General features: G+C 74.9%; 46 protein-coding genes and 1 tRNA gene (2 of these 47 only partly in view). 31 read left to right on the top strand and 16 right to left on the bottom strand.

Annotated features, from left to right (window positions below; all coding sequences use genetic code 11):
- The 3 genes from tesB to ACGF15_RS23695 all read right to left on the bottom strand — a co-directional run.
- A protein-coding gene (gene tesB, locus ACGF15_RS23685) for an acyl-CoA thioesterase II (RefSeq protein ID WP_362607080.1) crosses the window boundary here: on the bottom strand, nucleotides 1-610 show its 5' portion. It extends 263 nt beyond the left edge of the window; only the first 610 of its 873 coding nucleotides appear in the window; the start codon lies at nucleotides 608-610; its stop codon lies off the left edge, out of view.
- 9 nt (nucleotides 611-619) lie between these two features.
- Complete coding sequence (locus tag ACGF15_RS23690; protein ID WP_256523222.1) at nucleotides 620-1777, bottom strand: acyl-CoA dehydrogenase family protein; 1158 nt, start codon at nucleotides 1775-1777, stop codon at nucleotides 620-622.
- A 156-nt stretch (nucleotides 1778-1933) separates the two neighbouring features.
- Complete coding sequence (locus ACGF15_RS23695) at nucleotides 1934-2491, bottom strand: TetR/AcrR family transcriptional regulator (protein WP_392801712.1); 558 nt, start codon at nucleotides 2489-2491, stop codon at nucleotides 1934-1936.
- Between the two features lie 144 nt (nucleotides 2492-2635).
- Between ACGF15_RS23695 and ACGF15_RS23700 the strand changes: the two genes are divergently transcribed.
- From ACGF15_RS23700 to ACGF15_RS23715, 4 genes are all read left to right on the top strand, one after another.
- Nucleotides 2636-3256, top strand: a complete 621-nt coding sequence (locus ACGF15_RS23700; protein WP_392801715.1) for a DUF2867 domain-containing protein — start codon at nucleotides 2636-2638, stop codon at nucleotides 3254-3256.
- Between the two features lie 161 nt (nucleotides 3257-3417).
- Nucleotides 3418-4677: an ATP/GTP-binding protein gene (locus tag ACGF15_RS23705; protein WP_392801718.1), complete on the top strand. Its 1260-nt coding sequence runs from the start codon at nucleotides 3418-3420 to the stop codon at nucleotides 4675-4677.
- A complete protein-coding gene (locus tag ACGF15_RS23710) occupies nucleotides 4677-5177 on the top strand; it encodes an RloB family protein (protein WP_392801721.1) in 501 nt (166 codons plus the stop codon). The genes ACGF15_RS23705 and ACGF15_RS23710 overlap by 1 nt, the downstream gene beginning before the upstream one ends.
- Nucleotides 5174-5335, top strand: a complete 162-nt coding sequence (locus ACGF15_RS23715; protein WP_345610923.1) for a hypothetical protein — start codon at nucleotides 5174-5176, stop codon at nucleotides 5333-5335. Before ACGF15_RS23710 ends, ACGF15_RS23715 begins: the two co-directional genes overlap by 4 nt.
- A 539-nt stretch (nucleotides 5336-5874) precedes the next feature.
- Here the strand turns inward: ACGF15_RS23715 and ACGF15_RS23720 are convergent.
- Both ACGF15_RS23720 and ACGF15_RS23725 read right to left on the bottom strand, forming a co-directional pair.
- Entirely contained in the window at nucleotides 5875-6366 is a 492-nt protein-coding gene (locus tag ACGF15_RS23720) for a hypothetical protein (protein ID WP_392801724.1), read from the bottom strand.
- 228 nt (nucleotides 6367-6594) lie between these two features.
- Nucleotides 6595-8013, bottom strand: coding sequence for a PucR family transcriptional regulator (locus ACGF15_RS23725; RefSeq protein ID WP_392801728.1), 1419 nt, complete (start codon nucleotides 8011-8013; stop codon nucleotides 6595-6597).
- A gap of 267 nt (nucleotides 8014-8280) precedes the next feature.
- Between ACGF15_RS23725 and speB the strand changes: the two genes are divergently transcribed.
- Together speB and ACGF15_RS23735 are read left to right on the top strand one after the other, a co-directional pair.
- On the top strand, nucleotides 8281-9252 hold the full coding sequence (gene speB / locus ACGF15_RS23730) for an agmatinase (RefSeq protein ID WP_345610912.1): 972 nt from the start codon (nucleotides 8281-8283) through the stop codon (nucleotides 9250-9252).
- Nucleotides 9249-10931 carry a thiamine pyrophosphate-binding protein gene (locus ACGF15_RS23735; RefSeq protein ID WP_392801731.1) on the top strand — a complete coding sequence of 561 codons (1683 nt, stop codon included), beginning with the start codon at nucleotides 9249-9251 and terminating at the stop codon, nucleotides 10929-10931. The genes speB and ACGF15_RS23735 overlap by 4 nt, the downstream gene beginning before the upstream one ends.
- 107 nt (nucleotides 10932-11038) lie before the next feature.
- Here ACGF15_RS23735 and ACGF15_RS23740 read toward each other — a convergent pair whose 3' ends face one another.
- Both ACGF15_RS23740 and ACGF15_RS23745 read right to left on the bottom strand, forming a co-directional pair.
- On the bottom strand, nucleotides 11039-11449 hold the full coding sequence (locus ACGF15_RS23740; protein WP_392801734.1) for a DUF4259 domain-containing protein: 411 nt from the start codon (nucleotides 11447-11449) through the stop codon (nucleotides 11039-11041).
- A gap of 206 nt (nucleotides 11450-11655) precedes the next feature.
- A complete protein-coding gene (locus ACGF15_RS23745) occupies nucleotides 11656-12090 on the bottom strand; it encodes a hypothetical protein (RefSeq protein ID WP_392801737.1) in 435 nt (144 codons plus the stop codon).
- A gap of 339 nt (nucleotides 12091-12429) precedes the next feature.
- Between ACGF15_RS23745 and ACGF15_RS23750 the strand changes: the two genes are divergently transcribed.
- The 3 genes from ACGF15_RS23750 (at nucleotide 12430) to ACGF15_RS23760 (ending at nucleotide 18470) form a co-directional block, all read left to right on the top strand.
- A complete protein-coding gene (locus tag ACGF15_RS23750) occupies nucleotides 12430-16197 on the top strand; it encodes an ABC transporter ATP-binding protein (RefSeq protein ID WP_345610900.1) in 3768 nt (1255 codons plus the stop codon).
- A 174-nt stretch (nucleotides 16198-16371) separates the two neighbouring features.
- Nucleotides 16372-16845 (top strand): hypothetical protein, encoded by a 474-nt coding sequence (locus tag ACGF15_RS23755; protein WP_392801740.1) that lies wholly within the window; start codon nucleotides 16372-16374, stop codon nucleotides 16843-16845.
- A gap of 203 nt (nucleotides 16846-17048) precedes the next feature.
- Nucleotides 17049-18470, top strand: coding sequence for a S28 family serine protease (locus tag ACGF15_RS23760; RefSeq protein ID WP_392801743.1), 1422 nt, complete (start codon nucleotides 17049-17051; stop codon nucleotides 18468-18470).
- A 104-nt stretch (nucleotides 18471-18574) separates the two neighbouring features.
- Here the strand turns inward: ACGF15_RS23760 and ACGF15_RS23765 are convergent, their stop codons facing one another.
- Entirely contained in the window at nucleotides 18575-20383 is a 1809-nt protein-coding gene (locus ACGF15_RS23765; protein WP_392801746.1) for a glycoside hydrolase family 3 N-terminal domain-containing protein, read from the bottom strand.
- A 213-nt stretch (nucleotides 20384-20596) separates the two neighbouring features.
- Entirely contained in the window at nucleotides 20597-21592 is a 996-nt protein-coding gene (locus tag ACGF15_RS23770) for a LysR family transcriptional regulator (protein ID WP_392801749.1), read from the bottom strand.
- A 220-nt stretch (nucleotides 21593-21812) separates the two neighbouring features.
- Here ACGF15_RS23770 and ACGF15_RS23775 point away from each other — a divergent pair, with 220 nt between their 5' ends.
- The gene (locus tag ACGF15_RS23775; RefSeq protein WP_345611457.1) at nucleotides 21813-22703 is read left to right on the top strand and encodes an EamA family transporter; all 891 of its coding nucleotides are present in this window, start codon (nucleotides 21813-21815) and stop codon (nucleotides 22701-22703) included.
- On the opposite strand, the gene ACGF15_RS23780 is transcribed toward ACGF15_RS23775, so the two are convergent.
- Together ACGF15_RS23780 and ACGF15_RS23785 are read right to left on the bottom strand one after the other, a co-directional pair.
- A complete protein-coding gene (locus ACGF15_RS23780) occupies nucleotides 22692-23468 on the bottom strand; it encodes a sugar phosphate isomerase/epimerase family protein (protein ID WP_345610883.1) in 777 nt (258 codons plus the stop codon). The two genes, ACGF15_RS23775 and ACGF15_RS23780, sit on opposite strands and share 12 nt — an antisense overlap.
- A 224-nt stretch (nucleotides 23469-23692) precedes the next feature.
- A complete protein-coding gene (locus ACGF15_RS23785; RefSeq protein ID WP_345610879.1) occupies nucleotides 23693-24769 on the bottom strand; it encodes a LacI family DNA-binding transcriptional regulator in 1077 nt (358 codons plus the stop codon).
- Between the two features lie 137 nt (nucleotides 24770-24906).
- Between ACGF15_RS23785 and ACGF15_RS23790 the strand changes: the two genes are divergently transcribed.
- The 6 genes from ACGF15_RS23790 to ACGF15_RS23815 all read left to right on the top strand — a co-directional run bounded on the left by ACGF15_RS23790 (nucleotide 24907) and on the right by ACGF15_RS23815 (nucleotide 33424).
- Nucleotides 24907-26058 carry a Gfo/Idh/MocA family protein gene (locus ACGF15_RS23790; RefSeq protein ID WP_392801754.1) on the top strand — a complete coding sequence of 384 codons (1152 nt, stop codon included), beginning with the start codon at nucleotides 24907-24909 and terminating at the stop codon, nucleotides 26056-26058.
- Nucleotides 26055-27209 carry a dihydrodipicolinate synthase family protein gene (locus tag ACGF15_RS23795; protein ID WP_392801757.1) on the top strand — a complete coding sequence of 385 codons (1155 nt, stop codon included), beginning with the start codon at nucleotides 26055-26057 and terminating at the stop codon, nucleotides 27207-27209. Before ACGF15_RS23790 ends, ACGF15_RS23795 begins: the two co-directional genes overlap by 4 nt.
- 32 nt (nucleotides 27210-27241) lie before the next feature.
- Entirely contained in the window at nucleotides 27242-28039 is a 798-nt protein-coding gene (locus tag ACGF15_RS23800; protein WP_392801943.1) for a sugar phosphate isomerase/epimerase family protein, read from the top strand.
- Nucleotides 28040-28194: 155 nt separating this feature from the next.
- Nucleotides 28195-29487, top strand: coding sequence for a phytase (locus ACGF15_RS23805; protein WP_392801760.1), 1293 nt, complete (start codon nucleotides 28195-28197; stop codon nucleotides 29485-29487).
- Nucleotides 29488-29555: 68 nt separating this feature from the next.
- Nucleotides 29556-31793, top strand: coding sequence for an ATP-dependent RecD-like DNA helicase (locus ACGF15_RS23810; protein ID WP_345610861.1), 2238 nt, complete (start codon nucleotides 29556-29558; stop codon nucleotides 31791-31793).
- A 341-nt stretch (nucleotides 31794-32134) separates the two neighbouring features.
- Complete coding sequence (locus tag ACGF15_RS23815; RefSeq protein WP_345610859.1) at nucleotides 32135-33424, top strand: citrate synthase; 1290 nt, start codon at nucleotides 32135-32137, stop codon at nucleotides 33422-33424.
- Nucleotides 33425-34082: 658 nt separating this feature from the next.
- Here ACGF15_RS23815 and ACGF15_RS23820 read toward each other — a convergent pair.
- From ACGF15_RS23820 to ACGF15_RS23830, 3 genes are all read right to left on the bottom strand, one after another.
- Entirely contained in the window at nucleotides 34083-34394 is a 312-nt protein-coding gene (locus ACGF15_RS23820; RefSeq protein WP_392801765.1) for a heavy-metal-associated domain-containing protein, read from the bottom strand.
- A 120-nt stretch (nucleotides 34395-34514) separates the two neighbouring features.
- Nucleotides 34515-34712 carry an AlpA family transcriptional regulator gene (locus tag ACGF15_RS23825; protein WP_256523191.1) on the bottom strand — a complete coding sequence of 66 codons (198 nt, stop codon included), beginning with the start codon at nucleotides 34710-34712 and terminating at the stop codon, nucleotides 34515-34517.
- Between the two features lie 323 nt (nucleotides 34713-35035).
- Nucleotides 35036-35947, bottom strand: a complete 912-nt coding sequence (locus ACGF15_RS23830; protein WP_362612639.1) for a sugar phosphate isomerase/epimerase — start codon at nucleotides 35945-35947, stop codon at nucleotides 35036-35038.
- Between the two features lie 124 nt (nucleotides 35948-36071).
- Between ACGF15_RS23830 and iolC the strand changes: the two genes are divergently transcribed.
- The 9 genes from iolC to ACGF15_RS23875 all read left to right on the top strand — a co-directional run bounded on the left by iolC (nucleotide 36072) and on the right by ACGF15_RS23875 (nucleotide 48100).
- Nucleotides 36072-37115, top strand: a complete 1044-nt coding sequence (iolC, locus tag ACGF15_RS23835; RefSeq protein ID WP_345610852.1) for a 5-dehydro-2-deoxygluconokinase — start codon at nucleotides 36072-36074, stop codon at nucleotides 37113-37115.
- Between the two features lie 271 nt (nucleotides 37116-37386).
- Complete coding sequence (gene iolB / locus ACGF15_RS23840) at nucleotides 37387-38214, top strand: 5-deoxy-glucuronate isomerase (protein ID WP_362612635.1); 828 nt, start codon at nucleotides 37387-37389, stop codon at nucleotides 38212-38214.
- Complete coding sequence (gene iolD, locus ACGF15_RS23845; RefSeq protein WP_392801771.1) at nucleotides 38211-40082, top strand: 3D-(3,5/4)-trihydroxycyclohexane-1,2-dione acylhydrolase (decyclizing); 1872 nt, start codon at nucleotides 38211-38213, stop codon at nucleotides 40080-40082. Before iolB ends, iolD begins: the two co-directional genes overlap by 4 nt.
- Before the next feature lie 21 nt (nucleotides 40083-40103).
- On the top strand, nucleotides 40104-41606 hold the full coding sequence (locus tag ACGF15_RS23850; RefSeq protein ID WP_345610845.1) for a CoA-acylating methylmalonate-semialdehyde dehydrogenase: 1503 nt from the start codon (nucleotides 40104-40106) through the stop codon (nucleotides 41604-41606).
- 155 nt (nucleotides 41607-41761) lie between these two features.
- Entirely contained in the window at nucleotides 41762-44488 is a 2727-nt protein-coding gene (locus tag ACGF15_RS23855) for a CocE/NonD family hydrolase (protein WP_392801774.1), read from the top strand.
- A complete protein-coding gene (locus ACGF15_RS23860) occupies nucleotides 44485-45399 on the top strand; it encodes an ABC transporter permease (RefSeq protein WP_362612625.1) in 915 nt (304 codons plus the stop codon). The genes ACGF15_RS23855 and ACGF15_RS23860 overlap by 4 nt, the downstream gene beginning before the upstream one ends.
- A 264-nt stretch (nucleotides 45400-45663) precedes the next feature.
- Complete coding sequence (locus tag ACGF15_RS23865; RefSeq protein ID WP_392801778.1) at nucleotides 45664-46137, top strand: anthrone oxygenase family protein; 474 nt, start codon at nucleotides 45664-45666, stop codon at nucleotides 46135-46137.
- A gap of 357 nt (nucleotides 46138-46494) precedes the next feature.
- A complete protein-coding gene (locus tag ACGF15_RS23870) occupies nucleotides 46495-47496 on the top strand; it encodes a PP2C family protein-serine/threonine phosphatase (RefSeq protein ID WP_345611445.1) in 1002 nt (333 codons plus the stop codon).
- A gap of 73 nt (nucleotides 47497-47569) precedes the next feature.
- Nucleotides 47570-48100 carry a MarR family winged helix-turn-helix transcriptional regulator gene (locus ACGF15_RS23875; RefSeq protein ID WP_392801781.1) on the top strand — a complete coding sequence of 177 codons (531 nt, stop codon included), beginning with the start codon at nucleotides 47570-47572 and terminating at the stop codon, nucleotides 48098-48100.
- A 387-nt stretch (nucleotides 48101-48487) separates the two neighbouring features.
- On the opposite strand, the gene ACGF15_RS23880 is transcribed toward ACGF15_RS23875, so the two are convergent.
- Entirely contained in the window at nucleotides 48488-49201 is a 714-nt protein-coding gene (locus ACGF15_RS23880; protein ID WP_345610835.1) for a DUF4142 domain-containing protein, read from the bottom strand.
- 715 nt (nucleotides 49202-49916) lie between these two features.
- Here ACGF15_RS23880 and ACGF15_RS23885 point away from each other — a divergent pair.
- A complete protein-coding gene (locus tag ACGF15_RS23885) occupies nucleotides 49917-50321 on the top strand; it encodes a hypothetical protein (RefSeq protein ID WP_392801784.1) in 405 nt (134 codons plus the stop codon).
- A gap of 149 nt (nucleotides 50322-50470) precedes the next feature.
- Here the strand turns inward: ACGF15_RS23885 and ACGF15_RS23890 are convergent.
- Nucleotides 50471-50543: transfer RNA gene (locus ACGF15_RS23890), tRNA-Arg, on the bottom strand.
- Nucleotides 50544-50859: 316 nt separating this feature from the next.
- On the opposite strand from ACGF15_RS23890, the gene ACGF15_RS23895 reads away from it, so the two are divergent.
- The 5 genes from ACGF15_RS23895 to ettA all read left to right on the top strand — a co-directional run.
- Complete coding sequence (locus tag ACGF15_RS23895; RefSeq protein WP_345611442.1) at nucleotides 50860-52479, top strand: dynamin family protein; 1620 nt, start codon at nucleotides 50860-50862, stop codon at nucleotides 52477-52479.
- Nucleotides 52480-52485: 6 nt separating this feature from the next.
- Nucleotides 52486-54408, top strand: coding sequence for a GTPase (locus ACGF15_RS23900; protein WP_345610830.1), 1923 nt, complete (start codon nucleotides 52486-52488; stop codon nucleotides 54406-54408).
- A 165-nt stretch (nucleotides 54409-54573) separates the two neighbouring features.
- Nucleotides 54574-55029, top strand: a complete 456-nt coding sequence (locus tag ACGF15_RS23905; protein ID WP_392801788.1) for a single-stranded DNA-binding protein — start codon at nucleotides 54574-54576, stop codon at nucleotides 55027-55029.
- A 344-nt stretch (nucleotides 55030-55373) separates the two neighbouring features.
- Nucleotides 55374-56723 (top strand): Cys-Gln thioester bond-forming surface protein, encoded by a 1350-nt coding sequence (locus tag ACGF15_RS23910; RefSeq protein WP_392801791.1) that lies wholly within the window; start codon nucleotides 55374-55376, stop codon nucleotides 56721-56723.
- Nucleotides 56724-56985: 262 nt separating this feature from the next.
- Nucleotides 56986-57671, top strand: the beginning of a protein-coding gene (ettA, locus tag ACGF15_RS23915) for an energy-dependent translational throttle protein EttA (protein WP_345610825.1). The gene runs 979 nt beyond the window's last position; 686 of the gene's 1665 nt are visible here — the first part of the coding sequence; its start codon is at nucleotides 56986-56988; its stop codon lies off the right edge, out of view.

A 57671-nucleotide genomic window follows, 5' to 3' on the forward strand; every position in this document is an offset into this window, starting at 1 on the left:
AGGTGGCCAGGCAGACGTGCAGCAGCGGGTCGTCCGCCAGCGTGCCGTTGGCCCGGAACCACACCTGGGAGCGCGGCTCGCGCGGGCTGCCGGCGGTGCCGTACGGCGGTTCGTCCACATACCGCAGGTCCACCGCCGCCCGGGCCTCCAGCAGCCGGTCCACCACCTTCGGGTCCACGAAGCGGTCCGCGTAGCGGGGCAGCATCTGCTCGGCGGTGGGCAGCGACTCCGGGTCCGGGGCGTGCGGCACGGCCGCCTGGTGCTCCAGCCCCTCCTCGTGCGTCTGGAAGGACGCCGAGAGGTGGAAGATCGGCTGCCCGTGCTGGACGGCCACCACCCGGCGGGTGGTGAAGGAGCGGCCGTCGCGGATCCGGTCCACGGAGTAGACGATCGGCGCGCCCGGGTCCCCCATGCGCAGGAAGTACGAGTGGAGGGAGTGGGCGGTGCGGTCGTCGGGCACGGTCCGCCCGGCGGCGACCAGGGCCTGGGCCGCCACCTGCCCGCCGAAGACCCGGGGGACGACGGCGGAGCGGGAGCGGCCGCGGAAGATGTTCTGCTCGATCCGCTCCAGGTCGAGCAGATCGAGCAGCTCGTCGAGCGCTCGGGTCACGGGTGCGACCTACAGGCCCATGTCCTTGGCGATGATCATCTTCATGACCTCGCTGGTGCCGCCGTAGATGCGGTTGACCCGGTTGTCCGCGTACAGGCGGGCGATCGGGTACTCGTTCATGAACCCGTAGCCGCCGTGCAGCTGGAGGCAGCGGTCGATGACCCGGTGCGCGACCTCGGTGCAGAACAGCTTGGCGGAGGCGGCCTCCGCGGCGGTCAGCTCGCCCGCGTCCAGGGCCTCCAGGGCGCGGTCGGCGACGGCCTCGGCCGCGTCCACCTCGGCCTGGCAGGCCGCCAGTTCGAACTTGGTGTTCTGGAAGGAGGCCACCGTCTTGCCGAAGACCGTGCGGTCCTGCACGTACTCCTTGGCGAAGCGGACGGCGGCCTTGGCCTGGGCGTAGGAGCCGAAGGCGATGCCCCACCGCTCGGAGGGCAGGTTCAGGCCGAGGTAGTGGAAGCCCTTGTTCTCCTCGCCGAGCAGGTCCTCCACGGGGACCTTGACGTCGACGAAGGCGAGTTCGGCGGTGTCGGAGGTGCGCAGGCCCAGCTTGTCCAGCTTGCGGCCGACCGAGTAGCCCTCGGCCTTGGTGTCGACGGCGAAGAGCGAGATGCCGTGGCGGCGGTCCTCGGCGGTCGGGGCGGCGGTGCGGGCGCACACGATCACGCGGTCGGCGTGGACGCCGCCGGTGATGAAGGTCTTGGCGCCGTTGAGGACGTAGTGGGTGCCGTCCTCGGAGAGCCTGGCGGTGGTCTTCATCCCCGCGAGGTCGGAGCCGGTGCCGGGCTCGGTCATCGCCAGCGCCCACATCTCCTCGCCGGAGACGAACTTCGGCAGGTAGCGCTTCTTCTGCTCCTCGGTCGCGAGCATCTTGATGTACGGCAGGGCGAGCAGCACGTGCACGCCGGAGCCGCCGAACTGGACGCCCGCGCGGGCGGTCTCCTCGTAGAGGACCGCCTCGAACTTGTGCGTCTCCAGACCGGCGCCGCCGAACTCCTCGGGCACGTTGATGCCGAAGATGCCCAGTTCGCCGAGCTTGTGGTAGAAGTCGCGCGGGGCCTGGCCCGCGGCGAACCACTCGTCGTAGACGGGGACGACCTCGGCCTCGATGAAGGCGCGGATGGTGTCCCGGAACGCCTCGTGGTCCTCGGTGAAAACGGTACGGCGCACGGTCGACGCCTCCTTCACGGTGCCGGTGCGGGATGTCCCCGACGCATGTCTAAGCGCTTGCTCAGGCTAAGTTACCGGGCGGTTGTTGAAACTGTCCAGAGTGACGCGCCGCACGCCTCGCGGCGGCGGGTCCCGGCGGCCCGGGCGCCGCCCCCGTCACCGCAGCAGCCAGCGCGCGGCCAGCTCCATGACCTCCGCCCGGCTGCGCCCGCCGTGGCCGACGTCCAGCAGGGGGGTGGCGATCCTCAGGGAGAAGGCCGTCAGGCTCCGCACCTCCACCTCGTCCTCGTCGGCGCAGATCGGCCGGTAGAGGGAGCGCAGGAACTCCATCCGCCGTTCGTCCACGCGGCGCAGCCGCCCGGCGACCGCGTCGTCCCGGCGGGCCCAGTCGCGGACCGCGAGTTCGACGTCCGGAGGGCCCGACGCCCCCCGGGCGGGCGCCGTGAGGGCGAACAGGCGCCCCAGCCGCTCCCGCGGGTCGCCCCCGGCCTCCTCCACCCGCTCGATGATCGCGTCGGTCGCCTCCCTCTCCCAGGCGTCCAGCATCTCGGCGAGGAGGGCGTCCCGGTTGCGGAAGTAGCCGTAGAAGCCGCCCTTGGTCACGCCGAGCGCCTGGGCGAGCACCTCGACGCGGACCGCCCCCGGCCCTCCCGAGGCGAGCGCCCGGAGCCCCTCCTCGACCCAGGCCTCGCGAGCCGTGCGCGGCGCCGCCATGGCCGCTCCTTCCGTGTCCGTGGTGCCGGTCCTCGCCTGCCGTCCCGGCGGGTGTGCCGCCCGGTGGCGGACTCCCGTCTATACGGTGCCGTACGGACGGTGCTAGCGTCTATGTATACGGCACCGTATAGACAGGAGTCCGTGATGAGGCTTCCCGTGTCCGCACACACCCGGACCTGGCGGATCCACGAGATCGCCCCCGACTTCCGGGTGGAGGACGTCTGGCCCCTTGCCACCCCCGGCGGCCCCGACGACCTGCGCTTCCTCGTGGAGCAGTTCGCCGCGGGCGGCTCCGGGCGCGGCGGCCGCCGCGGGCGGGGGCGGACCCTGGTGCTCCGCGCCCTGTTCGCGGTGCGCACGGGGCTCGGCCGCCTGCTGCGCTGGGACACGCCCGAGGCCGGGCTGGGGGCCCGGGTCCGCTCGCTGCGGCAGCGGCTCCCCGAGGACCTGCGCAGCGGCGAACGCGGCCCGGACATCGGCGGCGCGATCTCCTTCGACTCCCTCTACCTCACCCGCGACGAGTGGGCGGCCGAGAACGCCAACCGCACCGTCCACGCCGTGCTGCACCTCGGCTGGGTCCCGGACGGCCGCGGCGGCCACCGCGGCGAGCTGACGGTCCTGGCGAAGCCCAACGGCCCGCTCGGCCGCTGCTACATGGCCGCCATCAAGCCCTTCCGGTACGCCCTCGTCTACCCGGCCCTGCTGAGGACCGTCGAGCGCGAGTGGCGGGCGCGGGAGCAACTGCGGGGGGAGGGGCGCGGGTAGGGGTGTGCGGTTAGAAGGGCGGTCGCGGGTAGGGGGAGTGCGGTCGTGCCGCGCCGTCGGGGGCCGGGGCGACCCGGCTCGCCGCGATCCCGTGGACGGTGTTCGTCCGGGCACGCTGGTGTCACCGTGTGCCAGTACGCTGACCGCGGAGAGGGGTCGGCATGCTGCTGAGATTCCGCACGGCCAACGTGCGGTCACTGCGCGACGAGCAGGAGCTGACGTTCGTCGTGTCCGAGGACGAGCCCAGCCCCGCCGCGCGGCACGTCGAGCTGCCGGGCGGAGCCGTGGGCGTGCTCCCCCTGGTGGGCATCTTCGGCGCGAACGCCTCGGGCAAGTCGAACGTGCTCGCCGCGATGACCGACATGAGCGGCGCGGTGCAGAACTCCTACGCCCGCTGGGCCTCCTGCGACGGCACCGACCGCGCCCCCTTCGCCCTGGACGGCAAGGGCGAAGAGGAGCCGAGCTTCTACGAGGTGGACCTGGTCCTCGACGGAGTGCGCTGGACCTACGGCTTCGAACTGGGCCCGGAGCGGGTCGAGGGCGAGTGGCTGCACAGCTACCCGCGCGGCCACCGCCAGGTCTGGCTCGACCGCGACGCCTCGCGCGCCAAGGTCTACGACTGGCCCGGGGCCCGGGTGAAGGACCGCGCCGGTCTGGAGCGGCGCACCCGGCCGAACGCGCTGGTCCTCTCCACTGCCGGCACGGACAACCACCCCCAGCTCAGCCCCCTGTTCCACTGGTTCCGCCGGAACCTGTGGCTCATCGACCCCGAGGTCGAGCGCCAGGAACGCGAGACCTTCACGATGCGCCAGCTCACAGGCGCCCGCGCCCGCCGCATCAACGAACTGCTGCGGGTCGCAGACCTCGGCATCACCGGAGCGGAGACGGTCGAGGGGAGCAGAGGGGGACCGGAGGTGCGCCTCACCCACCGGGCGGCCGCGGGGGACGTCGCCCTCGACTGGCGGAACGAGTCCTACGGCACCCGATCCTGGTTCGCCCTGCTCGGCCCCCTGCTGCTGGCTCTCGACGAGGGGGCGGTCCTGCTCGTCGACGAACTCGACGCCAGTCTTCACCCGCGCTTCGCGGCCGAGGTGGTCAGGCTCTTCCACGACCCCGAGGCCAACGCCAGGGGCGCACAGCTCGTCTTCACCTCGCACGACCCGTCCGTCCTCACCACGCCGAGCGGGGGCCGTCTGCTGGAGCCCGCGCAGGTGTGGCTCACCGAGAAGGACGAGGACGGCGCGACCGAACTCTACCCGTTGACCGCCGCCTCACCGGGGGAGGGCGAAGACCTGATGAGGTCGTACCTGGCGGGGGCCTTCGGCGCCGTCCCCGCCCTGCTGGAAGGGCAGATCGCGCGGCGGCTGCTGTCGGCGAACGAGCGGGAACGCGCCCGCAGAGCGGAGCGGAGCGGCGGCTGATGGCACGCGCGAGGGGGAAGGACTCGCTGGGGCCCGCACAGAAGGGCCAGCGGCGCTACAAGGTCGTCCACGTCTTCACCGAGGGCCGGGTGACCGAGCCCCAGTACATCGACATCGTGCGCGGCAAGCCCGCCGACACCGGTGTCGAGGTCCGCATCGCGAACGCCACCGTGCCGGGATCGCAGCGCAAGCCGATCACCCTCGTCGAGGCGGCGGCTCGGCTGCTGCGCGAGGAGACGCGGGCGGCGAAGAAGGCCGGGCTGGACAAGAAGCTCTGGCCGGAGGTCTGGTGCCTCTTCGACCGGGACCAGCACCAGCAGATCCCGGACGCCTTCAAGCTGGCGAAGGAGGCAGGGGTGGAGGTCGCCTTCTCGCATCCCTGCTTCGAGCTCTGGCGACTGCTCCACCACAAGCCCGTCCACGGCAGCTTCGGAGGCGTCTGCGGGGAGGCGGTCAGACAGCTTCCCTTCAGCGGCAGCCCCGGGCAGTCAAGCACATGAGCGCGGACGAACTGCCCGAGGGCAGCTACGCCCAGGCGAAGAAGTGGGCGCAGAAGATCAACGCGCAGCATCCCGCCCAGAGGGCCAAGGACCTATGTGACCCCTACACCGATGTGTTCGAGTTCGTCGAGAAGGGCCTGAGGATCACCGGGTACTGATCCCGAAACGGCCGTTCATGTTCACGCTTGCCGAGCAGGAGTGAACGGACTCCGGCACCTGGTCATGGTCCCATCCGAGAGGCGACGTGGGTCATTCCGGGCGAGCGAGTGCCAGCCGACCGCCCCAGCGGATGCCTTTCTGGCCGCGGATACGGGCGCCTTCACGCCTCCGGGCGGCGAGCAGCGTCATCGCCCGCCGATGGCGCACCGACCTCGTACCTCCCCGGCGCACGACCTGCTGAGCGACCGCTCCGCCACCCCCGAGCAGCTCCGCTACGCCGTCGCCCGCCTCGCGGAGTCGCTGAAGGAGGTGCACCGCGTCGCACGGAGCCGGGGCGCCCGGCCGGCGGCGGGCGCGGTGCGTGCCGAACCTCCCGGGAGGGCGCATCCGGCCACTGAAACCGGCGCACCGGCGCAGTTCCGGCCCTGGGGGTGTGGATTCGGCAGGGGGAGGCGCCCGCCGGCCCTCGCCGGTACCGGCTGCGCGGCGTGCTCGCGGCCCTGCGCCCCGTCCGTCGTCCGCGCCCCCGCGCCCCGTCTCAGCCGGGCGGCACGGCGGGCAGGCCCCCGGAGGGCTGCGCGTCCCCCGCGTCGTAGGCCGCCAGGGCGGCCTGGCGCAGCGGAAACAAGGCGGCGAGGTCGTCGGTGGACGGGTGCGGCCGGGAGAGCGCCAGCGTCGCCGCGTCCTCCACCGCCCCCCAGGCGCCGCGCGCCCGCTTGTTGGCCTGGCAGCGGACGTCGCCGCGCAGGAACCCCGCGCCCGCCGCGAACCCGGCCGAGGCCAGGGCGATCAGGGCCGCCGGGACGCGGGCGTCCGCGGAGGAGAGCCCCGCGGCCCCCGCGGTTCCGGCCAGCAGTGCGGCCGGGAAGCCGAGCAGGATGTGCGCCGTGTTCCACCGTTCGGCCCGGCGGTGCGCCAGGCGCCGCTGGTGCACTGCCTCCTGCCGTAATCGCCCGATCTCCGCCCTGAGGTGGTCAAGGGCCGGTTCGGGGCCGCCCGGGGTCGTGGTGCCGCGTTGGGGAGAGGTCATGAGGCATTCCAACATGACGCGAACGCAGGGGAGTTGGCGTTCGCCGACAGGATTCCCGGTCCTCGGTGGTGGGCCGTCGGCGCAACCGCGGCGGGGGCTCCGGCTCCGGCTGCCCGCGGCGGAGCCCGCCAGGGGGCCGGAGCCGCGGTGCCACGCCCGCGCGGGCCGGGCGCGCCCGTCCGCAGCGCGCCCGGCCGTCTCACCGCTGCCGCGGCGCAGCCGCCCGCCTCACCGCTGCCGCAGCGCGAACCAGAGCTCCATGCGGACGTCCACGTCGTCCAGGTCCGCGCCCAGCAGGGAGGCGCAGCGGGCGATGCGCTGGCGGACGGTGTTGCGGTGGATGCCGAGGGCGGCCGCGGTCCGGTCCCAGCCGCCGTGCACGGACAGCCAGGTGCGCAGCGTCTCCACCAGGGCGGGGGCGTCCGCCAGCGGTGCGAGGAGCGCGCGGGCGGACTCGGGTGTGAGCGGACCCGGCTCGCGGTGCCGGACCAGCCCGCTCCGGGTCGCCGCCGCGCGGCGCAGGGCGCGGTCCGCCTGGGCGTCCGCCTCCCGGAGGGCCTCCGGTGCGGCGGGGGCGCTCGCGCCGAGCGTCCACCCCGGGCGGGCCGAGGGCTCCCGGCCGCCGGGGAGCAGGAGGCGTACGGTGCCGTCGTCCTCCAGGGACAGGAGCGTGGTGCCGAGTGCCGCGCCCAGGGCGGCCGCCGCGAAGGGCGTGGTGTCCGCGGAGCGGGCGTGCAGCACCGTCCACGGCCCGCCTCCGAGCAGCGGCGCGGCCGACTCCGGGGCGGCGCCGAGCAGGAGCCGGATCAGCGCCCCCGAACGCGCGGAGACATCGGTGTCCAGGTGCGGGGCGGTGAGCAGGGAGAGCAGGACCGCCGCGACCCCGGCGATGGTGTGGTCGCCCGCCTCCCGGGCCGGGGCGGCCACCGCGAGGACCAGGCCCCGGCCGCCGCCGAGCGGGTACGCCGCGACATGGTCGTCGCCGGCCTGGTCGGTCGCGGAGGCGGGCCCCGGGCCCGGCCCGCCGACCACCCGGGCCAGCCGGGACAGGGCGGCCGCCGCGGCCCCCGAGGGCTCGGGCCCCGCCGCGTGCACCACGGAGCCCTCCCCGTCGAGCAGCACGGCGCTGCCCCGGACGTACCGGGCCAGCCGGCGCAGCACGGCGGGTACCGGAGCGGGCCGGGCCGCCGCCGCGGCCAGACCCTGCTGGGCCCGGGCCACCCGCTGCAGCTCGTGGTGGCGGGCCTCGGCCATCAGGCGCCACACCGCCCGCGCCACCGCCGTGAACGTGGTGCGCGGGGGCACCTCCAGCAGCGGCAGGCCGCGGCGGTCGCAGGCCTCCACGAGGGCGGAGGGCACGGTGTCGTGGACCGGTGTCACCCCGAAGCCGAGCGCGGCGGCCCCCGCCTCCACGATCCGGGCCACGTAGCGGTCGGCGTCGTCGAGCAGCACCCCGGCGCTGAGCAGCAGTTCGCCGCCGAGGAGGTAGGGGAAGGGGTCGGCCATCTCCGAGGTGTGCACCATGCGGATCGCCGCGCCCTCCGAGGCGTCCGGCCCGGCCAGGCGCCGCAGGCCGAGTTCCCGGTCCGCGAGCAGCGTGGTCAGCGGGACCGGGGGAGTGGGCGGCGGCGCATCGGCCTCGGGCATGGATGTTTCCTCCATCACGGAAGCCCTGGATGGAGGAAACGTACACTTCATCAGGGCCTTCCGGCCACCTACCGTCGGTGCTCGGCGCGCGAGTGCAGCCCTGCACCCCACCGGGGCGGGACGGCGGGAGCACCGCCCCGGCCGGCCGCCGCGCAGCGCTAGAGTCAACACAGAGGCACCTCGTCGTCCACAAGCCTGCCGATCACCTGGCACAAGGATCGAAGGCGGACGGTCCGACGGGGCGCAGGAACCTAAGGAAGCCACCAGATGAGCAGCACCGAGCAGCCGCGCGGCCCGATCGACTCCTCCCGCATCCCGCGGTACGCCGGGCCCGCCACCTTCGCCCGGCTTCCCCGCCTCGACGAGGTCGGGCGCGCCGACGTCGCCGTCGTGGGCGTGCCCTTCGACTCCGGCGTCTCCTACCGCCCCGGCGCCCGCTTCGGCGGCAACGCCATCCGCGAGGCCTCCCGGCTGCTGCGCCCCTACAACCCGGCGCAGGACGCCTCCCCCTTCGCACTCGCCCAGGTCGCCGACGCGGGCGACATCGCGGCCAACCCGTTCAACATCAACGAGGCCGTCGAGACCGTCGAGGCCGCGGCGGACGACCTGCTGGCCACCGGCGCCCGGATGATGACCCTCGGCGGCGACCACACCATCGCCCTGCCGCTGCTGCGCTCCGTCGCCAGGAAGCACGGGCCCGTCGCCCTGCTCCACTTCGACGCCCACCTCGACACCTGGGACACCTACTTCGGCGCCGAGTACACCCACGGCACCCCGTTCCGCCGGGCCGTGGAGGAGGGCATCCTCGACACCTCCGCCCTCTCCCACGTCGGCACCCGCGGCCCCCTCTACGGCAAGCAGGACCTGACCGACGACGAGAAGATGGGCTTCGGCATCGTCACCTCCGCCGACGTCTACCGCCGCGGCGCCGACGAGGTCGCCGACCAGCTCCGCCAGCGCATCGGCGACCGGCCGCTGTACATCTCCATCGACATCGACTGCCTCGACCCGGCGCACGCCCCCGGCACCGGCACCCCCGAGGCCGGCGGCATGACCTCGCGCGAGCTCCTGGAGATCCTGCGCGGCCTCGCCTCCTGCAACCTGGTCTCCGCCGACGTCGTGGAGGTGGCGCCCGCCTACGACCACGCCGAGATCACCGCCGTCGCCGCCTCGCACACCGCCTACGAGCTGACCACCATCATGGCCCGCCAGATCGCCGGGGCCGGGACGGCGCGGTGACGCACGACCACGACCCGGTCCTGCGCCCCACCCCGGCGCAGACGGCGGCGGCCCTCGCGCCGCCGCCCGGCCGGATCGGCGGGGACCTCGTGGTCGAGACCCTGGCGGGGCTCGGGGCCACCACGGTCTTCGGGCTGCCCGGCCAGCACGCGCTGGGGATGTTCGACGCCCTGCGCCGCTCCTCGCTGCGCTACGTGGGCCTGCGCACGGAGAACAGCGCGGGCTTCGCCGCCGACGCCTACGGCCGGATCACCGGCGAGGCGGCCCCGCTGCTGCTCTCCACCGGACCCGGTGCCCTGATGTCGCTGGCCGCGCTGCAGGAGGCGGCGGCCGCCTCCGCGCCCGTGCTGGCCGTCGGCAGCCAGGTGCCGGTGGCCGGACTCGGCGGAGGCCGCCACGGCTATCTGCACGAACTCCGCGACCAGCAGGCGTCGTTCCGCGACATCGTCAAGTCCGTGCACACGGTGCGCACCGCCTCCCAGATCCCGTCCGCGATCGCGGCGGCCTGGCAGTCGGCCCTCAGCGCACCCCACGGACCGGTATGGGTCGAGATCCCCCAGGACGTGCTCCTCGCGGAGACGATCCTGCCTCAGGTCACCGCCCCCGACGCCACGCCCGGGCCGCTGCCCCCGCGCCCGGAGCTGACCGCCGTCGCCGCCGACCTGCTGACGCACGCACGGCGCCCCGTGATCGTCGCGGGCGGCGGGGTGGTGCGCTCCGACGCCTCCGGCAAGCTCCGCGCGCTCGCCGAGAAGCTGGACGCGCCGGTGGTGACCACCTTCGGCGGCAAGGGCGCCTTCCCCTGGGACCACCCCCTGTCGCTGCGGTCCTGGCTGGAGGACCGGCACACCACCGACTACCTGGAGTCGGCGGACGTCCTGCTCGTGGTCGGCTCCGGGCTCGGCGAACTGTCCTCGAACTACCACACCTTTGCCCCGCGGGGCCGGGTGGTGCAGATCGAGGCCGACCTCGGGAAGCTGGAGTCCAACCACCCGGGCATCGGCATCCATGCGGACGCCCGCCCGGCCCTCCAGGCGCTGCTGGAGACGGTCGGCGAACGGCGGGACCCGGCCGCCGCCGCCTCGGTGCGCGCGGTCCTCGACGCCGTGCGCGCCCGGATCGACGCGCAGGACCTCACCCTGGAGCAGCAGGTGCTCGCCGCCGTCCGTGAGGCCCTGCCCGACGACGCGCCCGGCTTCTGGGACATGACGATCCTCGCCTACTGGGCCTGGTCCGCCTTCGACGCCCGGCGGCCCAACACCATGCACTCCGCGCAGGGCGCGGGCGGTCTCGGCTACGCCTTCCCCGCCGCCCTCGGCGCGGCCGCCGCGGACCCCACCCGCCCGGTGCTCGCCGTCTCCGGGGACGGCGGGGCCATGTACGGGCTGGCGGAACTCGCCACGGCCCGCCAGTACGGCCTCCCCGTCACCTGGCTGATCGTGGACGACGGCGGCTACGGCATCCTGCGCGAGTACATGACGGACGCCTTCGGAGCGGCGACGGGCACCGAGCTGGTCCGGCCCGACTTCGTCGCCCTGGCCGAGTCCTTCGGTGTGCCCGCGGTGCGCACGAGCCCGGAGACGCTGGCCGGGGACCTGGCCGCGGCGCTCGCCGACCCCGGGCCCTCGGTGGTCGTCCTCCCGGCCGTCCTGAAGATGTTCGCCCCGACGCACCTCTGACGGGCGGCCCGGGCGCACCGCCGGGCCGAGGCGGTCCTCTGCCGCCGCCCCCGCGGGGCGGCCGTGCGCGACACCCGGACGGCGCTCCGCGGGCGTCCGCCCGCCCGTCAGCCCCCAGCCGCGACCAGCACCGCGCGGAGCCGGGCTATGCCCTCGCGCCATTCCGTCCCCTCGCCGCCCTCGTCCCACAGCGCCGCCAGCTCCGAATCCCCGCCCACCAGCCGGTCCAGGGCCCGCACGGCGAGGGGGCGCAGCTCCTGCGGGAGCGGCGGGAGCGGCTTGTCCGGCCCGTAGGCCGTGGTCACCGGCACGCCGCCCGGGCACTGCGCGGCGACGAGCGCCGCCGCGGCGACCGCCCGGGCGGCGTCGTCCCCCTCCAGGTACTCCGCGGTGTCCGCGGTGCTCCGCAGCACCTCGCGCAGCACGCCCGCGCGCTCCTCCTCGGCCGCGCCGTCCAGCCGGATCGAGAAGTCGGCCGCGGTGTCGTTGTCGAAGTGCCCGATGTCCCAGGTGCCCATGGTGATCCCCCGTCGCGTGCTGCGGTGATGACGTCCCCCAGTCTGGGGGGACCCACTGACATCGATGCTGATGCTCCCGCCGTCTCCTCTCCCCGGCGGACGCCGGGTTCCACGCGTGCGAGGGCGAGTTCGGAACACCGGAGGGCCCGGGTGGTGCGGTGCGGTCTGCGGGGAGGCCCGCGGGCCTCCCCGCAGACCGCGGGTTCTCACCGCCCCGGTGCGGTCCTTCCGTCCGTGTCGGGCGTGTGCAGCGGGGTCCGGACCGCCTCCGCAGCCGCGAGGAGTCCCGCGGCGCCGGAGAGCACGACCATCGCCACGTTCAGGACCACGTCGGGCCCGAAGTCCTGCCGCGTGATGTTCAGCAGGACCGCGGCGACGACCACGCCCTCCACCAGTGCCACGGCCCCGAGGACGGCGCGCCGCAGCCCGCCGGGCACCCGCTGTCCCAGGCCCGCCCGTCCGGTGGCCGCCAGCAGCAGGGCTCCGGAGAGCAGCAGGACAACAACCGCCACCTCGGCGAGCACGAGCCACAGCCGGCCGTCCGCCGGTGACTCCGTGTGGTCGAGCGCGGAGGTGTCCTCGAGGAGGACGGCCAGCAGGATCTCGGCCACCACCACGTAGACCACCTGCAGCAGAAGCACCCCCGCAGCGAGGGGGCGAAGGAAACATGCCGTCACTCGTTGCTTCGTACCAGGGACCCGCCCTTGATGATCCACAGCTTTCCGTCAGTCCATTCGTCCCATGCGAGCAACCGGTGAGGGTCGCGTGGTCCGGCTGATCATATGGTTCGCATGACAGGGGACTGACCGGTCAGTACACCGCGGCCTCCGGTCCTGCGACCATCGGCCGATCCGCCTCGGTCGCAGGGCCCGGATTCACGGCGGAGGGATGAAATCCGCTTCCATGGGCGTTGCAGCCTTCCGGAAGATCAGGACCGAGGAGCGGTCCCGGCGGAGCCCGGGACCGACGGGGAGGCCCACGTGGCGACGGCGTCGGAGCAGGACCAGGGGTGGGCGCGGCGGCTCGCCGGATACGCGTGGCGTTACCGGCGGAACGTGGTGCTCGCGCTGGGCTCCTCGCTCGGCGGCATGGCGGTCATGGCCCTGGTGCCGCTGATCACCAAGGTCGTCATCGACGACGTGATCGGCGAGGGCACGCGCTCGCTCGCGGTGTGGACGGGCCTGCTGGTCGCCGCCGCCCTCGTGATCTACGTCCTGACCTACGTCCGCCGCTACTACGGCGGCCGCCTCGCCCTCGACGTCCAGCACGACCTGCGCACCGAGATGTACGGGACGATCACCCGGCTCGACGGGCGGCGGCAGGACGAGCTGTCCACCGGGCAGGTCGTCGGGCGGGCCACCAGCGACCTCCAGCTGATCCAGGGCCTGCTCTTCATGCTGCCGATGACCATCGGCAACTTCCTCCTCTTCGCCATCTCGCTGGCGATCATGGCCTGGCTCTCGCTGCCGCTGACCCTGGTGGCCGTCGCCGTGGCCCCCGCGCTGTGGGCGATCGCCCGGCGCAGCCGCACCCGGCTGCACCCGGCCACCTGGTACGCCCAGAACAAGGCCGCGGCCGTCGCCGGGGTCGTCGACGGCGCGGTCAGCGGCGTCCGCGTCGTCAAGGGCTTCGGGCAGGAGGAGCAGGAGACCGGCAAGGTGCGCGAGGCGAGCCGCGAGCTGTTCGCGGGCCGCCTGCGCACCATCCGGCTGAACGCGAGGTACACCCCCGCCCTCCAGGCCGTGCCCGCCCTCGGCCAGGTCGCCATGCTCGCCCTCGGCGGCTGGCTGGCCACCCGGGGCGAGATCACGCTCGGCACCTTCGTCGCCTTCTCCACCTACCTCGCGCAGCTCGTCGGCCCGGTGCGGATGCTCGCCGTGGTGCTCACCGTCGGGCAGCAGGCGCGCGCCGGCGTCGAGCGGGTCCTGGAACTGATCGACACCGAGCCGACGATGCGCGAGGGCACCAGGGAGCTGCCGGCAGACGCCCCGGCGAGCGTCGAGTTCGACGGGGTGGGCTTCGCCTACGCCGACGGCACGCCCGTGCTCGACGGCTTCTCGCTGCGGATCGCACCCGGTGAGACCGTGGCCGTGGTCGGCGCCTCCGGGAGCGGCAAGTCGACCCTCTCGCTGCTGCTGCCCCGCTTCTACGACGTGACGCACGGCGCCGTCCTGGTGGGCGGCCACGACGTGCGCGAGCTGACCTTCGACTCCCTGCGCGCCGCGATCGGCCTGGTCCCCGAGGACAGCTTCCTCTTCTCCGACACCGTCCGCGCCAACATCGCCTACGGCCGCCCCGGCGCGAGCGACGCCGAGGTCGAGGCGGCCGCCCGCGCCGCCCAGGCCGACCGCTTCATCGCCGAGCTGCCGGAGGGCTACGACACCACGGTCGGGGAGCACGGCCTGACCCTCTCCGGCGGCCAGCGCCAGCGCGTGGCCCTGGCCCGCGCGATCCTCGCCGACCCCCGGCTGCTGCTCCTGGACGACGCCACCTCCGCGGTCGACGCCCGGGTCGAGCACGAGATCCACGAGGCGCTGCGGCAGGTCATGGCCGGACGCACCACCCTGCTGATAGCCCACCGCCGCTCCACGCTCGCCCTCGCCGACCGCATCGCCGTCCTCGACCGCGGCCGCCTGGCCGACCTCGGCACCCACGAGGAGCTGGAGCGGCGCTCACCCCTCTACCGCAGGCTGCTGACCGACCCCGACGAGCTGGGTGCCGTCTCGCCGGGCCACACACCGGCCCCCGACCGCCCGGAGCCGGAGGAGGACGTCACGGTCCGTGCCGAGCTGGAGGCCGAGTTCGACGCGGAGCGGGGCGTCACCCCGCATCTGTGGGTCCGCGAGGAGGCCCCCGCCTCCGCGGGCGGCGCCGGGTCGGAGCCCGGAGCCACCCCCGAACTCCTGGCGCAGGTGGCCGCCCTGCCCGCCGCCGAGGACACCCCGGACATCGACGAGGCACGGGCCGTGCGCCCCGAACCGGCCGAGCGCCGGGCGGGCGAGGGCGGCCGCCTGCGCGCCCTGCTCCGGGGCTTCGGCGCGCCGCTGCTGGTGAGCCTGGCCCTGGTGGCGGTCGACGCGGGCATGGGCCTGCTGCTGCCCGTGCTGATCCGGCACGGCATCGACGAGGGCGTGGAGCGGGCTGCGCTCGGGGCCGTGTGGGCGGCGGCGCTGCTGGGCCTGGTGACGGTGCTGGTGCAGTGGGCCGCCCAGATCGGCGAGACCCGGATGACCGGCCGTACCGGCGAACGGGTCCTCTACTCCCTGCGGCTGAAGATCTTCTCCCAGCTCCAGCGGCTGGGGCTGGACTACTACGAGCGCGAGCTCACCGGCCGGATCATGACCCGGATGACCACGGACGTGGACGCGCTGTCCACCTTCCTGCAGACCGGCCTGGTCACCGCCTTCGTCTCGGTGGTCACCTTCCTCGGGATCATGGTGGCCCTGCTGGTGATCGACGTGCAGCTGGCGCTGGTCGTCTTCGCGACGCTCCCGGTGCTGGTGGTCGGCACCTATGTGTTCCGCCGCCAGAGCGTGAAGGCCTACGAGCTGGCCCGCGAGCGCATCAGCGTGGTCAACGCCGACCTCCAGGAGTCCGTGTCCGGGCTGCGCATCGTGCAGGCCTTCGGCCGGGAGGCGGACGGACTGGCCCGCTTCACCTCCCGCAGCGAGCACTACCGCAGCGCCCGGGTCCGCGGGCAGTGGCTCATCTCGGTGTACTTCCCCTTCGTGCAGCTGCTGTCCTCCGTCGCCGCCGCGTCGGTGCTGATCGTCGGCGCGGGCCGGATCGAGGCGGGCACCCTGACCGCCGGCGCGCTCGTCGCCTACCTGCTGTACATCGAGCTGTTCTTCGCCCCGGTGCAGCAGCTCTCCCAGGTCTTCGACGGCTACCAGCAGGCCGCCGTGTCGCTCGGACGGGTGCAGGAACTGCTGCGCGAGCCGACCTCGACGGCCCCCGCCGACCACCCCCGCGAGGTGCGCGCCCTGCGCGGCGACATCGCCTTCGAGGGCGTGTCCTTCGCCTACGGGGCCGGGGACGGCGGGGAGCAGGCACTCTCGGGCATCGACCTGCGCATCCCGGCCGGTCAGACGGTGGCCTTCGTCGGCGAGACCGGCGCGGGCAAGTCGACGCTGGTCAAGCTGGTGGCCCGGTTCTACGACCCCACCTCGGGCCGGGTGACGGCCGACGGCGCCGACCTGCGGGACCTGGACCTCACCGCCTACCGGCACCGCCTGGGCGTCGTCCCCCAGGAGGCGTACCTGTTCGCCGGGACGGTGCGCGACGCGATCGCCTACGGCCGCCCGGGCGCGGGCGACGCCGAGGTCGAGGCGGCCGCCCGGGCGGTCGGCGCCCACGAGATGATCGCCACCCTGGACGGCGGCTACCTCCACCGGGTGTCCGAACGCGGACGCAACCTCTCCGCGGGGCAGCGCCAGCTGATCGCGCTGGCCCGGGCCGAACTGGTGGACCCGGACGTGCTGCTGCTCGACGAGGCGACGGCCGCGCTGGACCTCGCCACCGAGGCCCAGGTGAACCAGGCCACGGACCGGCTCGCCGGACGGCGCACCACACTGGTGGTCGCCCACCGGCTCACCACGGCGGCCCGCGCCGACCGCGTGGTGGTGATGGACCGCGGGCGGGTCGCCGAGGACGGCACCCACGACGAGCTGCTGGCGAGCGGGGGCCACTACGCCGCCCTCTGGCGGACCTTCGCCGGCATAGGGGAGGACGAGCCCGTCACCGTGTGACGGGCGGGCGGCGCACCCGCCCGCGGCGCCCGCGTCGGGCAACCGGCCGGCCTCCCGCTGCGTCGTATGCGGGGAGGGGGCCGTGACGGCCGGGACCGGGGCGACGACCGGGACGGGCGGGACCGCCTCCGGGCGGACCGACCGGCGGCGAGGACGGACCAGGGGGAGACGATCGTGGTGGACGGCACGGGAGACCGCGGGGCCGCCGGGGCCCCGCGCACACGGCCCCGGCGGCCCCGGCCCCTGCTGCCGGGGCGCCGGCGCCCGCGGCCCGCGAGGGTGCTGGCCCGCGGGCTGGCGGTCCTCACGGCGGCGTCCGCGGCGCTGGTGGCGGGCCCCGGGCTCCAGCAGGCGCACGCGGCCTCGCCCTGCCCGGGGAGGGTGGCCGACTCGGTCTCCTTCCCGACGGGGGAACTGCGGGTGTACCGGGGCGGCGGGAAGGTCTGCGCCGTCACCCTCGCACGCAACCCCGGCCCCCGGCGCGCCATGTCCGTGTCCCTCCAGACGCGCGGCGGGCGGGCGGTGGTCGACGCGGGCCGTTTCGGCCGACATGCGGGACCGGTCACCGTCAGCCCCCTCGGGCGCTGCGTCCGGGCCACCGGGACCGTCTCCGGAGTCACCCGCTCGACCGGCTGGATCCTGTGCTGAGCGCCCGGCCCCGCCCCTGAGGGCCGGGTACGCCTCCGCCGCGCGCCCGGGGCCCCGTGCAGCCCTCCCGGGCGGCCTCCGGCGGGCGGTCGGCGCGGCCGAGATCCGCCGCGGGGAGCGGCGCGGTCTGGTCCGGCTGCCCCGGCGCCGCTAGGTTCGCCGCGACCACATGATCCCGGCAGGGGATCCGCAGGGGAGGGCGAATGCGCAAGGCGCTCGGTTGGATGCTGTCGCTGGTGGTGCTCCTGGGCACCCTGAGCGCGGCCGGGGGCACGGCGGGGGCGGCCACCGCCGCCGACCCGGACGGCACCGACATCAGGGAACGGATCCTCGCGATCCCGGGGATGAGGCTCATCGAGGAGAAGCCCTACCCCGGCTACCGCTTCTTCGTCCTCGACTACAGGCAGCCGGTCGACCACCGGCACCCGCGGGCGGGCACCTTCGCGCAGCGCCTCACCGTGCTGCACAAGGACACCTCGCGGCCCACCGTCTTCCACACCTCCGGCTACAACGTCTCCACGGTGCCGCGGCGCAGCGAGCCGACCACCATCGTCGACGGCAACCAGGTCTCCCTGGAATACCGGTTCTTCACCCCCTCGCGCCCCCAGCCGGCCGACTGGTCCCTGCTGGACATCCGGCAGGCGGCCGCCGACCAGCACCGGGTGTTCACGGCGCTCAAGCGCGTCTACCGCGCCAGGTGGATCGCCACCGGCGGCTCCAAGGGAGGCATGACGGCCACCTACTACGAGCGCTTCCACCCGGGGGACATGGACGGCGTGGTCGCCTACGTGGCCCCCAACGACGCGGTGAACGACGAGGACTCGGCCTACGACCGCTTCTTCGAGCGGGTCGGCACCCCGGAGTGCCGCGCACGGCTGGACGCGGTGCAGCGCCAGGCGCTGGTCCGCCGCGAGCCCCTGCAGCGCATCCTGCGCGCCCACGCACGGGACGGCGGGTACACCTTCCGGACCGTCGGCTCCCTCGACCGCGCCTACGAGGCGGTGGTGCTGGACTACGCGTGGGCCTTCTGGCAGTACGGCCTGCTGTCCGACTGCGAGACGCTCCCCGAGGCCCGGTACGCCTCCGACCAAGAGCTCTTCGACAGCATCGACGCCGTCTCCGGCTTCTCCGCCTTCTCCGACCAGAACCTGGCCACCTACACGCCGTACTACTACCAGGCGGGCACCGAGCTCGGATCGCCGGACATCACCCAGCCGCACCTGAGGGGCCTCAGCCGCTACGGCTACCAGCCCCCGCGGAACTTCGTCCCGCGCGACATCCCGATGCGCTTCCTGCCCCGGGCCATGCGCGACGTGGACCGCTGGGTGCGCCACCGGGCCACCCGGATGATGTTCGTCTACGGGGAGAACGACCCCTGGGGAGCCGAGCGGTTCCGACTCGGCCGCGGCGCCCGCGACAGCTACGTCTACACCGCCCCCGGCGCCAACCACGGGGCCGATGTGGCGGGGCTGACCGCCGGGGAGCGGGCCGAGGCCACGGCGGCGATCCAGCGGTGGGCGGGCGTGGCGCCCGCGGCGGTCCGTGAGGACCCGTCGAAGGCGGCCCCGCTGGCCCGGCCGGACGCCCTCCTCGACCGGGAGGAGCCGCGCACCCTGCGGCCCTGAGCCGGTCGGCCCGATCGAGGGGCCCCGCCCGCGGGGCGCATGAGCGCCGGTACCGCGGGCGGGGCCCCTGCCCGCTCTCGGGGGCCCGTGACGCCCGGCCCGTGTCAGCGGCCGTAGGAGAGCCCGTGGCCGGTCGGGAAGAGGATCCGCCCGGGGTCGTCCGCCCGCAGGACCGGCACCGGCAGGCGCCCCCGGGGGCGGACGCCGCCGGTGATCACCCGTACCGCGGCGCGCAGTTCGACGTCGGTCCAGGAGTAGGCGGCGAGGGCGGCCGTCGCACCGTCCAGGTGGGCGATGTCGTAGGGGTTGCGCAGGGCCAGCGCCACCACCGGAACACCCGTGGCGGCCAGCCGGGCCACCAGGGTGCGCTGCGGGCTCCCGGCCGTCACGTTGTAGGTGCCCACGACCACCACGTCGCGGTCGGCGGCCGCGGCCACGGCCTCCTCGATCCGGGCGGCCGTGGGGGAGGTGCCGGTGGGCAGGGCCGCGGCGGCGAATCCGGCCTCGGCGAAGGCCGCGGCCAGCACTCCGGTGGGCGGGCCGGTCGTGCCGGTGGGGGAGGCCGGGTCGGCGCCGACCACGAGCAGCCGCGGAGTGCGCCGGCGGCCGAGCGGCAGGAGCCCGCCGGTGTTGGTGAGCAGGGTGGTGGTCCCCTCGGCGATCCGGTCGGCGGCCGCGAGGTGGGAGCGGGTGCCCACGCGGCGCTCCACCGCGTGCTCGGGGACGAACGGGTCGCGCAGGAGGCCCAGCCGCTCCTTCAGGCGCAGAATGCGCAGGATCGATTCATCGATCCGGGCGGTGCTCAACTCGCCGGATTCCAGGGCGTCCCGCACCCCCCGCCAGGCCACCGCCGGGTCCGGGGGGTCGAGCAGCTGGTCCGCACCCGCCAGCAGGGCCAGCACCGGCACCCGGTCGTCGCCGTACTGCTCGCGCACCCCCTGCATGGTGAGCGCGTCGGTCACCACCACGCCCTCGAAGCCCAGTTCCTGACGGAGGATGCCCGTGAGGATCGGGTGGGAGAGGGTGGCGGGGTCGTTGCTCGGGTCGAGCGCCGGGAACTGGATGTGCGCCGTCATCACGGCGTCGATGCCCGCGGCGATCGCCGCCCGGAACGGCGGGGCGTCGAGGGCCCCCCACTCCTCGCGGGTGTGGGTGATGACGGGGATGCCGGTGTGGCTGTCGACGGTGGTGTCCCCGTGGCCGGGGAAGTGCTTGGCGGTCGCGGCCACCCCCGTCCGCCGGTGGCCCGAGACCTGGGCGGCGACCATGCGCGCCGCCGCCCGCGGGTCCGCACCGAAGGACCGCACGCCGATGACCGGATTGCCCGGGTCGACGTTCACGTCGGCGACCGGGGCGTAGTTCTGCGTGATGCCCATCGCGGCGAGTTCCGCGGCGGCGATCCCCGCCGCCCGCCGTGCGTCGGTGCGCGACCCGCCCGCGCCGAGCGCCATCGCACCGGGCAGCAGGGTGGCCGGGCGGCCGATCCGGGCGACGATGCCGTGCTCCTGGTCGGTGGCGATCAGCAGCGGCAGGCGGCTGCGCCCGGCGAGCCCCGCGCGCTGGATGCCGTTGGACAGCCGGGCGATCTGCAGCGGGTCGCGGGTGTTGTTGGCCCAGGCGAAGTAGATGATCCCGCCCAGGTGGAAGCGTTCGACCACCTCCGCGGCGGTGCGCACCCCGAACCGCGCCAGGTTGGCCTCGGCGTCGGCCGGGTCGGGGTCGGTGGCGGAGTGGCCGTACACCCGCATCACGAAGAGCTGGCCGATCTTCTCCTCCGGGCTCATGCCCGCGACGATCCGCCGCAGGCGGTCCGGCCGGGAGGCGGCGGCCGCGGGCCGCGCCCCGGCCAGGGCGGAGGCGGTGAGGGCGGAAGCGGTGAGGAGGGTGCGTCGGGAGAGGTTCCGGTCGTGCACGAGTGCTCCTTCCGGCCTTGCTCGACAGAGGTGTGGCACAAGGGTGTTGAAGGAAACCGCCAAGGTGTCACGGATAGCCGGAAAGTAACTGCCGGGTCGGGGGTGTGCAAGGACGCGGCCCCGAGCCGTGTCCGAACTCCGCCGTACGGTCCCGGGAGCCGCGCGCCCCGCCGCACCCGGGAGCCGCGCCCCCGCCGCACCCGGGGGCCGGGGCTACGGCGGCGCCGGGGTCCTCGACCGGTGCGGGGACGGCCCCGCCGGGTCCGGTCCGCGCCCCGGCCCCTCCGCGTCCGGTGCGCCGGGCGGCGCCGCGACGCGCGCCCATATCCGCCCGAGTGTGCGCACGGTCTCCGTGATCGCGGGCCTTCGGGCCGCCCCCGCCCGCCACAGTGCCCGCAGCCGTCTGCTCGGGACCGGCTCCAGCCGCACCGCCCTGGCACCCGCCGGCAGCACCCCCCGTCCCAGCCGCGGCACCAGGGCGATCCCGAGCCCCGCGGCGACCAGGGCCACCTGGGTGTGGATCTCCTCGGCCTGATGGGCGATCAGCGGCTCCCGCCCGGTGGCCCGCAGGGTCCGCGTCAGCCAGTCATGGCACACGGTGCCCGGCGGCTGGGAGATCCAGCGCTCGTCCCGGAGTTCCTCGCGGCGCACGGCTGCCGCCCCCGCCAGCGGATGGGACGCGGGCACCAGCACATCGCACAGGTCCACACCGATGTCCGCGTGCTCGACCCCGGGCGGCAGGGGCATGGGGGCGATGTCCCAGTCGTGGGCGACGGCGAGGTCGACCACACCGCGCGCCACCAGGTCCACCGACAGATGCGGGTCGATCTCGCTGAGACGGGCGTCCAGGGAGGGGTGGCGGGCGGCGAGGTCCGCGAGCACCGGCGGCATCAGGCCGCGGGCCGCACTGGCGAAGCAGGCGATGTCGAGGCGCCCCGCGGGCTGCCCGCGCCGCTCCTCCAGCAGCACCTCCGCCTTCTCGACGATGGCGAGCAGCTCCTCGGCCGTGGCGACGAGCTGCCGCGCCTCGTCGGTCAGGCGGACGCCCCGGCCCTGGCGCTCCAGCAGGGTGGTGCGGGTCTCCCGCTCCAGCTTGGCGAGCTGCTGGGACACCGCCGAGGGCGAGTAGCCGAGCGCCGCGGCCGCCGCACCCACCGTCCCGTGGACGGAGACCGCGTGCAGGGCACGCAGACGCCCCAGGTCCAGCATCGGAGAACACCCCTTCCACCATGGGCGGCCCCGCCGCCGAACCATCAGTTCTGCTTCATCCAACCATGAAGGATTCCGTGCTGGTGCTGAACGGTCGGAGCCGGAGATGCTCGGTGCCATGCGTTCCGTCCTCCTCCGCGCCCGTGGCACCGCACCGCGCGCCCTGCTCCGCTCCACCCCCGCCGCCGCCCCGGCCGCCGCCCCCGCACCGGGCGGCCGGATGCCCCTCTCCCATGTGGCACTGGCCGCGGCGGTCGCGGCCGTGTGGGGCGTCAACTTCGTCGTCATCGAGATAGGGCTCGACCACTTCCCGCCGCTGCTCTTCTCGGCGCTGCGCTTCCTCGCCGCCGCCGTCCCCGCGGTCTTCCTCGTCGGCCGCCCCACGGTCGGGTGGCGCTGGATCGTGGGCGTGGGACTGGTGCTCGGCGTCGCCAAGTTCGGGCTGCTGTTCACGGGCATGGACCAGGGAGCCCCGGCCGGGCTCTCCTCGCTGGTCCTCCAGGTCCAGGCGGTGTTCACCGCCCTGTTCGCCTTCGCCGCGCTCGGCGAGCGCCCCGGACCGGCCCGCTGGGCGGGGATGGCCGTGGCCGCGGGAGGGATCGGCCTGGCCGCCTACGACGAGGGCGGCTCCGGCACGTTCACCGGCTTTCTGCTGGTGATCGCCGCGGCCGCCTGCTGGGGCGTCTCCAACGTCCTCACCCGCCGGGCCGCGCCGCCCGACGCGCTCGGCTTCATGGTGTGGGTGAGCACCGTGCCGGTGCTGCCGCTGCTGGGCCTCTCCCTGCTCCTGGAGGGCCCCGAGCGCGACCTCGAGGCGCTGCGCTCGCTGGACTGGACCGGGGCCGGGGTCGTGGTCTACGTCGCCTGGGTCACCACCGTCTTCGGCTTCGGGGCGTGGGGCTTCCTGATGCGCCACCACCCCGCCTCCTCGGTGGCCCCGTTCTCGCTGCTGGTCCCCGTGTTCGGCATGTCCTCGGCCGCGCTCCTCCTGGGCGAGGGGGTCGGCCCGCTGCGCTGGTGCGCCGCCGCGCTGCTGGTCGGCGGCGTCGCGCTGACCTCCTTCGGCGGCGCCCGCCCCGCGCGCCGCTCCCCGGGGGACTCACCGCAGTGAGCGCAGCTGCTCCCGGCCCGCCACCAGCAGCCCGGGGAGCTCCGGGGCCGCCTTGAACCAGCGCTTCTCGTACTCCCAGCTCACCCAGCCGTCCCCGTCCGCCAGGGACAGGCACTCGGCCAGCGGGAGCACCCCGGTGCCGAGGGGCACGGGCGCCGGGTCCTCGGCCGAGGCGACGTCCTTGACCTGGACGTAGCCGAGGAACGGGCCCAGGCAGGCGGCCGAGGTGCGCGGCGGCTCCCCGCCCAGCCAGGTGTGCAGCACGTCCCACAGGGCACCCGCGTGGCGGTGCCCCACGGTGCCGAGGACCCGTGAGACGTCCGCGCCCGTGCGGTGCGAGTCGTGCGTCTCCAGCAGGATCCGCACGCCGAGGCCCGCCGCCGTCTCCGCCGCCGCGCCGAGCCGCCGGGCGGCGGCCGCGTCCGCCTCGGCCGGGTCGGCTCCCTCGGCGCCGGGGAAGACCCGTACGAAGGGGGCCCCGAGGTCCCCGGCGAGGCGCACCAGCCGGTCGAGTCCGGTCAGCACCGGGCCGTCCTCGCCCGGGGCGGCGACCCGGACGTAGCCCGCCAGGCACAGGACCTCCACCCCGGCCCGCGCGAACTCCGCCCGGACGCGCTGCCGTTCGGGCGCGCTGAGGTCCGGGTGCACGGGCTCCTCCGGGTGGGTGCGCAGCTCCACCCCGTCGTACCCCGTCCCCGCGGCCAGCGCGGCGACGTCGGCGAGGGGCATGGCGGGCACGCCGAGGGTCGAGAAGGCGAGTTTCACGGTGGCTCCTCCGCGGGGTGCGGGACGGCGGGCATCGGGGCATCCCCCGGTGCGCCTTCCCTTTCCGCCCCGGCCTCACGCGCCCGGACCCGGTTCCTCCCCGGCCCCGCCTGCCTGATGCGCCCGGACCGGGCGCGGTCTCGCGGTGCGTCTCCCCGCTCACGGTGCGCCCGGAGGCGCGCCCGGCGCGGCGCGAGCCCGGGGAGGCGGGCCCCGGCGGGGGCTCAGCCGCCGCCCGGCGGGCGGGCCGTCGAGGCCCTGACCACCAGGTCCGCCGGGACGGTCGCGATCCCGCCCGGTGGCGGGGCCTCCCGGCCCATGGCCAGCCGCCCGGCGCGCGCCCCCGCCTCGACGAGCGGCAGGCGCACCGTGGTCAGCGCCGGTACCGCGTCCGCCGAGAAGGGCAGGTCGTCGAAGCCCGCGACGGAGACGTCCTCGGGCACCCGCAGCCCCCGGTCGCGCAGGGCCGCGCAGGCCCCGAGGGCGACCGTGTCGTTGGCGGCCACGATCGCGGTCAGCGCGGGCTCCCGGCGCAGCAGCTCGCCGGCGGCGTCGTAGCCGGAGCGGCGGTCGTACGGGCCGTGCACGGTCAGCCGGTCCTGCTCGGCCGCCCCGCCGCCGAGCCCGGCCGCCGCCAGGGCGGCCCGGTGGCCCTGCATCCGGTGCCGGGTGGTGGTGCGGCCCACGGGCCCGGCGATATAGCCGATGCGCCGGTGCCCGAGCGCGACCAGATGCTCCGTCAGGCGACGTCCGCCGCCGAGGTTGTCGAAGGCGAGGGCGGCGACCGCCTGGTCCGGCTCCGGCAGCGGGGGCCGCCCGCACAGCACGATCCGGGTACCGGCCGCGGCCAGCCTGCCGAGCTTGGCGGTCATCGCCGCGGTGTGCGCGGGGTCCTCCACCGCGCCTCCGGTCAGCACCACGGCCGCCGCCCGCTGGCGCTGGAGCAGGGTGAGGTAGGTCAGTTCGCGCTCGGGGGACCCTCCGGTGCTGCAGACCACCGCCAGCTTCTCGCCGCCCGCCCGCCCGGTCCCCTCCTGCCCGCCGATCTCGCTCTGCGCGGCGCCCGCCATGATGCCGAAGAAGGGGTCGGCGAGGTCGTGGACGAGGACGCCGACCAGGTCGGAGGTGGCGGCGGCGAGCGAACTGGCCGGGCCGTTGAGCACGTAGTCGAGGTCGTCGACGGCCCGCAGCACCCGCTCGCGGGTGGCCGTGGCGACCGGGTAGTTGCCGTTCAGCACCCGGGACACGGTCGCCGGGGACACCCGGGCGCGTGCCGCCACATCCGCCAGGGTGACTGTCATCGCTGTCCTCCGCAGGGTCGGGAGCGGCCCCTTGTCCGGCCGCTGTCGGCAGGCTAGCTTCATATCGCGTAGAAAGCGCTTGCTGGCCTCATATCGAGGGAACCCGGGTAATTCCGAGAGGAAATGGGAGGCGGCCCATGGCACGCAGGACCGTGCGTATCGCCATGAACGGGGTCACCGGGCGGATGGGCTACCGGCAGCATCTGGTGCGCTCCCTCCTCGCCCTGCGCGAACAGGGCGGCCTGGACCTCGGCGGCGGCGACGTCCTGTGGCCCGAACCCGTGTTGGTCGGCCGCCGCGCGGACGCCCTGCGCGAGATCGCCGCCCGCCACGGGCTGGCCGAGACCTCCACCGACCTCGACGCCGTGCTCGCCGACGACAGCGTCGAGGTCTACTTCGACGCCCAGGCGACCGCGGCACGGCCCGAGGCCCTCAAACGGGCCGTCGCCGCAGGGAAGCACCTCTACACCGAGAAGCCGACCGCACTCGACCTCGCGGGCGCCCTGGACCTGGCCCGCCTCGCGGACCGCGCCGGGGTCCGCCACGGGGTCGTCCAGGACAAGATCTTCCTGCCCGGTCTGCGGAAGCTGAAGCGCCTGGTCGACGGCGGCTTCTTCGGCCGCGTCCTGTCCGTGCGCGGCGAGTTCGGCTACTGGGTCTTCGAGGGCGACTGGCAGCAGGCCCAGCGCCCGTCCTGGAACTACCGCGCCGGGGACGGCGGCGGCATCACCGCCGACATGCTCCCGCACTGGGAGTACGTCCTGCACGAGCTGTTCGGCCGGGTCACCGCCGTCACGGCCCGCACCGCCACCCATGTGCCCCGCCGCATCGACGAGCGCGGCCGGCCCTACGACGCGACCGCCGACGACGCCGTCTACGGCATCTTCGAGCTCCGGGGCGGGGCCGTCGCGCAGATCAACTCCTCCTGGGCGGTGCGGGTCCACCGCGAGGAGCTGCTGGAGCTCCAGGTCGACGGCACCCACGGTTCGGCCGTGGCGGGGCTGCACGGCTGCCGGATCCAGCACCGCGCCACGACCCCGAAGCCGGTCTGGAACCCCGACCTGCCCACGGGGGACCGTTTCCGCGAGCAGTGGCAGGAGGTCCCGGACAACGAGGAGTTCGGCAACGCCTTCACGGTGCAGTGGGAGGCCTTCCTGCGCCATGTGGTGCTCGGCACGCCCTACCGCTGGGACCTCCTGGCGGGTGCCCGGGGGGTGCAGCTCGCCGAACTCGGCCTGCTCAGCTCCGCCGAGGGGCGCCGCGTCGAGGTCCCGGAGCTGGTGCTGTGACCGTCCTGCTGCCCCGGGCGGACGGCACGCTGCACCGCCACGAGCCGTGCCCCGCCCCGCGGCGGCCGCTCCCCGGTCCGCCGCCCGCCTCCCGTGCGGTGCTCGCCGCCGCCCATGTGGTCGCCGATCCGCTCGCCGACACCGCTCCCGGCGACCCCGCCGCGATCGACTGGGACGCCACCCTCGCCTTCCGCCGCCACCTGTGGGAGCACGGCCTGGGCGTCGCCGAGGCGATGGACACCGCCCAGCGGGGCATGGGGCTCGACTGGCCGGGGGCGGCCGAGCTGATCCGCCGCTCCGCCGCGGAGGCGCGGGCGGCGGGCGGCACGATCGTCTGCGGGGCGGGCACCGACCAGCTCACCGGCGCCGCCACCCTCGCCGAGGTGCGCGCCGCGTACGAGGAGCAGCTCGCGCTGGTCGAGTCGGCCGGGGCGCGGCCGGTGCTGATGGCCTCCCGCGCCCTGGCCGCCGCCGCGCGCTCGCCGGAGCACTACCTCGACATCTACGGGGGGCTGCTGCGCCAGGCGTCGGAGCCGGTGATCCTGCACTGGCTCGGCCCGGTCTTCGACCCGGCGCTGGAGGGCTACTGGGGCTCCGGCGACCTGGACACCGCCACGGACACGTTCCTCCAGGTCGTCGGCGCCCACCCGGACAAGGTCGACGGCGTCAAGGTGTCCCTGCTGGACGCCGGGCGGGAGATCGCCCTGCGCCGCCGCCTGCCGCGGGGCGTGCGCTGCTACACGGGTGACGACCTCCACTACCCGGAGCTGATCGCCGGCGACCAGGCGGGGTTCAGCCATGCGCTGCTCGGCGCCTTCGACCCGCTGGGCCCGCTGGCGGCGGAGGCGGTGCGCTCCCTGGACGCGGGGGACACGGCCGGCTTCCGCGAGCGCCTCGACCCGACCGTCGCCCTCTCCCGCCACCTCTTCCGGCCCCCGACCCGCTTCTACAAGACCGGAGTCGTGTTCCTGGCCTGGCTGGCGGGGCACCAGTCGCACTTCACCATGGTCGGCGGCCTCCAGTCGGCCCGGTCCCTGCCTCACCTGGCCCGCGCCTACGAACTCGCCGACGGACTCGGCCTGTTCCCGGACCCGGCGCTCGCCGAGCGCCGCCTGTCCCTGCTGCTCGACATCCACGGAGTCCCGCGGTGAGCGGCGCACTGTCCCGCCTGAGCATCAACCAGATGACCGTGAGGCAGCTGACGGTGCCGGCCCTCGTCGAGGCCTGCGTCACCCTCGGGGTGCCCGCCGTGGGGCTGTGGCGCGAACCGGTCGCCGAGCACGGCCTCGCGGCGACGGCGAAGCTGGTCCGGGACGCCGGACTCACCGTCACCTCGCTGTGCCGCGGCGGCTTCCTGACCGCCGCCGACCCCGCTGGCCGGGCGCGCGCCCTGGACGACAACCGGGCCGCGGTGGACGAGGCGGCGGCGCTGGGCACGGACACGCTGGTCCTGGTCCCGGGCGGCCTGCCCCCCGGCAGCCGGGACCTGGCCGCGGCCCGGGAGCGGATCGCCGAGTGCCTGGCCGTCCTCGCCCCGTACGCGGGCGAGCGGGGCGTCCGCCTGGCCGTGGAGCCCCTGCACCCGATGTTCGCCGCCGACCGGTCCGTGGTCTCCACCCTCGACCAGGCGCTCGACCTGGCGGAGCGCTTCCCGGCGGACCGGGTCGGCGTGGTGGTGGACACGTACCACGTCTGGTGGGACGACCGCGCCCCGGCGGCGGTGGCCCGCGCGGGCGCCGCGGGGCGGCTGCACGCCGTCCAGTTCGCCGACTGGACGACCCCGCTGCCCGCCGGGGTGCTCACGGGCCGGGGCCAGTTGGGCGACGGGGCGGTCGATCTGCGGGCCTGGCGGGAGCGGGTGGAGGCGGCCGGCTGGCGCGGTCCGTTCGAGGTGGAGCTGTTCAGCGACGGCCTGTGGGGCAGGGACGGGGCGGAGGTGCTGGCGGAGACGGCGGGGCGGTTCACGGACTGCGTGCTCTGACCGGGTCCGGGTCCCCGGCCCGCGCGCACCGCCGCCCCCCGCGCGCCGTTCACCGGGGCACCACGCGGTCGTGGTGCCCCGTACGCCCGGCGGCCATGCCGGGGCGCCACCCTCACGCACGGCACCTGACGTGCACCCGACAGTGAGGACCCTCCGTGAAGCGGACCCGCTCCCTGTGCTCCGGCGTACTCGCCCTCGGCACGGCCCTCGCGGCCCTGACCGCCCCCGCCTCCGCGAGCGCGCACCCCGGCGCGCCGCTGCCGTCCGTCCACCCGCGGGCCGAGACGCCGACGCTGTACGACGACGAGGAGGGCGGCAACGCCGACGCCGACGACCCGGCGATCTGGCGCAACCCCCGGGACCCCGGGCGGAGCCTCGTGATCGCCACCGCCAAGGAGGGCGGCCTGCGCGTCTACGACCTCGCGGCCCGGCTCGTGCAGTCCCTGCCCGCGCCCGTGCCCGCCCGCCCCGGCGACGCCCCGGGCCGCTTCAACAACGTCGACCTGGTGCACGGTCTGCGCCTGCCCGGCGGGCGCGCGGACGTGGCCGTCACCACCGACCGCGGCGGCGACCGGCTGCGCGTCCACTGGATCGCACCGGGGGAGGGGGCCGCCCCGCTCCGCGATGTCACCGACCCCGCCGCGCCGCGGATCTTCTCCGCTGACCAGGACGAGGCCAACGAGCAGCGCACCGCCTACGGGCTCGCCACCTGGACCGACCGCCGCTCCCACCGCTCCTACGCCCTGGTCAGCCGACGGGAGCGGACCGAGATCGCGCTGCTGGAACTGCTTCCCACCCCCTCCGGAACGGTCTCCTACCGCCCGGTCCGCACCCTGCGCCTCCCCGCCGCCTTCCGGCTCCCGGACGGCACCTCCTGGACCCCCTGCGGCGACCCGGGCGAGCTGCCCCAGGTGGAGGGCATGGTCGTCGACCCCGCCACCGGCACGCTCTACGCCGCCCAGGAGGACGTGGGCATCTGGCGGATGCGCGCCGACCTCGGAGGTGCGCCCCGACTCGTGGACCGGGTCCGGGAGTTCGGCGTGCCCGCGGTCCACGACGAGGAGACCGGGGAGTGCCTGCCCGGTGCCGACCCGGGCTTCGGCGGCACCCGGCTGGCCGCCGACGTCGAGGGGTTGACCCTGCTCACCGGCCGCGACGGCCGCCGCTACCTGCTCGCCTCCAGCCAGGGCGACGACACCTTCGCGGTCTACCGCAGGGACACCGGCCCCCGCACCCCGTACGCGGCCGGGTTCCGGGTGGCGCCCGGACGCGGCGTCGACGGCTCCGAGGAGTGCGACGGGGCCGCCGTCCTCGGCGCCCCGCTCGGCCGCGCCTACCCGCACGGCCTGCTGGTCGTCCAGGACGGCCACGACGACACCGCCGAACGCGAGGGCACCAACCTGAAGTTCGTCGACCTCGGCGAGGTGCTGCGGCGCACGGGCCTGTGACCGGCGCCGGGCGCCGGGAGCCTCCGCAGGGCACCCGGGGTGTCCGCGCCGGGCGGTAGCGTCGGGCCATGTCCACACCGGCGACCCGCCCGGCAGACGCACCGGGCTTCACCCCTGCCGTCCTCGAAGGCGTGCTGGAGCGCATCACCTACGCCAACGAGGAGAACGGCTACACCGTCGCCCGCGTCGACACCGGCCGCGGCGCGGGCGAGCTGCTCACGGTCGTCGGGTCGCTGCTCGGCGCGCAGGTCGGCGAGTCGCTGCGGATGGAGGGCCGCTGGGGCTCCCACCCCCAGTACGGCCGGCAGTTCACGGTGGAGAACTACACCACCGTGCTGCCGGCGACGGTCCAGGGCATCCGCCGCTACCTCGGCTCCGGGCTGATCAAGGGCATCGGGCCGAGGATCGCCGAGCGGATCGTCGACCACTTCGGCACGGACACGCTGGAGGTGATCGAGCAGGAGCCCGCACGGCTCGTCGAGGTGCCCGGTCTCGGCCCCAAGCGCACGGCGCTCATCGGCGCGGCCTGGGAGGAGCAGAAGGCGATCAAGGAGGTCATGGTCTTCCTCCAGGGGGTCGGCGTCTCCACCTCCATCGCGGTGCGCATCTACAAGAAGTACGGCGACGCCTCGATCTCCGTGGTGCGCAACCAGCCCTACCGGCTCGCCGCCGACGTGTGGGGCATCGGCTTCCTGACCGCCGACCGGATCGCGCAGGCCGTGGGCATCCCGCACGACAGCCCCGACCGGGTCAAGGCCGGCCTCCGGTACGCCCTGTCGCAGTCCACCGACCAGGGGCACTGCTTCCTTCCCGAGGAGCGGCTGATCGCGGACTCCGTGAAGCTCCTCCAGGTCGACGCCGGGCTGGTCATCGACTGCCTCGCCGAACTGGCCGCCGACGAGGAGGGGGTGGTGCGCGAGAAGGTGCCGGGGCCGGAGGGCGGGGAGCCCGTCACCGCCGTCTACCTGGTGCCCTTCCACCGTGCGGAGCTGTCCCTGGCGGGCCAGGTGCGCCGGCTGCTGCGCGCCGAGGAGGACCGGATGCCCGCGTTCCAGGACGTGGACTGGGACAGGGCCCTGGGCTGGCTGGCGCGGCGCACCGGGGCGGAACTCGCCCCCGAGCAGCAGGACGCCGTCAAGCTCGCGCTGACCAGCAGGGTGGCGGTGCTCACCGGTGGTCCCGGCTGCGGCAAGTCCTTCACCGTGCGCTCGATCGTGGAACTGGCCCGGGCCAAGAAGGCCACGGTGGTCCTCGCGGCGCCCACCGGCCGGGCGGCCAAGCGGCTGGCCGAGCTGACGGGTGCCGAGGCGTCCACCGTCCACCGGCTGCTGGAGCTGAAGCCGGGCGGCGACGCGGCCTTCGACCGGGACCGGCCGCTCGACGCGGACCTGATCGTCGTGGACGAGGCGTCCATGCTGGACCTGCTGCTCGCCAACAAGCTGGTCAAGGCGGTGGCCACGGGAGCCCACCTGCTGCTGGTGGGCGACGTGGACCAGCTGCCCAGCGTCGGTGCCGGGGAGGTGCTGCGCGACCTGCTCGCGGAGGGCGGCCCGGTGCCGAGCGTGCGGCTCACCCGGATCTTCCGCCAGGCCCGGGAGTCCGGGGTGGTGACCAACGCCCACCGGATCAACGAGGGCCTGCCGCCGGTGACCACCGGCCTGAAGGACTTCTTCCTGTTCGTCGCCGAGGAGACGGAGGAGGCCGGGCGCCTGGCGGTCGACGTGGCCGCCCGCCGCATCCCGGCCACCTTCGGTCTCGACGCCCGCCGGGACGTGCAGGTCCTGGCGCCGATGCACCGAGGCCCGGCCGGCGCGGGCACCCTCAACGGACTCCTCCAGCAGGCGATCACCCCGGCCCGTCCCGATCTGCCGGAGAAGCGCTTCGGCGGCCGGGTCTTCCGCGTGGGCGACAAGGTCACCCAGGTCCGCAACAACTACGAGAAGGGCCGCAACGGCGTCTTCAACGGCACCGTGGGGGTGGTGACCTCGCTGAGCACCGACGACCAGCGCCTCACGGTGCTCACCGACGAGGACGAGGAGGTGCCCTACGACTTCGACGAGCTCGACGAGCTGGCCCACGCCTACGCCGTCACCATCCACCGCTCCCAGGGCAGCGAGTACCCGGCCGTGGTCGTCCCGGTCACCACGGGTGCCTGGATGATGCTGCAGCGCAACCTCCTCTACACGGCCGTCACCAGGGCGAAGGGGCTGGTGGTGCTGGTCGGCTCGCGGCGGGCGCTGGGCCAGGCCGTGCGGACGGTCTCCGCCGGGCGCCGCCACACCGCGCTCGACCACCGCCTGGGCTGAGCGCACCCCGTGCCACCCCCCGGCGGCGCACCCCGTGCCACCCCGCCGGTACGCCCCGTCGGAGCGCCCCGCCGGGCGGTGGCGGGCGCGGTGCCGCGCCCGGTCGGCGACGCCCCGCGGGGCGGGCGGTTCGGCGGCGTAGCAGGGTGGGAAACACCACCCCGACCCCACCCCGGCTTTCAGAACCGGGGCGAAGGGGGCAAGATGAGCAGGTTGGCGGCACTGAGTGCCGCCGGCGGGCCCAATGGTCGACCCCGAGTGCACTCTCCTGAGCCAAATGGGGGATGGTAGAGACAGTCAGGGCACCTCGAAGTAGAGGCACTACGTCGGTGAGGGATGACGTGAGCGACAACTCTGTAGTACTGCGGTACGCGGACGGTGAATACACCTACCCGGTGGTCGAGAGCACCGTCGGTGACAAGGGCTTCGACATCGGGAAGCTCCGAGCCCAGACCGGTCTGGTGACCCTGGACAGCGGCTACGGCAACACCGCCGCCTATAAATCCGCGATCACCTACCTCGACGGCGAGCAGGGCATCCTGCGCTACCGCGGCTACCCGATCGAGCAGCTGGCGGAGCGCTCGACCTTCCTGGAGGTCGCGTCGCTGCTGATCAACGGCGAGCTGCCGACCGTCGACGAGCTCGCCGCGTTCAAGAACGAGATCACGCAGCACACCCTGCTGCACGAGGACGTCAAGCGCTTCTTCCAGGGCTTCCCGCGCGACGCCCACCCGATGGCGATGCTGTCCTCCGTGGTCAGTGCGCTGTCCACGTTCTACCAGGACAGCCACAACCCCTTCGACGAGGAGCAGCGCCACCTGTCGACGATCCGGCTGCTGGCCAAGCTGCCGACGATCGCCGCCTACGCCTACAAGAAGTCGATCGGCCACCCGTTCGTCTACCCGCGCAACGACCTCGGCTATGTGGAGAACTTCCTCCGCATGACCTTCTCGGTCCCCGCGCAGGAGTACGAGCTCGACCCGGTGGTCGTCTCCGCGCTGGACAAGCTGCTGATCCTGCACGCGGACCACGAGCAGAACTGCTCCACCTCCACCGTGCGCCTGGTCGGCTCCTCGCAGGCGAACATGTTCGCCTCGATCTCCGCCGGCATCAGCGCCCTGTGGGGTCCGCTGCACGGCGGTGCCAACCAGTCGGTGCTGGAGATGCTGGAGGGCATCCGGGCCGACGGCGGCAATGTCGAGTCCTTCATCAACAAGGTGAAGAACAAGGAGGACGGCGTCCGCCTGATGGGCTTCGGCCACCGGGTGTACAAGTCCTTCGACCCGCGCGCCAAGATCATCAAGGCGGCCGCCCACGACGTCCTCTCCGCCCTCGGCAAGTCCGACGAGCTGCTGGACATCGCGCTGAAGCTGGAGGAGCACGCGCTCTCCGACGAGTACTTCGTGCAGCGCAACCTGTACCCGAACGTCGACTTCTACACGGGTCTGATCTACCGGGCGATGGGCTTCCCGACCGAGATGTTCACCGTGCTGTTCGCCCTCGGCCGCCTGCCGGGCTGGATCGCCCAGTGGCACGAGATGATCAAGGAGCCGGGTTCGCGCATCGGCCGCCCGCGCCAGATCTACACCGGTGAGGTCCTGCGTGACTTCGTTCCGGTCGAGGCCCGCTGAGGCCGCACCCGCGCCGTACGCGAGAAGCGCCCCGCCGCCGATCCCCCCACGGGTCGGAGACGGGGCGCTTCCCATATCCCCGAGCGGATTCCCCCCACGGGATCCGGCCGGGCGTCTGCGGGAGCGGATGCTCCCTGCGGTCTGCCGGGGTACGTACGCACGGGAGGGCCGCTCAAAGCTCCCCGGGCACGTGCCCCGGCCAACGCTTGCCTGGAACGTCCCCCAAGACATTCCACGAACGTCCCCCAAGACGTTCTGGCATCGACCACTAAGACTCGCGAGGAGTCCGAATGGTTACCCCCAAATATCTGTGATCTACGTCTCGATGTGAAGGTCCTGTGACCTATTTGTAGTCCCATTCGAGCCCGGGGCGGCGGCGCTCCGGGCGTCGCAAAGCAGGGCGAAAGGGTGCGTTCTCGGGGTGGTTGCGACGCTGACCAGCGTCGATACCCCGGCTGGTGCCGGGGGCCCGGATGCATCAAGGTCCGGTAAAGAATTGCCCGCCGTGGCCGGAGTTCGCCGTCCCGGCGTCGTGCGGGCCGGGTGCGGGGGAGGCTCCGGCGTGTGGCGGCCGGTGGCGCGAAAGGGGCCGGACGCGGGCCCGCGCGGTCTCCCGCGGAGCCCCGCGCCCGGCCCCTTTCGCCGGTGCGCCGGCCGGTCAGGCGCGGCCGGTCAGTTCGTAGCCCGCCTCGTCGACGGCCGCGCGTACGGCGGCCTCGTCGAGCGGGGCCTCGGAGGCGACCGTCACCCGCCCGGTCGCCGCCTCGGCCGTCACCGAGGTGACCCCGGGCAGTGCCGAGATCTCCTCGCCGACGGCGCCCTCGCAGTGGCCGCAGGTCATGCCCGTGACCAGGTACACCGTGGTGACGCCGCCGGGCTCGCCCGCCGCCGCGTCGCGGGGGGCGGCGGAGCAGCAGGAGCCGGCGGGCTGCGCCTCGGTCGCGGTGTCGGTCTGCGCCTCGGTGGTCATGGCAGTCTCCTCGGGGTGTCGGAACGTCGTGGTGCGTGGGCGGGTCCGCGGAGGGCCTCCGGAGGCTCTCCGCGAGGAGTCTATACCCCTAGGGGGTATGAGGGCGAGGTGGGTGGCCGCTCACCCCCGGCGCCCCCGGTTGCCGGGGCGGTTGGCCACCCAGGTGCGGATGGTGTCCGCGCGCCAGAACGGCTTCCCCGCCTCCACGTGGTCCGGCGGCGGGAGCAGTCCGTGTTTGCGGTAGGAGCGCACCGTCTCCGGCTGCACCCGGATGTGGGCCGCGATGTCCTTGTAGGACCAGAGGTTTCTGTCCGTCATGGGGCACCTCCCTGCGCGCGCGGCAGCCACGGCGGGGGGTGCCGTCGGGGGAGCTGCCGCGGGGTCGCTGGTGATCACTGAGCCTGTGCCCGGTGAACGCCCGGCTGCGACGGCGGGGGCGGGGCTGTCGACCGCCTGTGACGGAAAGCCCGCGTAACGGAGACATCCGTGAGGAGTCCGGTACAACCGTGACGGATGCGTCGCACCCGTACACCGGCGGGGTGGCGCGCCCTCCCGGCCGCCGGACCCGCGTGCGCCCCGCGGGGACCGCCCCGCAACGCCTGCGGAGCCGCCGGCCGCCGTGTGCCCCGCGTGAGTCCGCGTCAGACACCGCAGGAACGCAGGAAGGCGCGGGTGCGCTCCGCGATCGGCAGCGGGCGGTCCGCCGGGCAGGGGTACATGTCCTGCTCGACGATCGCGAAGAGGTCCACGCCGAGGGCGCCCGCCGCGGTCAGCACCGGCTCCAGGGCCGGCACGCCCGCGGGCGGTTCGCACATCACCCCCTGGGCGACCGCCGGGCCGAACGGCGTCCCCTCGGCCCTCACCCTGGCGAGGACGCCCGGGTCCACCTGCTTCAGGTGGAGGTAGCCGATCCGCTCCCCGTAGGTCCTGATCAGTTCCACGCTGTCCCCGCCGCAGTAGGCGTAGTGGCCCGTGTCCAGGCAGAGGGAGACCAGCTCCGGATCGGTGGCGTCCAGGAACCGCGCGACGTTCTCCTCGGTGTCGATATGGGTGTCCGCGTGCGGGTGGACCACGATCCGCAGGCCGAAGCGCTCGCGCACCTCGCGCCCCAGGCGCTCCGTCTGACGGGCCAGATCGCGCCACTGCGCGGCGTCCAGGGTGCGTTCCTCCAGTACCCGGCCCGTCCGGTCGTCCCGCCAGAAGGACGGAATGACCACCAGGTGCCGGGCGTCCACCGCCCGGGCCAGCGCCGCGACCCGTGCGACGTGCTCCCAGGTCCCCTCCCACACCTCCGGGCCCCGGTGGAGGGCGGTGAAGACCGTCCCCGCGGACACCCGCAGGCCCCGGCGGGAGGTCTCGGCGGCCAGCCGCTCCGGGTCGCTCGGGAGATAGCCGTACGGACCGAGCTCGATCCACTCGTACCCCGCGCGGGCCACCTCGTCGAGGAAGCGCCGCCAGGGCACCTGCCGCGGGTCGTCGGGGAACCACACCCCCCAGGAGTCGGGGGCCGAGCCGACCCGGATGCGGTCCAGTGCGGGGGCGCGTGAGGTCATGGCGGCCAGGCTTCCGGCCGCCGGAGCAGGGTGTCAAGGCTTGGTCCGAATGTCCGGACAAAATATTGACACCGTTCGCGCAGGGGGCTAGAACCGGGGTGCACCCCCGGACGGAGGGACCCGCATGCCGCAGCCGTACGCCCCGCAGCGCTACGACGTGATCACCATGGGCCGGATCGGGGTGGACCTGTACCCGCTGCGCGTCGGCGTGCCGCTCGCCGAGGTGGACACCTTCGGCAGGTACCTGGGCGGCTCGCCGTCCAACGTGGCGGTGGCGGCCGCCCGCCTCGGGCGGCGCACGGCGGTGATCACCCGCACCGGGCAGGACCCCTTCGGCGAGTACCTCCACGAGGCCCTGCGCGCCTTCGGGGTGGACGACCGCTGGGTCACCTCGGTCGAGGACCTCCCCACCCCGGTCGCCTTCTGCGAGCTCTTCCCGCCGGACCACTTCCCGCTCTACTTCTACCGCCGGCCCACCGCCCCCGACCTGTGCATCCGGGAGGGGGAGCTGGAACGCGAACCCATCCGCGCGGCCCGTGTCTTCTGGATGACGGGCACCGGCCTCAGCGAGGAGCCCAGCCGCACCGCGACGCTTGCCGCCCTCGCCCACCGGGCCGCCTCGGGCACCACCGTGTTCGACCTCGACTGGCGTCCGATGTTCTGGCCCGACCCCGCCGCCGCCCGGGAGCACTACGCCAAGGCACTGGCCCACGCCACCGTCGCCGTCGGCAACCCGCAGGAGTGCGAGGTGGCCACCGGCGAGCGCGAGCCGCACGCGGCCGCGGACGCGCTGCTCGCCGCCGGTGTGGAACTCGCCGTCGTCAAACAGGGCCCGGGGGGCGTGCTCGCCGCCCACCGGGACGGCACCCGGGTCGAGGTCCCGCCCGTCGCCGTCGAGGTGGTGAACGGGCTCGGCGCGGGCGACGCGTTCGGCGGCGCCCTGTGCCACGGGCTGCTGGCGGGCTGGCCCCTGGAGCGCGTGGTCCGCTTCGCCAACGCCGCGGGCGCCGTGGTCGCCGCGCGGCTCGCCTGCTCGGCGGCGATGCCCTACGAGGAGGAGGTCGAGCAGGTCGCCGCGGGAGGACCCGTCCCGCCGGACCCCAGCATCCCCCCGCCCTCCGGCCCCGCCGGAGGGACGCGGCCGGAGCCGGAGGAGCGGGTGCCGTGAGCACGCGGGAGACCACCGCACCGCACGCCCCGGACCGCGCACCGGGCAGGGCCGACGGAGCGCCGACGGCCGCCCGTCCCCCGCGCGCCGCCCCCGCGTCACCGCGCCGACGGACGGGCGCGGGAGGGTTCGCACCGGGCCTCCGCGCCCCCGCCCGGGCGCATCCGCGCATCCCGGCAGCCGCAGCGCGGCCGGTGCGGCGCGGCGTGCGGCGCGCGGGGGACCGGCACCGGTGCGCCGCCCGGCCCGCCGCAGGGGGTAGGCAGGGGGCATGACCGACGAGCGAAGGACACCGGACCGGCTCCACCTCCCCGCGGGCACCGCGAGGCACGGGCCCTACGCCCTGGACACCGGCCCCGCGCAGGCGGGCCGGAACCATGCGGCGCTGCGCGTCCTCGACCTCGCCCCCGGCGGCGCGCACGCGTTCGCCGCCGGGGACAGCGAATGGATCGTGCTGCCGCTGGCGGGGGCCTGTACGGTGCAGACCGAGGGCGAGTCGTTCCAACTGCGCGGAAGGGACGGGGTGTTCGGCGGAGTGAGCGACTTCGCCTATGTGCCGCGTGACGCCCGCGCCCGTATCGCCTCCGGCGCGGGAGGCCGCTTCGCCCTGGCAGGAGCGAGGTGCGAGCGCCGACTCCCCGCTCGCTACGGCCCCGCGCCGGAGGTACCGATCGAGGCCCGCGGGAGCGGCCGCCAGGCCCGCGAGGTCCGCAACTTCGCCGCGGTCGGCGCCTTCGACTGCGACCGGCTCATCGCCGTCGAGGTCGTCACCCCCGGCGGCAACTGGTCCTCCTACCCGCCGCACAAGCACGACGAGGACCTCCCCGGGCTGGAGAGCAGACTGGAGGAGGTCTACTACTTCGAGGTCGACGGCGACGGCACCGGATACCAGCGCGTCTCCCCCTCGCGCCCCGGCGGCGCCGACCTCCTCGCGGAGGTCCGCACCGGCGACGCCGTCCTGGTGCCCGACGGCTGGCACGGCCCCTCCGTCGCCGAACCGGGCCACGACCTCTACTACCTCAACGTGATGGCCGGTCCCGGCCCCGAGCGGCAGTGGCTGATCCGCTTCCACCCCCGCTACCCGGAGGGCTACCGATGACCCGGCTCACCACCGCCCAGGCACTGGTCCGCTTCCTGGCCGCCCAGTACAGCGAGCGCGACGGCCGCCGACAGCGGCTGATCCCCGCCACCTGGGGCATCTTCGGCCACGGCAACGTCGCCGGGCTCGGCCAGGCGCTCCTGGAGGCCGGCCCCGCGATGCCGTTCGTCCAGGGCCGCAACGAGCAGGCCATGGTCCACGCCGCCGTCGGCCGTGCCCGGCAGTCCCGCAGGCTGTCCACCCACGCCGTCACCACCTCCATCGGGCCCGGTGCGACCAACCTGGTCACCGGGGCCGCACTGGCGACCGTCAACCACCTGCCGGTGCTCCTGCTGCCGGGCGACGTCTTCGCCACCCGCCGCGCCGACCCCGTCCTGCAGCAACTGGAGGTCCCCTGGGCGGGCGACGTCTCGGTCAACGACGCCCTGCGGCCCGTCTCGCGGTACTTCGACCGCGTCACCCGCCCCGAGGCGCTGATCCCGGCGGCCCTCGCGGCCGTGCGGGTCCTCACCGACCCCGTGGAGACCGGCGCGGTGACCCTCGCGCTCCCGCAGGACCTCCAGGCCGAGGCGTTCGACTGGCCCGAGGAGTTCCTGGCCGAGCGGGTCTGGCCGGTGCGCCGCCCGCGGCCGGACCGGGCCGCGCTCGCCGAGGCGGCCGCCGCGATCCGCTCCGCCCGCCGGCCGCTGATCGTGGCGGGCGGGGGCGTCCGGCACAGCGAGGCCGAGGGGGCGCTGGAGGCCCTGGCCGAGGCCACCGGCATCCCCGTCGCCGCCACCCAGGCGGGCAAGGGGACGCTCGCCCACGACCACCCCTGCGAGGTGGGCGGCATCGGGCACACCGGCACCGCCACTGCCGACGACCTCGCGCGCACCGCCGACCTCGTCGTGGGGATCGGCACCCGCTGGACCGACTTCACCACCGCCTCCTCGACCCTCTTCGCCGAGCCCGGCGTCCGCTTCGTCAACATCAACGCGGCCGGCTCCGACGCCTCCAAGCTGGCCGGGCTCGCGGTGGTCGCCGACGCCCGGGCCGCCCTGGAGGAGCTCTCCGAGGCCCTGGCGGGCCACCGGGTGGACGCGGCCTACCGCACCGCCTACCGCACGGCCAAGGAGCGCTGGGAGCGCCGGGTCGACGCGGCCCTCGCCGCCCCCGACCCGGACGCCGCCCCCACCCAGGCCCAGGTGCTGGGTGCGCTGGACGCGCTGGTGACCGAGGAGGACATCCTGGTCAACGCCGCCGGGTCGTTGCCGGGGGACCTCCACCGGCTGTGGCGGGCCCGCTCCTCCGACCAGTACCACGTGGAGTACGGCTACTCCTGCATGGGCTACGAGATCCCGGCCGCCATCGGCGTGGCCGCCGCGGCCCCCGGACGCCCGGTGTGGGCCCTGGTCGGCGACGGGACCTTCCTGATGAACCCGACCGAGATCGTCACCGCCGTCCAGGAGCGCGTACCGCTGCGGCTGGTGATCCTCCAGAACCACGGCTACGCCTCCATCGGCGGACTCTCCCGCGCCGTCGGCGCCGAGGGCTTCGCCACCGCCTACCGGCTCCGCACCGGTCCCGGGGGGGCCTACCGCGGGGAGCCGCTGCCGGTCGACCTGGCCGCCTGCGCGGCCTCCCTCGGGATGCGGGTGATCCGCGCCCGGACCGTGCGTGACCTGCGAGAAGCCCTGTCCGAGGCGCGCCGCGCGGACGGCCCCACATGTGTCTACACGGAGACCGAAACGCCCGACACTGTGTCGGGCCCGCCCGCGGCACAGGCGTGGTGGGATGTTCCGGTGGCCGAGACCGCGGCCCGCCCGGCGGCGGTGTCCGCCCGCGAGGAGTACGACCGCCAGGCCGCAGCCCGACGCCGCCACCTCTGACGCACCGAAGGAGCTCTCGCCATGACGAAGACCGTCCACCACTGGATCGGCGGCAGGACCGTCGAGGGGACGTCCGGCAACTGGGGGCCCGTCACCGATCCGGCCACCGGTGCCGTGACCACCCGGGTGGCCCTGGCCTCGGCCGCCGAGGTCGACGCCGCCGTGGCCGCGGCCCGGGAGGCGTACGCGAGCTGGGGGACCTCCTCCCTCGCCCAGCGCACGTCCGTGCTCTTCCGCTACCGGGCCCTGCTCGACGCCCGCCGCGACGACCTCGCCGCGCTGATCACCGCCGAGCACGGGAAGGTGCACTCCGACGCCCTGGGCGAGGTCGCGCGCGGCCTGGAGATCGTCGAACTGGCCTGCGGCATCACCACCGAGCTCAAGGGCGAGCTGTCCACCCAGGTCTCCAACCGGGTCGACGTCGCCGCCATCCGCCAGCCGCTGGGCGTGGTCGCCGGCATCACCCCCTTCAACTTCCCCGCCATGGTGCCGATGTGGATGTTCCCGCTGGCCGTCGCCTGCGGCAACACCTTCGTCCTCAAGCCCAGCGAGAAGGACCCCTCGGCCGCCAACCTGCTGGCCGAACTCGCCGCCGAGGCCGGCCTTCCGGCCGGTGTGCTGAACGTCCTCCACGGCGACAAGGTGGCCGTGGACGCCCTGCTGGAGCACCCCGACGTGGCCGCCGTCTCCTTCGTGGGCTCCACCCCGATCGCCCGCCACATCCACGCCACCGCCTCCGCCAACGGCAAGCGGGTGCAGGCCCTCGGCGGCGCCAAGAACCACATGCTGGTGCTGCCCGACGCGGACCTCGACGCGGCCGCCGACGCCGCGGTGTCGGCCGCCTACGGCTCGGCCGGGGAGCGCTGCATGGCCATCTCCGCGGTCGTCGCGGTCGGCGCGATCGGCGACGACCTGGTCCAGCGGATCCGCGAGCGCGCGGAGAAGATCACCGTCGGCCCCGGCACCGACCCCGCCTCCGAGATGGGGCCCCTGATCACCAGGGCGCACCGCGACAAGGTGGCCTCCTATGTGACGGGCGCCGCCGCGCAGGGCGCCGAGGTCGTCCTGGACGGCACCGGCCACACCGTCGAGGGCTACGAGGACGGCCACTGGATCGGGCTCTCCCTGCTGGACCGCGTCCCCACCGACGCGGACGCCTACCGCGACGAGATCTTCGGCCCGGTGCTGTGCGTGCTGCGCGCGGAGACCTACGAGGAGGGCCTGGCGATCGTGAACGCCTCGCCGTTCGGCAACGGCACGGCGGTCTTCACCCGCGACGGCGGCGCCGCCCGTCGCTTCCAGATGGAGGTCCAGGCGGGCATGGTCGGCGTCAACGTGCCGATCCCGGTGCCCGTCGGCTACCACTCCTTCGGCGGCTGGAAGGACTCCCTCTTCGGCGACCACCACATCTACGGCCGCGACGGCGTGCACTTCTACACCCGCGGCAAGGTCGTCACCACCCGCTGGCCCGACCCGGCCGACGCCCCCGCCGGAGTGGACCTGGGCTTCCCGCGCAACCACTGAGGGCCCCTGCCCGCCCGGGAGCACCGCCCGGGCGGGCGGCAGGTGCCGTACCGCAACCGCGGTATCCGGGGCGGTGCGCGTACGGCCCGGGGAGGAGGCCGGCCTCCGCCCGGCGGCAGCCGTGGGACCGCGGGCCGTGCCCGTAGGGTGCAGGCATGGAGATCCGACTTCCCCGGGGCACGGCCCGGGGCCGATGGCTCGCAGGCATCGCGGCCCTCGCCGTCCTCGCGGGGGCGGGGACGTGGAAGGCCGCCGCGGACGACGGCGAACCGGCCGTCCACCGCGAGGACCGGGTCCTCCGGATGCCCGGCGCACGGATCGACACCTCGTACTTCACCGACGGCGGCGCGGGGCGCCGCCCCGCCGTCCTCGTCGGCCACGGTTTCGGCGGCAGCAAGGACGACGTCCGGGCCCAGGCCGAACGCCTGGCCCGGGACGGGTACGCGGTGCTGACCTGGTCGGCCCGCGGGTTCGGGGCCTCCACCGGGAGCATCGGCCTGAACGACCCCGACCACGAGGTGAAGGACGTCTCCCGCCTCCTCGACTGGCTCGCCGGCCGGCCCGAGGTGCAGCTGGACGCGGAGGGCGACCCCCGCGTCGGCATCACCGGCGCCTCCTACGGGGGCGCGATCGCGCTTCTCGGCGCCGCCCACGACGAGCGGGTCGACGCCATCGCCCCCGCCATCACCTACTGGAACCTGGCCGAGGCCCTGTTCCCCGAGGGCGTCTACAAGAAGCTCTGGGCCGGAATCCTCTTCTCCGCCGGATCCGCCGCCCCGGGCGCCACCGCACCGGCGGCCCCCCGGGACACCGCCCCGGCGCCCTCCGGTGCCACCGGCGCCCCCGCCGAGTCCCCCTCGGCCCCCGCGCGCTGCGGCCGCTTCACCGCCGAACTCTGCGCCCTGTACGAGCGGGTCGCCACCGCGGGCCGCCCCGACGACGACGCCCGGCGCCTGCTCCAGGCACGCAGCCCCTCCGCCTTCGCCGACCGGATCACCGTGCCGACCCTGCTGGTGCAGGGCCAGTCCGACTCCCTCTTCCCCCTCTCCCACGCCGACGAGGCCGCCCGCGCCATCGCGGCCAACGGCGCTCCCGTGGCCGTCGACTGGATCGCCGGCGGCCACGACGGCGGCGACCGAGAGGAGGAGCGGGTCGAGGCGCGGGTCGGCGCCTGGTTCGACCGCCACCTCCGGCAGGACGAAGGGGCGGGCACGGGGCCCGCGTTCCGTGTCAGCCGCACCGGGGGAGTCGACTCCACCGACGGGCAGGCCCGACTGCGCGGCGCCACCGCCGACCGCTACCCCGGACTGTCCGCCGGTCCGCGCGAGTTCGCCCTCACGGGGCGGGAGCAGCGCTTCACCAACCCGGCCGGGGCCAGCCCGCCCGCCGTCTCCGCGGTGCCCGGCCTCACCGGCGGCGCGGGGGCGCTGTCCTCGCTCGGTGTCGGGGTGTCCCTGGACTTCCCCGGCCAGTTCGCCGCGTTCACCTCGCAGCCCGTGGAGCGGCCCGTGAAGATCACCGGCTCGCCCCGCGTCACCGTGGAGGTCTCCTCCGACCGCGGTGAGGCGGTCCTGTTCGCCAAGGTCTACGACGTCGCCCCGGACGGACGCCGGCAGGTGCTGCCCGGCCAACTGGTCGCCCCCGTGCGGATCCCGGACGCCGCCGGGGGCCGGGAGGTCACCCTCACGCTCCCCGCCGTCGACCACGAGGTGGACGCCGGGCACCGGCTCCGCCTCGTCCTCTCGGCGACCGACCTCGGCTACGCCTCCCCGGCCGAACCGGCTGTCTACACGGCCTCCGCCACCGGCCCGCTGGTGGTCCCCACCGCGCCCTCCGTGGCGACCGGCTCCGAGAGCGCCGCCTGGTGGGTCTGGGCCCTGCCCGCGGGCGGCGCACTGGTCGCGGCGGCCCTGCTCGCCACGGCGCGCCGCCGGACCTCCGCGCCCGCGCCGGAGCCCGGCGGCGCGGACGTGCCGCTGGAGATCACCGGCCTGGCCAAGCGCTACGCACGCTCCAGCGACCGGTACGCGGTGCAGGACCTCTCCTTCCGCGTGGAGCGGGGCCAGGTGCTCGGTCTGCTCGGCCCCAACGGCGCGGGCAAGACCACGACCCTGCGGATGTTGATGGGCCTGATCCGGCCCGACGCGGGGGAGATCCGGGTCTTCGGCCACGCCATCCGGCCGGGGGCGCCCGTGCTCTCCCGGGTGGGGGCGTTCGTGGAGGGGGCGGGCTTCCTGCCCCACCTCTCGGGCCGCGAGAACCTGGAGCTGTACTGGAAGGCCACCGGCCGTCCCGCGCAGGACGCCCGTCTGGAGGAGGCCCTGGAGATCGCCGGACTCGGCGACGCACTGAGCCGCGCGGTGCGCACCTACTCCCAGGGCATGCGCCAGCGGCTCGCCATCGCCCAGGCGATGCTCGGCCTCCCCGACCTGCTGATCCTGGACGAGCCGACCAACGGGCTCGATCCGCCGCAGATCCGCGAGATGCGGGACGTGATGATCCGCTACGCGGCCGGCGGCCGGACCGTCATCGTCTCCAGCCACCTGCTGTCGGAGGTCGAGCAGTCCTGCACCCACCTGGTGGTCATGGACCGGGGGCGGCTCGTCCGGTCCGGACCGGTCGCCGAGATCACCGGTGGCGGGGACACCGTCCTGGTGACCTGCGAGGGGGAGATCCCCGAGCCGGTGGTCGGCAAGATCGCCGCGCTGCCGGGGGTCGCCTCGGCCGCGCCCGCGGAGGGCGGACTCCTCGTCCGGCTGGACGGCTCGACCACCACCGCGCTGATCGCCGAACTGGTCCGCCTCGACGTACCCGTGACCGGCGTCGGGCCCCACCGCCGTCTGGAGGACGCGTTCCTCACCCTGATCGGAGGCTCCGCATGAGCACGCCCGAAGCCCCCGAGCGGTCGCGGGCCGCACGGCCGGCCGCCCCGCCCGCCGCACCGGTGGCGGGCGCGGCACCGGGCTACCGGGCGCGGGGCACCCTCCCGCTGCGCGTGGAGGCGGTACGCCAGCTCGGGCGGCGCCGGACGCTGGTGATGGGCGGGATCCTGGCCGCGCTGCCGTTCGTCCTGATCGCGGCCTTCGCCATCGGCGGGAGTCCCGAGAGCCGGGACAACGGCCGCATCAACCTGATGGACACCGCCACGGCCTCCGGCGCCAACTTCGCCGCCACCTGCCTGTTCGTCTCGGCGGGCTTTCTGCTGGTCATCCCGGTCGCCCTGTTCCACGGCGACACCGTCGCCTCGGAGGCGAGCTGGTCCTCGCTGCGCTACCTGCTGGCCGCGCCCGTTCCGCGCACCCGGCTGCTGTGGTCGAAGCTGGTGGTGGCCCTCGGGTTCAGCGCGGCCGCGCTGCTGCTGCTGCCGCTGGTGGGCCTGGCCGCCGGGACCGTCGCCTACGGCTGGGCGCCCCTGGAGCTGCCCACCGGCGGCTCGCTGTCCGCGGTGGACTCGCTCGGCCGCCTGGGCCTCGTCGTCGCCTTCGTGTTCGTCTCCCAACTGGTCACCGGCGGGCTGGCCTTCTGGCTGTCCACCACGACGGACGCGCCGCTCGGCGCGGTCGGCGGGGCCGTCGGCCTGACCATCGTCGGCAATGTGCTGGACGCCGTCACCGCCCTCGGCGACTGGCGCGAGTTCCTTCCGGCGCACTGGCAGTTCGCCTGGATCGACGCCCTCCAGCCGCAGCCGGAGTGGGACGGCATGGTCAAGGGCGCCGCGGTGTCGGCCACCTACGCGCTCGTCTTCTACGCGCTCGCCTTCCGGCACTTCGCCCGCAAGGACATCGTCTCCTGACGCGTGACGCGTGACGCGTGACGCGTGACGCGTGACCTCTGACGTCCGACGCCTGACGCGTGACCTCTGACGTCCGACGCCTGACCTCTGGCGGCCGTCGCCGCCCCCGCCCCGGGGCCATCGGGACGGAGGGCCGCCCCGCGAGCCCTCCGGTCCCGTCGGCTTCGCGGGGGCCGGGGCTGACGCCCCGTCGGCGCCGCCCCGGGGGTGCCGACGGCGAGGCAGGACTGTCCGGACCCCGGGCACCGGGCCATCATGGTGGCCATGCCGACCCTGCTGCTCGCTCTCGCCGTGGTCTCCACCGGCCTGTACGCCGGCTTCATGCTCGTCTTCCTCACCGGTGTCATGCCGGGTCTGGCGCGCCTGACGGACGACCAGTTCGTCTCCGCGATGCGGCGCATCAACGAGACCGTGCCGCGGGCCGTCTTCCTGCTGGTGCTCGTCGCGACCGTGGCCTTCCCCGTCGCGGCCCTCGCCGTGCCCGAGGAGGGCCGCCCGGACGCCCGCGGGTGGCTGCTCGCGGCCGCCCTGGTGTGCTCCGTGCTGAACCACGCCGTGACCGCGGCCGGGAACGTCCCGCTCAACAACGCCCTCGCCGCCGCGGAGAACGCCCGGCCGCCGGTGCCCGACGCGGCGGCCAGGGCCGCCTTCGAGACCCGGTGGAACCGCCTCCACCTGGTCCGCACCCTGCTGGTGCTGGCCGCCTTCGCCCTGCTGGTCGCCGCGGCCGTCGGGTAGCCGCCGAGGCCCTCGGGAGAGCGGGCGGATACGCGGCGATTGGGTAACGTCCGCCCAGCGAGACGATTCGGCGGCGCGAGCTGTGCATAGGCTGGGAGGAACCGCGGGATGCGCCGTGCCCGGTCCGTGCACCGGTCGGTGCACCGCCCCGGGGCGCGGTCCGGCGGTGCGCCCGTTCCCCTACCGCCCGGAGTCCCCTTGGCCGACGAGCAGCCGCCCCCACCGCAGCCGCGGCGCCCGCGCACGTGGCGGTCCGCGCTGCGCCGACGCCGCCCGCGGGGCCTGCGCTCCCGCACCGGCTCCCGCGCCGCACCGCCTTCCGGGCAGCGCCTGCTGTCGGTGCTCCCCTTCGCGGTGATGGCCGTCGTGGTGCTCGTCGACCTCACCGCGGGCCCCGGGGTGGGATTCCTGCCCCTGGTCTCGCTGGGGCCCGCCTTCGCGGGCCTGGTCGGCGGCTGGCGGCGCACGGCGCTGATCGGGGCACTGGCCCTGCTGCTCTGCCTCGGCCTCGGTGCCTACGACGGCCTGCTCGGCACCCGGCGCAGCTGGACCGCCATGGCCTCGGTGGCCGGGGTGACCGCGGCGGGTGTCGCGGCCGCCGTGATGCGCCGCCGCCGGGAGGCGGAGCTGGCCGGGGTGCGTTCCATCGCCGAGGCCGCCCAGCGGGTGCTGCTGCGGCCCGTGCCCCGCACCGCCGGGCACCTGAGGGTCGCGGGCTCGTACACCTCCGCCGTGGCCGAGGCCCGCATCGGCGGCGACCTGTACGAGGTGGTCGTCTCGCCCGGGGGCGTCCGGGTGATCGTCGGGGACGTCCAGGGCAAGGGCCTCGACGCCGTCGAGACCGCGGCCGTGGTCCTCGGCGTCTTCCGGGAGGCAGCCCACGACGAGAAGGACCTGACCGGCGTCGGCGACCGGCTGGAGCGGGCACTCGAACGCGAGCTGCAAGGGGAGAAGTTCGTCACCGCGGTCCTCGCGGAGCTCAGCCCGGACGGCGGTGCCGTGCTGCTCAACTACGGCCACCCGGCTCCGATGGTGCTGCACCCGGGCGCGGCGGTGCGCTTCGCCGAACCCCCCTCCCGCGCCCTGCCCCTGGGCCTGGGCGTCCACGGAGCCCCGGGCCCGGAGCCGTTCGCGCTGGACTTCGCGCCGGGCGACCAGCTGCTGCTCTACACCGACGGGGTCACGGAGACCCGGGACGCCGGGGGCCGCTTCTACCCCCTGGGCGAGCGCGGCCCGATGCTGGACGACCCCGATCCCGACGCGGCCCTGGCCGGGCTCCGCGCCGACGTCGAGGAGTTCGCCCAGGCGCCCCCGCACGACGACGCGGCCATGCTGCTGATCCGCTACCGGCAGTCCTGACGCGCGGGCCCCGCCGGGTGCCCGATGCGCGCACCCGGCCCGGGTGACCCGGCCGCCACGGTAGAAATATGGCATGGACCAATCAGAGCGGCCGGGGGCCCGCGAGGCCGACGCGGACGCCGTGACACATGCCGTGCTGACCGCGTCCCGCCTGCTGGTGGCCGTCTCCGCCCGCTCGCTGGCGGCCGTCGAGGACCGTGTGACGCTGCCCCAGTTCCGCCTGCTGGTGGTGCTCTCGGCGGAGGGCTCCGCGAAGCTGGCGACGCTGGCGGAGCGGCTCGGGGTGAACCCGTCGACCGCGATGCGGATGGTGGACCGCCTGATCGCCGCGGGCCTGGCCGACCGCCGGGTCAACCCCGACGACCGGCGGGAGACGGTGCTGCGGCTCACGGAAGCCGGACGGCTGATCGTCCAGGACGTGACCGACCGCCGGCGCCGGGAGATCGCCGCGATCGTCACCCGGCTCAGCCCCGGGCAGAGGGCCGCACTCGTCGACGCGCTGGCCGCCTTCACGGAGGCCGGGACGCAGCCGGGGACCGCCGGGCAGGGCGGTGGACGCTACCCGCTCGGCTGGTCCGACCTGACGCCGCCCCCCGCCGGCTGACACCGCCCGGGGCCTCGTCCGCCCGGGGTCCTCGTCCTGCGCCGACCGGGACGTCCCGCGCCGGGCCGGAAGCCCTGCGCCGACCCGTAGACCCAGGCGCACAGGGAGGCCCGTGCGGGCCCGGCCGGACCGGTCGTGCGTGCACCGCGCGCACCCGGGGCCGGAGGCCGGGTGCCGACCGGGGCCCACGCCCCGCGACTGGTGCGATGGGCCCGATGCGACACGCCGGCGTGCGTGGTGGAGCTGCGTCACCGTGCCAGTGCCGCCCCCGGGCAGAGGCCGACGACGCACCGGGCCCTTCGCCCGTGCAGCATTGCACAGTGCAAGGGATTTGGCTCCCCCCGAGAGGAAGCCGGTCCTCCGGAACGGTCCGGAGGACGCGGGAGCCTACTTCGGCGTCACGGCGGCCTCCACCTCCTCGAAGGTCGCCTTGTCCACCAGCCCGGTGTCCTCCAGCACCTCCAGGTGGTCGAGCACCGTCTGGTTCGCCTGACGGGCGTGACGCCGGATCAGGTCGTTCTGGGTGGAGGCGCGGACCTCGCCGATGGTCGCGAAGATCTTGCCGTGCGAGGCGCGCAGCAGGTTGGCGAAGATCCGGTCGAACTCCGCGCCGCGCGCGTTCTCCATCTGCCGCACGAAGTCCTGTTGCTCGGCCGTCGCCTCGTTGGGCAGGGCCACCCCGAGGATCTGGGCGTCCTCGCGGACCAGCTGGTCGAGCTTGCTGTGCCCGTCGATGAGGTGCAGTCCCGCGCGCTTCACGGCCTCGCTGGAGGCGTGGGTCTGGGCGAGGCGCCCGGCCGGGATCTCCCAGAGTCCGGCCTGGCGCACCTTGACGAGGAAGATCTTGTCGATCTCGGTGACGGGTTGGGGGCCCTGTCCGTTCTGGGCAGCACCGGCCGATCCGGCGTCCGTGAGGCCGCCGTCTGTGGTGTTGCCGCTGCCGAGTGCCGACCCGGCCGAGACCGGCGAGCCCGCCTGGGCCTCACCGCCCCCGGTCCGGATCAGGACCAGGACCACGGCCACCGCGGCCACGGCGGCCGCGGCCATCAGGATCAGCCGCACCGGACCCGTGGAACCCGCTGCGCGTCGATTCGGACGCATGATGTCTCCCGCTGTTCATGACGATGTGTCCCCCTGGGGGACCTGGCACCGGGGAGCGGTGGTGTCTGCGGCTGGCACGGCACGCAGCCAGGGGTACGGGCGGGTCGGCGCGGGCGTTCAACGGCACGGCCGCGGATCCGGGGCGCGCCCGGCGGGTGCGGGAAGCGGGGGGAGGGCCGTGCCGGAGTGCATGCGGGCGCCGCGGTCCGCCCGCCGGACCCGTCCTTCGGCATCGGACGCCGGGCCGCAGACCTGTGGCCGGGCGCCCTGGTCCGGCGGACTCCGACGCAGCGTCGCGCGTCCTGGCCCGCCTCACGGCCCCGCTCACCGGGGCCGTCAGACCCGCCCGCGGCTGTACCGCCGTCGCGCCGCGGGCGGGGGCTCACGGGCAGGCGTAGACGTCGGTGGACAGGTCGTGCACACCGTCCTTGCCCTGGGGCACGCCCCGCGGGGACGCCACCGTGTTCCAGGTGCCGACCGCAGGCGTAGCAGGCCCGCACTCGGCGTTGGCTCCTGATACCGCCCCTGGTCCGCTCGGACTGGGGGCGGTGGTGTGTGGTGCGATGGGCGGATGACGAGGAGTCTGGATCTGCTGGGCGCCGCGGCGCCCCCGGTTCTCCACATGGCGGGCGCCGTTGAGGATGCCCAGGCTCGCGGGTGGGACGTGTGCGTGGGAGTGACGCCGACGGCGGCGGGGTGGCTGGGCCAGGGTGGTGTGGCCGAGCTGGAGCGGGTGTCGGGGCACCCGGTGCGGTGGGAGCCGCGGCGGCCTGGTGAGGGGGACGTGTGGCCGGCGGCGGACGTGATCGCGTTCGCTCCGGTCACGGCGAACTCGCTGAAAGCGTGGGCACTTGGGCTGACGCCGTCGTGGGTCGTGGGTGCGGTGGTGGCGGGTGTCGGCCGGCGGGTTCCGATGGTGGCGATGCCGTGCGTGAACCAGGTGCTGGCGGCGCATCCGCAGGTGGACCGGTCGGTGGCGGTGTTGCGTGAGGCGGGGGTGCGTGTGCTGTACGGGGAGGGCGGGTGGGTGCCGAACCGGCCTGGTGAGGGGCGGCCGCAGGCGTTTCCGTGGGGGTTTGTGCTCGACGTGGTGGACCAGGAGGCCCGTCCTGGTCAATGACCGGGCCGAACGAGGCGGAGCCCGCCCGCTGTGGACCGGCGGAGGGGCCCGCCGGAGCTTACGCGCCCACTACGCCGCACCCGCTAAAGTCCCCTGCACCCAGCGCAAAGGCCCTCCCGAAGGAGGGCCTCGCGGTGGTGCCGGTCGTGCGCCCCCGGCAGGACTCGAACCTGCGGCCAAGCGCTTAGAAGGCGCCTGCTCTATCCGCTGAGCTACGGGGGCCGGTGGTGCCCGGCCAGGTGGCCTGGAGCCCTTGGGCGGTCTTCGGCCTCGCCGGGCACAAGGATAGGGCTCCGATCCCCTTGGACCCGCTGCTTCGCCTGCGTGGCACGATGTGGAGGTTCAGTGAAGCGAACCGATAATCGCAGGCAGGCGCGATTTGTGCATCGGTTTTGACGCTGCCGCGCTGCGGGTGTTGTGCACTCGTTATGCCTGAGTCCCACTCGTCCCTTGTGTACTGTCTGTCCGATCGGCGCGCAGAGATGTCCATACGCTTCAAAAAGCTGCCAAAATTGGGCATTCTTCGCATGTGGTGACCTTGGATGCACGGCCTCAGCTGATCGACGCACTCTCCGCGCTGCGCGACCGTGTCGCCGCCGTGCGCCTGCCGCTTCCGCTGCCCGGCGCACCGCGGGCCCGGCAGACACGGGCGGAGCTGCTGGCGCAGCTCGACGACTACCTGGTCCCGCGGCTCACGGACCCCGACTCCCCGCTCCTCGCCGTCGTCGGCGGCTCGACCGGCGCGGGGAAGTCCACACTCGTCAACTCCCTCGTCGGCAGGCGGGTGAGCGAGGCCGGAGTGCTGCGGCCCACGACCCGTACCCCCGTGCTCGTCTGCCACCCCGACGACCACCACTGGTTCGCCGGGGCCCGGGTGCTGCCCCGCCTCGCCCGGCTGTGGACCGCACCCCGGGACGGGGCCGGGCCGGACGGCGACGAGCCGTCGGCGGCCACCGGGGCGGGTACGGCGCCGGACGGGGGCTCCCTGCGGATCGAGACCGCCGCCGCCCTGCCCCGCGGCCTCGCCCTGCTGGACGCCCCCGACATCGACTCCCTCGTGGTGGAGAACCGGACCATGGCCGCCGAGTTGCTCTGCGCGGCCGACGTCTGGGTGATGGTCACGACCGCCTCCCGCTACGCCGACGCGGTCCCCTGGTACCTGCTCCGCACGGCGAAGGAGTACGACGCCACGCTGGTCACCGTCCTCGACCGGGTCCCCCACCAGGTGGTCGACGAGGTGTCCCGGCAGTACGCGGCGCTCCTCACCAAGGCCGGGCTCGGCCATGTGCCGCGCTTCACCGTGCCCGAACTGCCCGAGTCCACGGGCGGCGGCCACGGGCTGCTGCCCGCCACCGCCGTCGCCCCGCTGCTGGCCTGGCTCGCCCACCGCGCCCAGGACCCGGCCGCCCGGCAGCAGGCCCTCGCCCGGACCGCCGGCGGCGCGCTGGACTCGCTCCGCTCGCGGATGCCCGAACTCGCGGGCGCCGTCGCCGCCCAGCACGCCGCGGCCGTACGGCTCAGCGGGGCCGTGGAGGAGTCCTACACGGCACAGCGCGAGCGCGTGCAGGCGCGGCTCGCGGCGGGCGCCGTGCTCGCGGGGGACGCCCGCACCCGCTGGCGCGGCCACCCCCGCGACAGCTCCGCCGGGGAACTCCTCGACGCCCTCGTCGCCAGCCTCTCGACCCTGCTCCAGTGCGCCGTCGCCGCCGCCGACGAGAGGGTGGCGCAGACCTGGGCACGGGAGCCCGCCGCGGCCGTCCTCGGCGGACAGGGCCGGGTGGACCTGGAGAGCGGCGAGCGCATCGGCATCGCCGTCCGCCGGTGGCGGCGCGTGCTGGAGGAGTACGCCGAGGAGGAGGTGCGGGGCATGGAGCGCAGCACCGCCCCCGACCCGGAGGCGGTCGCCGCCCTCCTCGCCACCGCCCTGCTCGGGGGGCGCCGGGCCCGGGGGGCCGGGGAGCGCCTGGCCGAACGGATGGGCGCCCAGGGCGCCCTGAGGCTCCGTGACAAGGGCGGCGACCTGCTGAGGACCACCATCGACGAGGTACTGCACAGCGAACGGGACCGGCGGCTCGCGCCCCTCGACGCCCTGGAGGTCACGCCCGAGCCGCAGGCCGAGCTGATCGCCGCGCTGTCCCTACTGCAGAAGGAGAGGTGAGCGCGGGTGACCGCCATCACCGACGACGAGAACGAGACCGGCGACCGCTGGGACGACGGAGTGATCGCCCGCCGGGCCGAGTCCGGCACGCGCGGCGCCGAAGGGGACGGCGAGGGCGCCGGGGACGGGGAGCAGGACGCGTGCTCCGAGGGCCGCACCGGGGCGGGGGCGGACGAGGGCCCGCACGACCCCGCGGAGGCCCCCGGCGCCCTCGGCAGCCCCCTCCGGGACCGGCTGGACGCCCTGCGGGACCTCCTCGGCCTCTCCCAGGCCCGCCTGGACGGCAGGACGCTCGCCGAGGCCGGGCGGGTCCTGGACGAGGCCGCCGCCCGGCGGCGGCTCTCCTCGCGGCACACCGTGGTCGCCATCGCCGGGGCCACCGGGAGCGGCAAGTCGACGCTGTTCAACGCCCTGGCCGGGGTCCGCATCGCCGAGACGGGGCTGCGCCGCCCGACCACCTCGGCCCCCATCGCCTGCACCTGGTCCGAGGGGGCGGCCGGGCTCCTGGACCGGCTCGCGATCCCCGGGCGGCTGCGCCGCAGGCCGCTGGCGGGCGGCGACGGCGACGAGCAGCTGCACGGCCTGGTCCTCGTCGACCTGCCCGACCACGACTCCGCCGTGGTCCACCACCGCGAGCAGGTGGACCGGATCCTGGCCCTGGTCGATGCCGTGATCTGGGTGGTCGATCCGGAGAAGTACGCCGACGCGGCCCTCCACGAGCGCTATCTGCGCCCCCTCGCGGGCCACGCCGAGGTCAGCTTCGTGGTGCTGAACCAGACCGACCGGCTGCCGGGCGAGGCCGCCGACCAGGTCCTGGACGACCTGCGGCGGCTGCTGGACGAGGACGGCATGGCGGTCGGCGAGCACGGCGACCCGGGTGCCACGGTGCTCGCCGTCTCCGCCCTCACCGGCCAGGGGGTCCCCGAACTGCGCGAGATGCTGGGCGCGTTCGTGCAGGCCCGGGACGCCGCCGGGCGCAGGCTCTCCGCCGACGTCGACGCGGCCGCCGACGCACTCCGCCCGGTCTACGTGGCCGAGGGCCGGACCGGTCTCGGCGAGCGGGCACGGGAGGACTTCGCCGCCCGGCTCGGGGACGCCGTCGGGGCCGCCTCCGCGGGGGAGGCCGCGGAGCGCGAGTGGCGGCGCAACGCCAACCGGGCCTGCGGGACGCCGTGGCTGCGCCTGTGGCGCTGGTACGAGCGCACGCGGATGCCCGGGGCCGCGGCCCTTCGGCCGACTCCGCCCGCCGAGGACGAGCCCACCGCCCGGCAGCGAGTGGAGCAGGCCGTGCGCACGGTCGCCGACGAGGCCGCCGACGGCCTGCCCGCGCCCTGGGCGCAGGCGGTGCGGGAGGCGGCGCAGCGCGGAGCGCAGGACCTGCCCGGCGCCCTGGACGACCTCGCGGCGCGGGAGGCGGCCGCCTCCGGCGGACGGCCGCCCCGCCCCGCGTGGTGGCCGGCGGCGGTGCTCGCCCAGGTGGCCATGACGCTCCTGCAGGTCTACGGCGGCCTCTGGCTCGTCGGCCAGATCGTCGGCGTGCTCGAACCCGGGCTCCTGCCGCCGGTGCTGGTGATGCTCGCGGGGATCGTCGGCGGCCCCCTGGTGGAGTGGGCCTGCGCCGCCGCGGCCAGGGGGCCGGCACGGCGCTACGGGCAGGACGTCACCCGGCGTCTGCACGAGGCGGCGGGCGCCTGCGGCAGGGCCACGGTGCTGGACCCGATCGCCGCGGAGCTCATGCGCTACCGCGAGGTGCGCGAGCGGTACGCCGCCGTGACGGGGCCCGGCGGCGGGCCGGCGCCGCGCCCCGCGGCAGGGCCCGGAGGAGGAGGCGGGCCGGTGGGGGGCCCGGGCGGCTCCGTGCGCGGCGGCCCGACGGGTGCGCACCGGCGCGGTCCGGGGCGCGGGAAGGTGCGGAGCCGGATCGGGTGAGGCCGTTGTCCCCAACCTCCCCGCCGTCCACAGGCGCCGGCGCCGAACGGGGGCCGGGGCCAGCATGGGACCGGAAGACCGCAGCACACCCGCACACCCGCACACCGGGCGGTGGGCGGGTGTGCTGCGGAGCCGGAATTCCAACCCGACGGGGAGGCAGTGGAGATGAACGACACCATGGTGACGCTGGTGGGGAATGCCGCCACGAATGTCGAGTACCGCGATACGGCGGCCGGGGGCATGGCGCGATTCCGATTCGCGGTGCCCGTGCGCAGGTGGGACAGGCGGAACGCCAACTGGGCCGACGGGCCCACGAGCTTCTACACGATCTTCGCCTGGCGGTCGCTGGCCATGAATCTGGCCGGATCCGTTTCCGTCGGTGAACCTCTCGTCGTCCATGGACGGCTGAAAGTCCGTGAGGAGGCATCCGACGGGCGGCGGCGGACCTTCGTCGACGTCGACGCCCTGGCGGTGGGCCACGATCTGACCCGGGGGACGGCCGCGTTCCGCCGTGTGACGAGGGATGATCCCAGGGTGACGGTCGCCCGTCCCGGAGCCGGGGGTGCCGCGGGGGAGCGTGCCGAGATGCCGGAGGCGCGCGCTCCGGTGCCCGCCAAGTGACCTGTGAGTGTGTTGATTTGTCGATGTGCAACCCGAAAAAGGGGCGGAAGAGGAAAGATCGGTCGCCGGGGATAACGATTCCGATTCGGAACGGTTGTAGGACGGTATGAAGGGGGACCGCGTCCGCTTCCGTCCATAGGATTCCCGCGTGCTCACGGGGCACTTGAGACTGCTGGCGAGACTCACCCATCACGCATCACACGTGTGCGCATCCGCGCGTCCATGCGGGATCTCGCCCGGAGGGGAATTCTGTGTTTGATCTGTTCTCTGCGGCCGCCTCGACCGGGCGTCGCACCGTTCGCCGGCGCATAGCCGCCGCGGCCGCCACTGCCGGCCTGGTTGCCATGGGCACGCTCACGGGGGCCGGTACCGCCGTCGCCGACGACGCCACCGAGCACCACGGGGGCGCCGTCGCGACTCTCGACGGGCTGAAGACCTTCGACTACGCCAAGATCAAGGGCGTCAAGGATCCGCTGCCCGCCGGTCTGTTCGAGATGAGCGTCGAGGGCGGCGGCCACCTCAAGACCTACTGCATCGACATCCACAACCCGACCCAGGACAAGGCGAAGTACCTGGAGACCCCCTGGGCCCAGACCTCGCTCGGCTCCAACGACGACGCGGGCAAGATCCTCTGGATCCTCCAGAACTCGTACCCGCAGGTCGACGACCTCTCGGCGCTCGCCGAGAAGGCCGGTGCCAAGCGGCTGACGGCGGAGACCGCCGCCGCCGGCACCCAGGTCGCCATCTGGCGCTTCTCCGACGGCGTCGACGTCAAGGCCAAGAACAAGCAGGCCGAGAAGCTGGCCGACTGGCTGGAGGAGAGCGCCCAGAACCTCCAGGAGCCGAAGACCTCGCTCACCCTGGAGCCCAACGCGGTCTCCGGCAAGGCGGGCAGCCGCCTCGGCCCGGTCACCGTGCAGACCAACGCCTCCGAGGTGTCCGTCGCGGGCCCGGCCGACTCGGCCGCCACCGGCGTCAAGGTCACCGACAAGGACGGCAACGCCCTCACCACCGCGGCCAACGGCTCGGAGCTCTACTTCGACGTGCCCGAGGGTGCGGCCGACGGCTCGGCCGAGCTGACCGTCCAGGCGACCACCTCCGTCCCGGTCGGCCGCGCGTTCGCCAGCGCCAGCAAGAGCCAGACGCAGATCCTGGCCGGCTCCAGCGAGACCACTGTCACCGCCAAGGCGAGCGCGAACTGGGCCACCGAGGGCGCCATCCCCTCCGTGACCGCCGAGAAGAACTGCGTCAAGGGCGGCGTGGACGTCACGGCGAGCAACGAGGGCGACTCCCCGTTCACCTTCGAGCTCGCGGGCGAGAAGCACACGGTCGGCGCGGGCGAGTCGAAGACCGTGACCGTCCCGGTCGCCGAGGACCAGGCGTACGACTTCACCATCACCGGTCCGAACGGCTTCTCCGAGCGCTTCCAGGGCGTGCTGGACTGCGAGACCCAGGGCACCCCGGCGCCTGAGACGCCCGAGGACGAGGAGACCCCCTCCTCCGAGCCGAGCCCGGCCACGGCCGGCGGCTCCTCCGCGGGCACCGACGGCGGCTCCGGCGGCGGCGAGGACCTGGCCGCCACCGGTGGCTCCAGCGCGACCCCGATGATCGCCGGTATCGCGGTCGTCCTGGTCGTCGCGGGCGGCGCCGCGATGTTCATTCTGCGCCGGAAGAAGGCGGTCTCCGGAGAGTGATCTCCGGCGGGTGACCCGCCCCTGAAGGCTGTCGACGGGCCCGGTGCGCTGCGCGCGCCGGGCCCGTCGGCGTGCCCGCGCGCCGGGCGCGCGGGGGCGGCCCGATCCGGCCGCGCGCGCACCCCGTACGCGGCCCGCCCGCACCCGTGCGCCGGGCTCCTCCCGGGCCCTCGACCGCCGGGGCCACGCGGTTTTCGCCCACGGCCCCGCGTACGGCAAGATGGGTGTATCTGCCCATCCACTGCCTGCCGGACGGTTTCTCTTGGCTGAGTACATCTACACGATGCGCAAGACGCGCAAGGCGCACGGCGACAAGGTCATCCTCGATGACGTGACGCTGAGCTTCCTGCCCGGCGCGAAGATCGGTGTGGTCGGCCCCAACGGCGCCGGTAAGTCCACCGTGCTCAAGATCATGGCCGGACTGGAGCAGCCGTCCAACGGCGACGCCTTCCTGTCCCCCGGCTACACGGTGGGCATCCTCCTGCAGGAGCCCCCGCTGGACGAGGACCGGACGGTCCTGGAGAACGTCCAGATGGGCGTCGCCGAGGTCAAGGGCAAGCTCGACCGGTTCAACGCCATCGCCGAGGAGATGGCGACGAACTACACGGACGAGCTCATGGAGGAGATGGGCAAGCTCCAGGAGGACCTGGACCACGCGAACGCCTGGGACCTCGACGCCCAGCTCGAGCAGGCCATGGACGCCCTCGGTTGCCCGCCCGCCGACTGGCCGGTCACCAACCTCTCCGGTGGCGAGAAGCGCCGCGTGGCCCTGTGCAAGCTGCTGCTGGAGGCCCCCGACCTGCTGCTGCTCGACGAGCCCACCAACCACCTGGACGCCGAGTCGGTCCAGTGGCTGGAGGCCCACCTCGCCAAGTACGCCGGCACCGTCGTCGCGATCACCCACGACCGGTACTTCCTCGACAACGTGGCCGAGTGGATCCTGGAGCT

Origin of the sequence: Streptomyces sp. NPDC048001 (genome assembly GCF_043203115.1) — a bacterium.
Classification (GTDB): domain Bacteria; phylum Actinomycetota; class Actinomycetes; order Streptomycetales; family Streptomycetaceae; genus Streptomyces; species Streptomyces sanyensis.

Excerpts from the sequence above, each read along its gene's own strand:
- ACGF15_RS23715 (WP_345610923.1), top strand. The coding sequence starts at position 5,174 with ATGAGCGCGGACGAACTGCCCGAGGGCAGCTACGCCCAGGCGAAGAAG.
- ACGF15_RS23710 (WP_392801721.1), top strand. The coding sequence starts at position 4,677 with ATGGCACGCGCGAGGGGGAAGGACTCGCTGGGGCCCGCACAGAAGGGC.
- ACGF15_RS23905 (WP_392801788.1), top strand. The coding sequence starts at position 54,574 with ATGAACGACACCATGGTGACGCTGGTGGGGAATGCCGCCACGAATGTC.
- ACGF15_RS23725 (WP_392801728.1), bottom strand. The coding sequence starts at position 8,013 with ATGCCCGAGGCCGATGCGCCGCCGCCCACTCCCCCGGTCCCGCTGACC.
- ACGF15_RS23870 (WP_345611445.1), top strand. The coding sequence starts at position 46,495 with ATGGCCGTCGTGGTGCTCGTCGACCTCACCGCGGGCCCCGGGGTGGGA.
- ACGF15_RS23820 (WP_392801765.1), bottom strand. The coding sequence starts at position 34,394 with ATGACCACCGAGGCGCAGACCGACACCGCGACCGAGGCGCAGCCCGCC.
- ACGF15_RS23855 (WP_392801774.1), top strand. The coding sequence starts at position 41,762 with ATGGAGATCCGACTTCCCCGGGGCACGGCCCGGGGCCGATGGCTCGCA.
- speB (WP_345610912.1), top strand. The coding sequence starts at position 8,281 with ATGAGCAGCACCGAGCAGCCGCGCGGCCCGATCGACTCCTCCCGCATC.
- ACGF15_RS23865 (WP_392801778.1), top strand. The coding sequence starts at position 45,664 with ATGCCGACCCTGCTGCTCGCTCTCGCCGTGGTCTCCACCGGCCTGTAC.
- ACGF15_RS23700 (WP_392801715.1), top strand. The coding sequence starts at position 2,636 with ATGAGGCTTCCCGTGTCCGCACACACCCGGACCTGGCGGATCCACGAG.
- ACGF15_RS23770 (WP_392801749.1), bottom strand. The coding sequence starts at position 21,592 with ATGCTGGACCTGGGGCGTCTGCGTGCCCTGCACGCGGTCTCCGTCCAC.
- ACGF15_RS23875 (WP_392801781.1), top strand. The coding sequence starts at position 47,570 with ATGGACCAATCAGAGCGGCCGGGGGCCCGCGAGGCCGACGCGGACGCC.
- ACGF15_RS23850 (WP_345610845.1), top strand. The coding sequence starts at position 40,104 with ATGACGAAGACCGTCCACCACTGGATCGGCGGCAGGACCGTCGAGGGG.
- ACGF15_RS23695 (WP_392801712.1), bottom strand. The coding sequence starts at position 2,491 with ATGGCGGCGCCGCGCACGGCTCGCGAGGCCTGGGTCGAGGAGGGGCTC.
- ACGF15_RS23705 (WP_392801718.1), top strand. The coding sequence starts at position 3,418 with ATGCTGCTGAGATTCCGCACGGCCAACGTGCGGTCACTGCGCGACGAG.
- ACGF15_RS23910 (WP_392801791.1), top strand. The coding sequence starts at position 55,374 with ATGGGCACGCTCACGGGGGCCGGTACCGCCGTCGCCGACGACGCCACC.
- ACGF15_RS23880 (WP_345610835.1), bottom strand. The coding sequence starts at position 49,201 with ATGCGTCCGAATCGACGCGCAGCGGGTTCCACGGGTCCGGTGCGGCTG.
- ACGF15_RS23720 (WP_392801724.1), bottom strand. The coding sequence starts at position 6,366 with ATGACCTCTCCCCAACGCGGCACCACGACCCCGGGCGGCCCCGAACCG.
- iolD (WP_392801771.1), top strand. The coding sequence starts at position 38,211 with ATGACCCGGCTCACCACCGCCCAGGCACTGGTCCGCTTCCTGGCCGCC.
- ACGF15_RS23760 (WP_392801743.1), top strand. The coding sequence starts at position 17,049 with ATGCGCAAGGCGCTCGGTTGGATGCTGTCGCTGGTGGTGCTCCTGGGC.
- ACGF15_RS23830 (WP_362612639.1), bottom strand. The coding sequence starts at position 35,947 with ATGACCTCACGCGCCCCCGCACTGGACCGCATCCGGGTCGGCTCGGCC.
- ACGF15_RS23740 (WP_392801734.1), bottom strand. The coding sequence starts at position 11,449 with ATGGGCACCTGGGACATCGGGCACTTCGACAACGACACCGCGGCCGAC.
- ACGF15_RS23785 (WP_345610879.1), bottom strand. The coding sequence starts at position 24,769 with ATGACAGTCACCCTGGCGGATGTGGCGGCACGCGCCCGGGTGTCCCCG.
- ACGF15_RS23800 (WP_392801943.1), top strand. The coding sequence starts at position 27,242 with ATGACCGTGAGGCAGCTGACGGTGCCGGCCCTCGTCGAGGCCTGCGTC.
- ACGF15_RS23810 (WP_345610861.1), top strand. The coding sequence starts at position 29,556 with ATGTCCACACCGGCGACCCGCCCGGCAGACGCACCGGGCTTCACCCCT.
- ACGF15_RS23790 (WP_392801754.1), top strand. The coding sequence starts at position 24,907 with ATGGCACGCAGGACCGTGCGTATCGCCATGAACGGGGTCACCGGGCGG.
- ACGF15_RS23825 (WP_256523191.1), bottom strand. The coding sequence starts at position 34,712 with ATGACGGACAGAAACCTCTGGTCCTACAAGGACATCGCGGCCCACATC.
- iolB (WP_362612635.1), top strand. The coding sequence starts at position 37,387 with ATGACCGACGAGCGAAGGACACCGGACCGGCTCCACCTCCCCGCGGGC.
- ACGF15_RS23860 (WP_362612625.1), top strand. The coding sequence starts at position 44,485 with ATGAGCACGCCCGAAGCCCCCGAGCGGTCGCGGGCCGCACGGCCGGCC.
- ACGF15_RS23775 (WP_345611457.1), top strand. The coding sequence starts at position 21,813 with ATGCCCCTCTCCCATGTGGCACTGGCCGCGGCGGTCGCGGCCGTGTGG.
- iolC (WP_345610852.1), top strand. The coding sequence starts at position 36,072 with ATGCCGCAGCCGTACGCCCCGCAGCGCTACGACGTGATCACCATGGGC.